This window comes from Paracoccus aerius, assembly GCF_014656455.1.
In the GTDB taxonomy this organism is placed as follows: Bacteria; Pseudomonadota; Alphaproteobacteria; order Rhodobacterales; family Rhodobacteraceae; genus Paracoccus; species Paracoccus aerius.
The window spans coordinates 1-56,224 of sequence record NZ_BNCL01000006.1; the positions used below are offsets into that span (position 1 = coordinate 1).

Annotated in this window: 51 protein-coding genes and 6 pseudogenes (1 of these 57 cut by a window edge); 20 read left to right on the top strand and 37 right to left on the bottom strand. The window is 64.8% G+C overall.

The genetic code is table 11. The features are described 5' to 3' along the window. Nucleotides 1-113: 113 nt before the first annotated feature. Nucleotides 114-425 carry a co-chaperone GroES gene (locus IE224_RS08800; protein WP_191309519.1) on the bottom strand — a complete coding sequence of 104 codons (312 nt, stop codon included), beginning with the start codon at nt 423-425 and terminating at the stop codon, nt 114-116. A gap of 304 nt (nt 426-729) precedes the next feature. On the opposite strand from IE224_RS08800, the gene IE224_RS08805 reads away from it, so the two are divergent. The 4 genes from IE224_RS08805 to IE224_RS08820 all read left to right on the top strand — a co-directional run bounded on the left by IE224_RS08805 (nt 730) and on the right by IE224_RS08820 (nt 4,375). Next, nucleotides 730-1,203 (top strand): hypothetical protein, encoded by a 474-nt coding sequence (locus IE224_RS08805; RefSeq protein ID WP_167624164.1) that lies wholly within the window; start codon nt 730-732, stop codon nt 1,201-1,203. 75 nt (nt 1,204-1,278) lie between these two features. Further along, nucleotides 1,279-1,707 (top strand): MarR family winged helix-turn-helix transcriptional regulator, encoded by a 429-nt coding sequence (locus IE224_RS08810; protein ID WP_167624163.1) that lies wholly within the window; start codon nt 1,279-1,281, stop codon nt 1,705-1,707. Further along, a complete protein-coding gene (locus tag IE224_RS08815; RefSeq protein WP_191309521.1) occupies nt 1,704-3,335 on the top strand; it encodes an efflux MFS transporter permease in 1,632 nt (543 codons plus the stop codon). Before IE224_RS08810 ends, IE224_RS08815 begins: the two co-directional genes overlap by 4 nt. Continuing rightward, the gene (locus IE224_RS08820) at nt 3,332-4,375 is read left to right on the top strand and encodes an HlyD family secretion protein (protein ID WP_191309523.1); all 1,044 of its coding nucleotides are present in this window, start codon (nt 3,332-3,334) and stop codon (nt 4,373-4,375) included. Before IE224_RS08815 ends, IE224_RS08820 begins: the two co-directional genes overlap by 4 nt. Nucleotides 4,376-4,392: 17 nt before the next feature. Here the strand turns inward: IE224_RS08820 and IE224_RS08825 are convergent, their stop codons facing one another. Together IE224_RS08825 and IE224_RS08830 are read right to left on the bottom strand one after the other, a co-directional pair. Next, nucleotides 4,393-5,073 carry an SDR family NAD(P)-dependent oxidoreductase gene (locus tag IE224_RS08825; RefSeq protein ID WP_191309525.1) on the bottom strand — a complete coding sequence of 227 codons (681 nt, stop codon included), beginning with the start codon at nt 5,071-5,073 and terminating at the stop codon, nt 4,393-4,395. A gap of 66 nt (nt 5,074-5,139) precedes the next feature. Continuing rightward, on the bottom strand, nt 5,140-5,397 hold the full coding sequence (locus tag IE224_RS08830; protein WP_191309527.1) for a hypothetical protein: 258 nt from the start codon (nt 5,395-5,397) through the stop codon (nt 5,140-5,142). Here IE224_RS08830 and IE224_RS08835 point away from each other — a divergent pair. From IE224_RS08835 to ligD, 4 genes are all read left to right on the top strand, one after another. Beyond that, nucleotides 5,397-6,614, top strand: coding sequence for a glycosyltransferase family 1 protein (locus IE224_RS08835; RefSeq protein WP_191309529.1), 1,218 nt, complete (start codon nt 5,397-5,399; stop codon nt 6,612-6,614). The two genes, IE224_RS08830 and IE224_RS08835, sit on opposite strands and share 1 nt — an antisense overlap. A gap of 67 nt (nt 6,615-6,681) precedes the next feature. Beyond that, nucleotides 6,682-8,964, top strand: coding sequence for a glycosyltransferase family 4 protein (locus IE224_RS08840; protein ID WP_191309531.1), 2,283 nt, complete (start codon nt 6,682-6,684; stop codon nt 8,962-8,964). Between the two features lie 54 nt (nt 8,965-9,018). Beyond that, complete coding sequence (gene ku / locus IE224_RS08845) at nt 9,019-9,900, top strand: non-homologous end joining protein Ku (protein ID WP_229849301.1); 882 nt, start codon at nt 9,019-9,021, stop codon at nt 9,898-9,900. A 3-nt stretch (nt 9,901-9,903) separates the two neighbouring features. After that, nucleotides 9,904-12,411, top strand: coding sequence for a DNA ligase D (gene ligD / locus IE224_RS08850; protein WP_191309533.1), 2,508 nt, complete (start codon nt 9,904-9,906; stop codon nt 12,409-12,411). Here the strand turns inward: ligD and ku (IE224_RS08855) are convergent, their stop codons facing one another. Genes ku (IE224_RS08855) through IE224_RS08865 form a run of 3 tightly spaced genes read right to left on the bottom strand, consistent with a single transcriptional unit; the run spans nt 12,412 to nt 14,735 of the window. Continuing rightward, entirely contained in the window at nt 12,412-13,218 is an 807-nt protein-coding gene (gene ku / locus IE224_RS08855) for a non-homologous end joining protein Ku (protein WP_191309535.1), read from the bottom strand. A 55-nt stretch (nt 13,219-13,273) separates the two neighbouring features. Beyond that, nucleotides 13,274-14,200, bottom strand: coding sequence for an NAD(P)/FAD-dependent oxidoreductase (locus IE224_RS08860; protein WP_191309537.1), 927 nt, complete (start codon nt 14,198-14,200; stop codon nt 13,274-13,276). A gap of 25 nt (nt 14,201-14,225) precedes the next feature. Then, nucleotides 14,226-14,735, bottom strand: coding sequence for a ferritin-like domain-containing protein (locus tag IE224_RS08865; RefSeq protein WP_167624153.1), 510 nt, complete (start codon nt 14,733-14,735; stop codon nt 14,226-14,228). 174 nt (nt 14,736-14,909) lie between these two features. Between IE224_RS08865 and IE224_RS08870 the strand changes: the two genes are divergently transcribed. Then, entirely contained in the window at nt 14,910-15,089 is a 180-nt protein-coding gene (locus tag IE224_RS08870; RefSeq protein WP_191309539.1) for a DUF3606 domain-containing protein, read from the top strand. A 14-nt stretch (nt 15,090-15,103) separates the two neighbouring features. On the opposite strand, the gene IE224_RS08875 is transcribed toward IE224_RS08870, so the two are convergent. The 10 genes and pseudogenes from IE224_RS08875 to IE224_RS08920 form a co-directional block, all read right to left on the bottom strand. Beyond that, nucleotides 15,104-15,550, bottom strand: coding sequence for a DUF421 domain-containing protein (locus IE224_RS08875; RefSeq protein ID WP_191309541.1), 447 nt, complete (start codon nt 15,548-15,550; stop codon nt 15,104-15,106). 13 nt (nt 15,551-15,563) lie between these two features. Further along, the gene (locus IE224_RS08880) at nt 15,564-16,079 is read right to left on the bottom strand and encodes a hypothetical protein (RefSeq protein WP_191309543.1); all 516 of its coding nucleotides are present in this window, start codon (nt 16,077-16,079) and stop codon (nt 15,564-15,566) included. Between the two features lie 62 nt (nt 16,080-16,141). Continuing rightward, complete coding sequence (locus IE224_RS08885) at nt 16,142-16,312, bottom strand: hypothetical protein (RefSeq protein ID WP_191309545.1); 171 nt, start codon at nt 16,310-16,312, stop codon at nt 16,142-16,144. Then, a complete protein-coding gene (locus tag IE224_RS08890; protein WP_167624148.1) occupies nt 16,309-16,509 on the bottom strand; it encodes a hypothetical protein in 201 nt (66 codons plus the stop codon). Before IE224_RS08890 ends, IE224_RS08885 begins: the two co-directional genes overlap by 4 nt. A 3-nt stretch (nt 16,510-16,512) precedes the next feature. Next, entirely contained in the window at nt 16,513-17,712 is a 1,200-nt protein-coding gene (locus IE224_RS08895; RefSeq protein ID WP_191309548.1) for a zinc-dependent alcohol dehydrogenase, read from the bottom strand. Next, nucleotides 17,712-18,332 carry an SRPBCC family protein gene (locus IE224_RS08900; RefSeq protein ID WP_191309550.1) on the bottom strand — a complete coding sequence of 207 codons (621 nt, stop codon included), beginning with the start codon at nt 18,330-18,332 and terminating at the stop codon, nt 17,712-17,714. The genes IE224_RS08895 and IE224_RS08900 overlap by 1 nt, the downstream gene beginning before the upstream one ends. A 58-nt stretch (nt 18,333-18,390) precedes the next feature. Then, entirely contained in the window at nt 18,391-19,326 is a 936-nt protein-coding gene (locus IE224_RS08905) for a manganese catalase family protein (RefSeq protein ID WP_191309553.1), read from the bottom strand. Nucleotides 19,327-19,684: 358 nt separating this feature from the next. Then, nucleotides 19,685-20,425 (bottom strand): DUF4336 domain-containing protein, encoded by a 741-nt coding sequence (locus IE224_RS08910; protein WP_191309555.1) that lies wholly within the window; start codon nt 20,423-20,425, stop codon nt 19,685-19,687. After that, nucleotides 20,426-21,403, bottom strand: a pseudogene (locus IE224_RS08915) (SDR family oxidoreductase). Between the two features lie 140 nt (nt 21,404-21,543). Beyond that, the gene (locus IE224_RS08920) at nt 21,544-22,551 is read right to left on the bottom strand and encodes a GlxA family transcriptional regulator (RefSeq protein WP_191309557.1); all 1,008 of its coding nucleotides are present in this window, start codon (nt 22,549-22,551) and stop codon (nt 21,544-21,546) included. Between the two features lie 239 nt (nt 22,552-22,790). On the opposite strand from IE224_RS08920, the gene IE224_RS08925 reads away from it, so the two are divergent. After that, nucleotides 22,791-23,216, top strand: a complete 426-nt coding sequence (locus IE224_RS08925) for an alpha/beta fold hydrolase (protein ID WP_202380242.1) — start codon at nt 22,791-22,793, stop codon at nt 23,214-23,216. Between the two features lie 167 nt (nt 23,217-23,383). On the opposite strand, the gene IE224_RS08930 is transcribed toward IE224_RS08925, so the two are convergent. The 9 genes from IE224_RS08930 to IE224_RS08970 form a co-directional block, all read right to left on the bottom strand. Next, nucleotides 23,384-24,379, bottom strand: a complete 996-nt coding sequence (locus IE224_RS08930; protein ID WP_191309559.1) for an ABC transporter ATP-binding protein — start codon at nt 24,377-24,379, stop codon at nt 23,384-23,386. Then, nucleotides 24,376-25,368, bottom strand: coding sequence for an ABC transporter ATP-binding protein (locus IE224_RS08935; RefSeq protein ID WP_191309561.1), 993 nt, complete (start codon nt 25,366-25,368; stop codon nt 24,376-24,378). The genes IE224_RS08930 and IE224_RS08935 overlap by 4 nt, the downstream gene beginning before the upstream one ends. Continuing rightward, a complete protein-coding gene (locus tag IE224_RS08940; protein ID WP_191309563.1) occupies nt 25,368-26,240 on the bottom strand; it encodes an ABC transporter permease in 873 nt (290 codons plus the stop codon). The genes IE224_RS08935 and IE224_RS08940 overlap by 1 nt, the downstream gene beginning before the upstream one ends. Next, nucleotides 26,240-27,175 carry an ABC transporter permease gene (locus IE224_RS08945; protein WP_191309565.1) on the bottom strand — a complete coding sequence of 312 codons (936 nt, stop codon included), beginning with the start codon at nt 27,173-27,175 and terminating at the stop codon, nt 26,240-26,242. The genes IE224_RS08940 and IE224_RS08945 overlap by 1 nt, the downstream gene beginning before the upstream one ends. Nucleotides 27,176-27,186: 11 nt before the next feature. Beyond that, nucleotides 27,187-28,779, bottom strand: a complete 1,593-nt coding sequence (locus IE224_RS08950) for an ABC transporter substrate-binding protein (protein ID WP_191309567.1) — start codon at nt 28,777-28,779, stop codon at nt 27,187-27,189. Between the two features lie 25 nt (nt 28,780-28,804). Then, complete coding sequence (locus IE224_RS08955; protein WP_191309569.1) at nt 28,805-29,974, bottom strand: mandelate racemase/muconate lactonizing enzyme family protein; 1,170 nt, start codon at nt 29,972-29,974, stop codon at nt 28,805-28,807. Nucleotides 29,975-30,050: 76 nt separating this feature from the next. After that, complete coding sequence (locus IE224_RS08960; protein WP_191309571.1) at nt 30,051-30,857, bottom strand: MaoC family dehydratase; 807 nt, start codon at nt 30,855-30,857, stop codon at nt 30,051-30,053. Between the two features lie 4 nt (nt 30,858-30,861). Then, entirely contained in the window at nt 30,862-32,115 is a 1,254-nt protein-coding gene (locus tag IE224_RS08965) for a CaiB/BaiF CoA transferase family protein (RefSeq protein ID WP_191309573.1), read from the bottom strand. Further along, nucleotides 32,112-33,185, bottom strand: a complete 1,074-nt coding sequence (locus tag IE224_RS08970; RefSeq protein ID WP_191309575.1) for a CoA transferase — start codon at nt 33,183-33,185, stop codon at nt 32,112-32,114. Before IE224_RS08970 ends, IE224_RS08965 begins: the two co-directional genes overlap by 4 nt. Nucleotides 33,186-33,326: 141 nt before the next feature. Between IE224_RS08970 and IE224_RS08975 the strand changes: the two genes are divergently transcribed. Then, nucleotides 33,327-34,385, top strand: a complete 1,059-nt coding sequence (locus IE224_RS08975; protein ID WP_191309577.1) for a LacI family DNA-binding transcriptional regulator — start codon at nt 33,327-33,329, stop codon at nt 34,383-34,385. Here the strand turns inward: IE224_RS08975 and IE224_RS08980 are convergent. From IE224_RS08980 to IE224_RS21380, 5 genes and pseudogenes are all read right to left on the bottom strand, one after another. Beyond that, nucleotides 34,382-35,350, bottom strand: coding sequence for an NAD(P)-dependent oxidoreductase (locus tag IE224_RS08980; protein WP_191309579.1), 969 nt, complete (start codon nt 35,348-35,350; stop codon nt 34,382-34,384). The two genes, IE224_RS08975 and IE224_RS08980, sit on opposite strands and share 4 nt — an antisense overlap. Then, on the bottom strand, nt 35,347-36,339 hold the full coding sequence (acuI, locus tag IE224_RS08985; RefSeq protein ID WP_191309581.1) for an acrylyl-CoA reductase (NADPH): 993 nt from the start codon (nt 36,337-36,339) through the stop codon (nt 35,347-35,349). Before acuI ends, IE224_RS08980 begins: the two co-directional genes overlap by 4 nt. A 3-nt stretch (nt 36,340-36,342) precedes the next feature. Then, entirely contained in the window at nt 36,343-37,008 is a 666-nt protein-coding gene (acuR, locus tag IE224_RS08990) for an acrylate utilization transcriptional regulator AcuR (RefSeq protein WP_191309582.1), read from the bottom strand. An 834-nt stretch (nt 37,009-37,842) separates the two neighbouring features. Further along, a pseudogene (locus tag IE224_RS21375) lies at nt 37,843-38,466 on the bottom strand (transposase). After that, nucleotides 38,406-38,810, bottom strand: a pseudogene (locus IE224_RS21380) (transposase). The pseudogenes IE224_RS21375 and IE224_RS21380 overlap by 61 nt, the downstream one beginning before the upstream one ends. A 302-nt stretch (nt 38,811-39,112) precedes the next feature. Here IE224_RS21380 and kdpA point away from each other — a divergent pair. The 5 genes from kdpA to IE224_RS09025 are packed head-to-tail and all read left to right on the top strand — an operon-like array spanning nt 39,113 to nt 46,825. Beyond that, on the top strand, nt 39,113-40,798 hold the full coding sequence (gene kdpA, locus IE224_RS09005) for a potassium-transporting ATPase subunit KdpA (protein ID WP_191309586.1): 1,686 nt from the start codon (nt 39,113-39,115) through the stop codon (nt 40,796-40,798). Nucleotides 40,799-40,806: 8 nt separating this feature from the next. Continuing rightward, nucleotides 40,807-42,846 (top strand): potassium-transporting ATPase subunit KdpB, encoded by a 2,040-nt coding sequence (gene kdpB / locus IE224_RS09010; RefSeq protein WP_191309588.1) that lies wholly within the window; start codon nt 40,807-40,809, stop codon nt 42,844-42,846. Between the two features lie 9 nt (nt 42,847-42,855). After that, complete coding sequence (gene kdpC / locus IE224_RS09015) at nt 42,856-43,410, top strand: potassium-transporting ATPase subunit KdpC (protein ID WP_191309590.1); 555 nt, start codon at nt 42,856-42,858, stop codon at nt 43,408-43,410. Between the two features lie 9 nt (nt 43,411-43,419). After that, a complete protein-coding gene (locus IE224_RS09020; protein WP_191309592.1) occupies nt 43,420-46,131 on the top strand; it encodes a DUF4118 domain-containing protein in 2,712 nt (903 codons plus the stop codon). Further along, on the top strand, nt 46,124-46,825 hold the full coding sequence (locus IE224_RS09025; protein WP_191309594.1) for a response regulator: 702 nt from the start codon (nt 46,124-46,126) through the stop codon (nt 46,823-46,825). The genes IE224_RS09020 and IE224_RS09025 overlap by 8 nt, the downstream gene beginning before the upstream one ends. Before the next feature lie 422 nt (nt 46,826-47,247). Here IE224_RS09025 and IE224_RS09030 read toward each other — a convergent pair whose 3' ends face one another. Beyond that, the gene (locus IE224_RS09030; protein ID WP_191309596.1) at nt 47,248-47,847 is read right to left on the bottom strand and encodes a TetR/AcrR family transcriptional regulator; all 600 of its coding nucleotides are present in this window, start codon (nt 47,845-47,847) and stop codon (nt 47,248-47,250) included. A gap of 137 nt (nt 47,848-47,984) precedes the next feature. Here IE224_RS09030 and IE224_RS09035 point away from each other — a divergent pair, with 137 nt between their 5' ends. Next, on the top strand, nt 47,985-48,386 hold the full coding sequence (locus IE224_RS09035; RefSeq protein WP_191309598.1) for a RidA family protein: 402 nt from the start codon (nt 47,985-47,987) through the stop codon (nt 48,384-48,386). 153 nt (nt 48,387-48,539) lie between these two features. Here IE224_RS09035 and IE224_RS09040 read toward each other — a convergent pair whose 3' ends face one another. Further along, complete coding sequence (locus IE224_RS09040; RefSeq protein ID WP_191309601.1) at nt 48,540-49,178, bottom strand: class I SAM-dependent methyltransferase; 639 nt, start codon at nt 49,176-49,178, stop codon at nt 48,540-48,542. Further along, nucleotides 49,175-50,578, bottom strand: a complete 1,404-nt coding sequence (locus IE224_RS09045; RefSeq protein ID WP_191309617.1) for an MFS transporter — start codon at nt 50,576-50,578, stop codon at nt 49,175-49,177. The genes IE224_RS09040 and IE224_RS09045 overlap by 4 nt, the downstream gene beginning before the upstream one ends. Nucleotides 50,579-50,669: 91 nt before the next feature. On the opposite strand from IE224_RS09045, the gene IE224_RS09050 reads away from it, so the two are divergent. Beyond that, nucleotides 50,670-51,098: an RrF2 family transcriptional regulator gene (locus IE224_RS09050; protein WP_191309619.1), complete on the top strand. Its 429-nt coding sequence runs from the start codon at nt 50,670-50,672 to the stop codon at nt 51,096-51,098. A 71-nt stretch (nt 51,099-51,169) separates the two neighbouring features. On the opposite strand, the pseudogene IE224_RS21385 reads toward IE224_RS09050, so the two are convergent. Beyond that, a pseudogene (locus IE224_RS21385) lies at nt 51,170-51,277 on the bottom strand (hypothetical protein); the annotation flags it as partial. Between the two features lie 591 nt (nt 51,278-51,868). Here IE224_RS21385 and IE224_RS20980 point away from each other — a divergent pair. Continuing rightward, nucleotides 51,869-52,807: pseudogene (locus IE224_RS20980) on the top strand (FUSC family protein); the annotation flags it as partial. A gap of 64 nt (nt 52,808-52,871) precedes the next feature. Here IE224_RS20980 and IE224_RS09060 read toward each other — a convergent pair. The 3 genes from IE224_RS09060 to IE224_RS09070 form a co-directional block, all read right to left on the bottom strand. After that, on the bottom strand, nt 52,872-54,086 hold the full coding sequence (locus IE224_RS09060; RefSeq protein ID WP_191309622.1) for an IS256 family transposase: 1,215 nt from the start codon (nt 54,084-54,086) through the stop codon (nt 52,872-52,874). A 369-nt stretch (nt 54,087-54,455) separates the two neighbouring features. Next, complete coding sequence (locus IE224_RS09065; protein ID WP_191309624.1) at nt 54,456-54,854, bottom strand: DUF2238 domain-containing protein; 399 nt, start codon at nt 54,852-54,854, stop codon at nt 54,456-54,458. A 278-nt stretch (nt 54,855-55,132) separates the two neighbouring features. Further along, entirely contained in the window at nt 55,133-55,894 is a 762-nt protein-coding gene (locus tag IE224_RS09070) for a PRC-barrel domain-containing protein (protein WP_191309626.1), read from the bottom strand. Nucleotides 55,895-56,198: 304 nt separating this feature from the next. Here IE224_RS09070 and IE224_RS09075 point away from each other — a divergent pair. After that, nucleotides 56,199-56,224, top strand: a pseudogene (locus tag IE224_RS09075) (response regulator) (its annotated part continues 262 nt past the right edge of the window); the annotation flags it as partial.

Below are 56,224 nucleotides of genomic sequence, written 5' to 3' on the forward strand. Positions count from 1 at the left end.
TCACGGCATCCGCCAGAATGTTCACGCCCCGAAGCATCCGGTCGCGCGCGTCCGTGTTGAACTTCACTTCTTTCGCAGCCATTGGGTTCACTCCTCTCTGAACGCTTTCGGGATCAGGCGGCCTTGGCGATCGCCGGCGTATCCAGCACGCCCATCACGTCGCTTTCCTTCATGATCAGCAGATCCTCGCCATCAAGGCGGATCTCGGTGCCGGACCATTTGCCGAACAGGATGCGGTCGCCGACGCTGACCTCCAGCGGAATCAGGTCGCCCCGGTCATTGCGCAGGCCGGTGCCAATGGCCAGCACTTCGCCTTCCTGGGGTTTTTCCTTGGCGCTGTCGGGGATGATCAGCCCGCCCCCGGTCTTTTCCTGGGCATCGATGCGGCGGACCAGAATACGGTCTTGGAGTGGACGGAACGTCATGTCGTTTTCCCTCATGGACAAACAGATCTTTGAGCGGTTCCTCTGTGCCGGTCCGAGAACCGGAACAGGGCTTGCGCGACCCGTTCAGGCATCGCGCGGGACATGAATTGGCAAAACCGGAAGCGATTTCAAGAGGGGGTCGAGGAAAATATTGGCACTGTCTTCCGGCTGCTGCCAAAACCCGTAACCCTCCCGCAATATCCTGTGATTTCAGCGTGGTCCGCGCCACTGGGGGCTTGACGTGGAGCAGGACTGCGTCAAACCTTGAGGGACATGGATCTGTCACAATGATGCCGAGGGCTTCATGATGGACACTTACCTTTCTGTCGCCCGCGATCTGGTGGTCGAGGGGATGCGGGAAAGCCAGGTCGCGCTTTCCGCGCAGCTTGAATTCCACCTTGCCTCGACCCTGGCCCGCTACATGCACCGCCCGCTGGCGCCCGACCGGCTGACGGTCCGCCTGATGGATGCGGCCCAAAGGGGCGCCAGGAAGGGCGAATCGCGCCAGATCGGGGATGAATGCCTGATCTCCTGCGCGTTCTTCGCGGCGCGGCTGACGCGGCAGGGCGGCACCGTGGTCCATTACGCCGCCGTGGGGCAGACGGCATACGAGATCGCGGGAATGCCGGACGTGGCCAGCGGCTTTCCCGACATGCTGGACGTCCTGCACGCCAGCCGCCCTGCGGTCGAGGATCGGGCGCTGCCGCAACAGGACAATGCCGAGGGCGACAAGCCCGACCGCAGGATCCTGTTCATCTCGCCCAGACTCAACCACTGATCCCTGGCCGGTCTGCTGCGGCCCTTGACGCGGGGCGCCCAGATCATTAGCTAGCTAACGACCAAGGAACCTTTCATGCCGCAATCGCCCCATTTCTTTGACACGCTGCTTCACCTGATGCGCCTGCTGCGCCGCAGCTATGACGCGCGGGCCGAGGCGGTGGGGCTGACCCTGTCGCGTGCGCGCGCACTGACCACGCTGTCGCGGATGGACGGGGCGACCCAGTCCGAACTGGCCGCCGCCCTTGATATCGAGGCGCCGACCTTGAAGCGCCAGATCGACGCGCTTGAAGGCGCAGGCTTTGTCGAACGCCGGCCGGCCGAGGGCGACGCCCGCAAGAACGCGCTGTTCCTGACCATGCGGGGCCGCGACAACGAGATCGTCGAGTTTACCCACCGGATGCGCGCCGACCTGATCGCGGGCATCCCGCCAGCTGATCTGGCCGTGGCGCAGTCGGTGATGGATCGCATCGCCGCCAATATCGCCAGGCTGGACCGCGAATGACCGCCGCAGCCCCCACCCCCGCCCCGACCGCGCCCGCACCGGTGGTCCACCCGCCGCTGCCGGTGCCCCAGGCCCTGGCCTATATGGGCGCAGCCGTCATGCTGGCGCTGTCGCAGGGGCTGGGGCAGGGCTTCGTTTCCGCCAATATCCCGCAAATCGCGGGAGATCTGGGCATCACCACGACCCAGGCCAGTTGGCTGATGGCGGCTTACATGATCCCCCGCGCATCCCTGCCGCTGCTGCTGATCAAGATCCGCACGCAATACGGGCTGCGCCGCTTTGCCGAGGTGGGGATCATCGCCTATGTCGCGGTGGCCCTCGCCTCGGTCTGGATGCAGGATTTCCGGTCCGCCGTGGTCCTGCAGGCGCTGTCGGGCGCGGCGGCCGCGCCCTTGTCCACCTTGGCCTTCATGTACATGCTGGAGCCGCTGTCCCAGCAATGGAAGATGCGCCTTGGCCTGCCCGCCGCGATGGCCGTGATGATGTCGGGGCCGACGCTGGCGCGGGTCGTCTCGCCCGCGCTGATCGGGGACGGGGGGCTTGGCGGCATCCATCTGACCGCGCTTGGCATGGCGATGGTGTCGCTGATGCTGGTCTTTCGGCTGCCGCTGCGCCCGGTGCCGCACATGAAGGTCATCCAGTCGCTGGATTTCCTCAGCTTCCTTTTGATCGGATTCGGCTTTGCAGGGCTGACCATCGGCTTCGTGCTGGGGCCGATCCACAACTGGACCGACGCGCCCTGGGTCGGGGCGCTGCTGGCCGCATCAGTCGCATCACTGGCTGTCGCGGTCGCGGTCGAGCTGAACCGCGAAGCGCCGCTTCTGGACATCCGCTGGCTGGTCAGCCCGGCCATGCTGCACCTGACCGCGACACTGTTCCTGTTCCGGCTGATCCTGTCGGAGCAAAGCGCGGGCGCACCCCGGATGTTCCTGACGCTGGGCGTCCCCCCTTCGCAGATGACCGGCCTGTTCGCGATCATCGTGGGCGCAAGCCTGCTGGGCGGGTTGGCCTGCGTGGCCTGGATGCGCCCAAACCGGGTGGCTGTCCTGCACCTGATCGCGCTGCTGCTGATCGCGGGCGGCGCGCTGATGGACGCGCAGGCCACCATCGACACCCGGCCGGAACAGATGATCGTCAGCCAGGCGCTGATCGGATTCGCCGGGATGCTGTTCCTGCCGCCCGCGATGATGGCGGGGCTTGTGTCGGCGCTTGCGCGCGGGCCGCAGTATCTTCTGTCCTTCGTGATCGTCTTCATCTCGACCCAGTCCCTGGGCGGCGTCTTGGGGTCGGGGCTGTTCACGACCTTTATCAACAACCGCCAGGCGGCCCATTACGCGGTGCTGACCGAACAGATCGCCGTGGGCGACGCGCCGACCATGCAGGCCATCGCGGCGCGGGCCGCAGGTCTTGCGGCGCAGGTGCCGGATGCCGCCTCCCGCAGCGCGCAGGCCGCCGCGCAGATCGCGCAAGAGGCCACGGCCCAGGCATCTGTCATGGCCTATAACGACGCCTATCTTCTGACCGCCCTGATCGCCCTTGGCGCCGCCTTGGCCCTGGTCCTGCACATGCTGCGCGACCGGCTGGCGCTGCGCATGTCGCCCCAGGCAGAACCGGATGTGACACCATGAAGAAAGAAAACCTCCTTCCCACCGTTATCGCCCTAGTGATCGGCGCCGCGGGCGTGCTGCTGCTGCTTTTCGCCTGGCACCTGCCGCCGTTCCAGCCGTCTGAACCAACGACCGAGAACGCCTATGTCCGGGGCAAGGTCACGACCGTCGCGCCCCAGGTCACCGGCTATGTCGCGGCGGTCGAGGCCACGGACTTCCAGGCCGTCAGGGCAGGGGACGTGATCGCGCGGATCGACGACCGCATCCCCCGCCAGAAGCTGGCCCAGGCCGAGGCGCAACTTGCCGCCGCCCGCGCCGCGATGGAGGTGGCGACCCAGGGCGTCGCCTCGGCCGAGGCAGTGCTGCGGGCCAATGAGGCGGGCGTGGCCTCCGCGCGGTCGGCCCTGACGACGGCGCAGACAAGCTGGAACCGCGCAGAGGAACTGCGGACGCGGGGCGTGGCCTCGCAATCGGCGGCGGAGCAATCCGAACTGTCGCTGCAACAGGCTGAAGCCGGCGTAACCCAGGCCGAGGCCCAGGTCGACGTGCAGCGGGAATCGGTGAAATCCGCGCGTGTCGCCCTGCAGTCGCGCCAGGCAGACATCGCCGCAGCCCAGGCGGCGGTGGAACTGGCGCAGATCGATCTGGACAATACCGTGATCCGGGCACCGGCCGACGGGCGGTTGGGCCAGGTCTCGGTCCGGGTGGGGCAATATGTGACGCCGGGCAGCGCGCTTGTGTCCCATGTGGGCACCGAAACCTGGGTCATTGCGAATTTCAAGGAAACCGCGCTGACCGGCCTGCGCCCGGGCGAAGCCGTCCGCTTTACGGTGGACGCTGTCCGCGACGTGGATTTCACGGGCCGGGTCGAGTCCTTTTCGCCCGCGACGGCATCGGAATACAGCCTGCTTGCCGGGACAAACGCGACCGGCAACTTCACCAAGATCGCGCAGCGCCTGCCGGTTCGCATCGCCATCGACCGGGACCAGCCCCATGCCGAGGATCTGCTTCCCGGCATGTCGGTGATCGTCCACGTGGATACCGACAGCGCCCCCCGATGACCTGCCGCCCGGTCGGCCTACCAGGGGATGGGCGTCCCGAACCGGTCCATGAATGCGCCGCTGTCTGCAGGCGTCAGGCGGGCGATGCTGTCCAGCAGGGAGGCTGCGGCGTCTTTCGGATCCTGGACCTGAAGGCCGGTCTTGGCGAAGCCGTCGGACAGCGGCGTCGCCACGGTGCCGGGGTGGAACGCCGCACAGATCGCCTTGGGATGCGTACGGCGCAGTTCGACCGAGGCGGTGCGGATGACCTGGTTCAGGGCCGCCTTGGAGGCGCGATAGGAATACCATCCCCCCAGCCGGTTGTCGGCGATGCTGCCGACTTTGGCGGACAGGACGGCAAGGACCGCGCGGCGGTCGCGGGGTATCAGCGGCAGGAAATGCTTCAGGATCAGGGCAGGGCCGATCGTGTTCACCGCAAAGGACACGGCCATGGCCTGCGGATCAAGCCTGCGGATCGTTTTTTCCGGCTGCATCCCTGGCCCGTGCAGAACCCCGGTCGCCACCAGAACCAGTGTCGGCACGCCGATCTGCCCGATGCGGTTCGCGGCCCGCGCGATGCTGCCCGGATCGGCCAGGTCCAGTTCAGGCCGCGACAGGCCGATCACCTGCCCGGAAAACCTCCCCTGCAGATCGCGCGTCAATGCCCCGCCGATGCCGCCCGAGGCACCGATCACCACTGCCAGATCCTGCTGTTTCATGCATCCTCCGCCCTTGCCCCTGCAGAATAGGGCGCAGCGCAAGGAAAACTACCGGTCGGCCTTCGCCTAATAAAGATCAATGAAACCTTCCTGCACGGCTTCCGGTTTGGAAGACAAGTGTGAACGGGTGGACCATATGCCGGGACGGATCGCTGCGACTGCCGGCTTGTCGTGTCGACCCCCGCTCATCATCGCCAGGATCTCCAGGATGAACAGCCGTTCTTCCGCTGCGCCGTTCCGGCTGCGGAAAGCCATGGGCGGCACAGGAATGCAGGCCACCCGGCCATGACGCTGACGCAGGAAACGGCCGAAAGGATGGCGCAATGAACGATGTTTTCCCCGTGACCCCCCTTGCGCCCTCGGCCCGGCCTGCGCTGATCTGTTTTTCGCATCTCCGCTGGGATTTCGTGTGGCAGCGGCCGCAGCATCTGATGTCCCGCTTTGCCGAAAGTCACCGCCTGTTCATCTGGGAAGAAGCGATTCCCACCGACCATCACCTTCCCTATCTGGAGTTTCATGCCTTCGAAGGCACCAGCGTCCAGTCCATCCGCCCCCGCCTGCCAGCCCAGTGGTCGGTCCAGCAGAAGGATCGCGCCCTGGCGGGGCTGCTGGACCAGATGATGGCCCTGGCAGGAATACGTCGCCCGGTCCTGTGGTTCTATACGCCCATGATGTGGCCGATCGCCCGGCACGTGGATGCGGCGGCTGTGGTTTATGACTGCATGGACGAACTATCCGCCTTCCGCTTTGCGCCGCCCGGACTTGCCGCCAACGAGGCTGCCCTGATGAAGGCCGCGGATGTGGTCTTCACCGGAGGCCAGTCCATCTTCGAGGCCAAGGCCGGACGCCACGGCAATATCCACGTGTTCCCGTCTGCCGTCGACACCTCGCATTTTGCCAATGCCCGTGCCGCCCTGGCGGAACCGGCGGATCAGGCAGCGCTGCCCGGCCCGCGTCTCGGCTTCTATGGCGTGATCGACGAAAGGCTGGATCTTGGTCTGATCGCCGCCCTGGCAAAGGCCCGTCCCCAATGGTCGATCGTGATGATCGGGCCCTTGGCTAAGATCGGCCCCGAGGACTTGCCCCGCGCGCCGAACATCCACTGGCTTGGTCAGCGCGGCTATGACCAGTTGCCCGCCTATCTGTCGGGCTGGGACGTGGCGCTGATGCCCTTTGCCATGAACGAGGCCACGCGGTTCATTTCGCCGACCAAGACGCCGGAATACCTTGCAGGCGGGGTGCAGGTCGTCTCGACGCCCGTGCCTGATGTCGTGCGACAGTATGGCGATCTGGGGGCGGTGCGGATCGCCCCGGATGCCGCCCGCTTCATCCAGGCCTGCGAGCAGATCCTGGCGGGTCAGGGACTGGCGTGGCGCGAGGCCGCCGACCGGATGCTGGCGGATCAAAGCTGGGACAACACCTTCCGGCAGATGCAGTCGCATCTGGATCGCGTCATGCGCAGGCGGTTGCTGTCGTCCTCGCCGCTGCCGGGGGTCGGGGGCCTGCTGGCCCCGGATGGCGTCACCTCCATGCCAGCCTGATGCGCTGCCAACTGCCGACTGACTGCACCCAACTGCCCGGCTTTTGCCAGTCCCGTCCCGTGGCGGCATGATCGGCGACGAAACCTGTGCAGGGCCCGGGGTCACAGCCGGTGCCTTTGCGGTTCCGAATGCGCAGCATCGGCTGATCCGCCTTGTTTTCGTGATGGCCCGGCTGGGGGTAGGACCGGACGAGGCGAACGTCCGCCTGCTGGCCCGCCAGTTGCCGCGCGACCGCTACAGCATCACGGTCATCTCCTGCTTCCGCGACCAGCGGACAAGCCTCCGGACCCATGAACAACTGGCAAGCCTTGGCGTGAATGTGGACACCACGCCCTATGACCTGGGATTCGAGGATACCGTGGACCATCTGCGGCGCAAGCTGGTGCAAGCGGATGTTGTCGTGTCCTGCCAGAACGTCGCCGACATCTATCCCGCGCTTGAAGGCATGGCGGTGCGCCCGCCGCTGATCGAATACGGTGCGCGGGTCAGCGACGCCCTGGCAGGGCCCAAGCATCTGACCGTCCGCTATGTGGGGCCTGGCAACGGCATCCGGGCGGCTGCGGCCTCCGGGATGCCCGGCCGGTCGGACGACGCCGTGGTGATCCCGCCGATGGTGGATCCGCAGGAATTCCGCCCGGAACGCCGCGGCCCTGTCCGGGCCGCGTTGGGCATCGCCCCGGACGACCTGCTGATCGGCTGGGTCGGACGCCCGGATTGCGGGGCCGGGGTTCAGGACTTCATCGCCGCCGCCCTTCGCATCGCCGGCAGTGTGCCCAACGCCCGGTTCGTCGCCGTGGGTGTTCCCGATCCCCTTGTGCCCGAAGACGCGCAGCAGCTTCGCCTTTTGGCCCGACCCTTGGGACGCCGGATGATCTTTGCAGGCGACGGCTGGGACATGCTCGACCTGCTGGGGGCGATGGACCTCCTCTGCTGCCTGCCCCAGGACGGGGAAACGGCCCATGTCCTGGGACATGCGGGCGCAGCCGCCTTGCCCGTGATCGCCGTTGCCGATCACGGAGCCGACCAGCAGATCGCGGAAGGGACCACCGGCCTGTTGGTGCCGGCAGGGGATGCGGGTGCGCTGGATCAGGCCATAATGCGTCTGCTGGGGGATGCCCCGTTGCGAAACCGGCTGGGGGCGGCGCTGCGCGACCATGTGCTGGCCAGGAATGCGGCCCGGGTTGTTGTGCCGCAATGGCAGGCGCTGATCGACCGGGTGCTGGCAGAACGTGCCCCCGCACCCCCGCCTGCCACCTTCAACAGCTTCGTCCTGGGCGGGTGGGAGTCGTCCACCCACCGGCTTCGGTCGGGGCAGCGGCTGGACGTGATCGCCTCGACGGGCCACGACACCCATGCCGCGCAGGATTACCGGCAATTGTCCGGCCTGGGGATCCGGGCCTGCCGCGACGGGGCGCGATGGCACCTGATCGAGCAGAGGCCGCGCCGCTATGACTTTTCCAGCCTGACCGGCATGATCGAGGCTGCCAGGGACACCGGCACGCAGGTGATCTGGGACTTGCTGCATTACGGCTGGCCTGACGATCTGGACATCTGGGCGCCGGCCTTCGTGGATCGCTTCGCGGCCTATGCCCGCGCCGTCGCCCTGCATCATCGCGAGACGACGGATGCCGTGCCCTTCTGGTGCCCCGTGAACGAGATCAGCTTTTTTTCCTGGGCAGGGGGCGATGTCCGATACCTGAACCCCTTCGCCGCCGGCCGCGGGTTCGAGCTGAAGTGCCAGCTTGCCCGCGCCTCGATCGCCGCGATGGGTGAATTGCGCGCCGTCGATCCCCGTGCCCGCTTTGTCCAGGCCGAACCGCTGCTGGCAATCCACCATGACCCGCAAGGCGGCGACCCGACATCCGTGGCGCAGGGCCATCACGAGGCGCAGTTCCAGGCCTTCGACATGATCTCGGGCCGAATCTGGCCGCAACTGGGCGGAGAGCCTGCGTTTCTCGATATTGTCGGGGTCAACTATTACTGGAACAACCAATGGATCCACGGCGGGCCGGCCATCGACATGGATCACCCCGCGTATCGTCCGCTGGCCGACCTGCTGTTCGAGGTCGCGGCCCGCTATGACCGCCCGCTGATGATTGCCGAGACCGGGACCGAGGGCGCGCGCCGCGCGTCCTGGTTCGCCTATATCCGCGATCAGGTTGACGGTGCGCGCAGGCGCGGCGTGCGGATCGAGGGGGTCTGCCTTTACCCCGTCGCCAACCATCACGGGTGGGACGACGACCGGCTTTGCCCGAACGGCCTGCTGGGCCAGGATCCCACGGGCGGCGCGCGAAGCGTCGAATGGCCGCTGGCCCGTGAAATCATGCTGCGGAACAATGGCCTGGGATGACGGAGCGGGAACCCGACGGCTTGGCGGGCCGTTTCGGACAGGATCACCAAGGGGATGGCGACCATGGCAGCCAGGGCGAACTGGAGAGGCTTTCTCAAGGTCGGAGAGGTCAGTTGCCCGGTCGGGCTTTACACCGCTGCGTCGACCTCGGACCGGATCGCCTTCCACACCTTGAACCGCAAGACGGGCAACCGGCTGCGCCGCGTCTTCGTGGACAGCGAAACAGGCGATCCGGTGGACCGCGACGAGCAGGTCAAGGGTTACGAGATCGCATCGGGCGAATACATCGTGCTGGACCCCGAGGAGGTCGCCTCGGCAGTGCCCGACAGCGACAAGACGCTGTCGGTCACCGACTTCATCGGCTGCAACGACATCGACGACCTTTACTTCGACAAGCCCTATTACCTTCTGCCCACCGACGAGGCGGCCGAGGAAGCCTTTGCCCTGATCCGGGAAGGGATGCGTGGAAAGAAGGTCGCGGCCCTGGCGCAGACGGTGCTGTTCCGTCGCGTCCGCACCGTCCTGATCCGCGCCCATGACTGCGGGCTGATCGCCACGACCCTGAACTTCGATTACGAGGTGCGAGACGCGGACGAGGTCTTTGCCGACATTCCCGACCTGCAGATCAAGGGCGAGATGCTGGATCTGGCCCAGCATATCATCAAGACCAAGCGCGGCACCTTCGACCCGCGCGACTTCGACGACCGCTATGAATCTGCCCTGGCCGAACTGGTCAAGGCCAAGATCGAGGGCCGCAAGATCCAGCCGCGCCGCGAACCCAAGCGGGACATGCCGGTCGATCTGATGGCGGCGCTGCGCGAAAGCGCGGGCATAACTGGGCGCAAGACCACGCGGAGCAGTCCAGGCACCAGCAAGCCGCGCGGCGGGGGCAGGAAGGCGCCGTCGCGGTCCTCGGGCAGCAAGAAGGCGGGCTAGGTCATGGCGGGATCGTCGGGGGCGGGCCTGGAAACCTATAACCAGAAGCGCGACTTCACGCAGACGGCCGAACCCCCCGGTCGCAAGGCGGGCAAGACGGGCCGCTCTTTCGTGATCCAGAAGCACGCGGCCACCCGGCTGCATTACGACCTGCGGCTGGAAATGGACGGGGTGCTGAAAAGCTGGGCCGTGACCAGGGGGCCCAGCCTGGTCGCCGGCGAGAAGCGCCTGGCCGTCCATGTCGAGGATCATCCGCTGGACTATGCCGATTTCGAGGGCACGATCCCCAAGGGCAATTACGGCGCGGGCGCGGTGATCGTCTGGGACCGGGGCGACTGGAGCCGGGTCGACGGGGACTATGCCAAGGGCAAGCTGGAAATCGAACTGAAGGGGGAAAAGCTGTCGGGTCGCTGGCATCTGGTGCGGATGCGTCCCAAGCGCGGCGAGACGCGCGAGAACTGGCTGCTCATCAAGTCCGAGGATGCCGCCGCCCGCCCCCCCGACGCACCGGATATCCTGTCCGAGCGCCCGGAATCCATCCAGACCGGACGCACGGTCGAGGATGTGGCCAAGGGGGCCGATGCCCCGTCGAAGCCCGCCAAGCCCCCTGCCGCGCCGCGCCGGAAGCCCCGCGCCAAAGCGGATGCCCCGGTGGCAAAGGCAGCGCCGTCGGCCATGCCCGATTTCGTCGAACCGGCCCTCGCGACGCTGAAGCCGTCGCCGCCCACGGGCCCGGAATGGCTGCACGAGGTCAAGTTCGATGGCTATCGCCTGCAAGCCCGGCTGGAGGGAACCGAGGTTCGGCTGCTGACCCGCAGCGGGCTGGACTGGACCGACCGCTTCGGTCCCGACATCCCGGATGCGCTGCGCGCCCTGCCGGCCCAGCAGGCGCTGATCGACGGCGAACTGGTGGTCGAATCCGGGGCAGGGGCCTCGGACTTCTCGGCCTTGCAGGCGGATCTGTCCGCTGGGCGCAATGACCGCTTCGTGTTCTATGTCTTCGACCTGCTTTACCTGGACGGCCAGGACCTTCGCGACGTGCCGCTGATCGAGCGCAAGGGGATCCTGGAGGATCTGGTGGGCCCGGAACCCGGCCGCGTCCGTTTCAGCGCCCATTTCGGGGAAACCGGGTCGATGGTGCTGCGCCACGCCTGTCGGCTGAGCCTGGAAGGGATCATCTCGAAGGAAGCCGATGCGCCTTATCGGTCGGGGCGGGGGAAAAGCTGGATCAAGTCCAAATGCTCGGCCCGGCAGGAATTCGTGGTGGCGGGCTTTCTGCCCTCGACCACCTCGGACAAGCTGGTGGGGTCGCTGGCCCTGGGTGTCTACGAGGACGGCAAGCTGGATTATGTGGGCCGCGTCGGCACCGGCTTTTCAGCCGCCGTGGCCGAGGATCTGCGCAGCCGACTGGAGGAAATGCGCATCGACAAGAGCCCCTTTGTCCGCAAGCTGACCGCCGACGAGGCGCGGGGCGTCCAGTTCGTGCACCCCGAACTGGTGGCCGAGGTCGAGTTCCGCGCCTGGACCGCCGACGGCCTTCTGCGCCATGCCTCGTTCCGGGGGCTGCGCGAGGACAAGCCGGCAGCCGAGGTGGTGCGTGAAAGCGGCCCCGCCGGGGCGGCCCCCAAGGCGCAGAAGCGCCGGGTGGCCCTGACCCATCCCGACCGCATCTATTGGTCCGACGAGGGGATCACGAAGGAGGGGCTGGCGGACTACTATGCCCAGGTCTGGACCCGGATCGCGCCCTTTATCGTCGGCCGCCCGCTGGCGCTTCTGCGCTGCCCCAGCGGCATCACCGGGCAGAGGTTCTTCCAGAAACACGCCTGGCGCGGGATCAGCAAGCATATCGCCCAGGTCAAGGATCCCAAGGCCAAGGACGAGGAAGCGATGGTCGCCGTCAACAACCTGGACGGGCTGATGGCCCTGGTGCAGTCGGCGACGCTGGAAATCCATCCCTGGGGATCCACCGTCGCGGACTGGGACCGGCCCGACACCATCACCATGGATCTGGATCCGGGCGAAGGAGTGGCCTGGGGCGCGATCATCGCCGCCGCCGAGGAGGTCCGGCAGCGGCTGCAGGACGCGGGCCTTGCGGCTTTCGTCAAGACATCGGGTGGCAAGGGCCTGCACGTGGTGGCCCCGCTTCGGCCCAAGGCCGACTGGCCTACGGTCAAGGCCTTCACCAAGGGCCTGGCCGAGGCAATGGCCGCAGATTCCCCCGATGATTACGTGGCGACCATCACCAAGTCCAAGCGCAAGGGGCGCATCCTGATCGACTATCTGCGCAATCAGCGGGGCATGACGGCGGTCGCCGCCTATTCGACCCGCGCCCGCCCCGGCGCCGCCGTGTCCATGCCGGTCGCGTGGGAGGAACTGGACCAGATCGGTCCCGCCTATTTCACCGTGACAAATACGCCGGCGCGGCTGGACGACCTTGCCCATGACCCGTGGGAAGATTTCCGCACTGCCGCCCGTCCGCTGGAAGGCAAGGCAAGGCGCAGCAAGGCCTGATCAGCGGCTGCTGCGCTTGCCTTCGGCCTGCAGGCTTTTCTTCAGGGCAGTCATGATGTCGATGACATTGCCTTCTGGCTCGTGGGCCTGTGGCTTGGGCTTGGCCGCACGCTTCTTGCCCTTCTTCTTGGCGGCGATGATGTCTAGCAGCCGTTCCTGCACGGGATCGTTCACCATGGAGGGATCCCAATGCGTGGTCTTTTCGCCGATCAGCTTGCGGACAAGGGTCAGGGGCCTGGCCTCGGGCTTGGACTGCGAGATGTCGTCGAAGTAGTCGGCTTCGTCCCGCACCTCGTCGCCATAGCGCAGGGTCCACAGCACCATGCCCTTTCCGCGCGGCTTCAGCATGACCGCGCGTTCCCGGCGATACATCACCAGACGGGATATCCCGACGGTGCCGCTGGCGGCCATGGCGTCGCGGATCACGGCAAAGGCTTCCTGGCCCACCTCGTCCCCCGGCAGCAGGAAATGCGGACGATCATACCAGACCCAGCCGATCGAATGATCGGGCACGAACATGTCGATGTCGATGGTGCGGGTGCTTTCTAGGCCGACGGCCTCGATCTCGGCATCCTCGAGCATGACATAGTCATTCTCGCCGCGCTCATATCCCTTGACCTCGTCATCGTCGCGCACGGGCTTTTCCGTGACGGAATCGACATACTGGCTGACGACGCGGTTGCCGGTCTGGGCGTTCAGGGTGTGGAAGCGGACCTTGTCGCCTTCCGTGATGGCGGGCATCAGGGTCACGGGGCAGGTGACCAGCGACAGTTTCAGATAGCCCTTCCAATAGGTCCGCGGTGCCATGACAGATGCTCCTAGCCAGCCCAATCCAACGGCGGCGAAGGGGCTTTGTTCCGCATCACAGGCTGTCGGGCACGCAGCGGTTCTCGGCCAGGCGCAGCAGGCTGTGGATGCGGGTTGCCGCGATCTCTCCCTGCGACATGGCGACGGCGATCTGGTTCAACCCGGTCACAACGTCGCCCGCCGCAAAGACATTGGGAAGCGATGTCTGCTGGTGCGGGTTGGTCAGGATGCGACCATCTTCGGCCAGATCCAGCCCGAGATCGAAACCAAGGTCGTTGCGCGGGTCGTTGCCCAGGCCCGAATAAACGGCCGCGAAGCGGGTCTCGGCCTTGTCGGCGAACCGCACGGAAACACTGGCGCGTTGGAAATCCCAGCCCGCCACCGGATCGCGCACGATCTTCACGCCTGCATCCGCAAGCTTCTGCATCAGCCGGTCGGGCAGCGAAAGATCGTCGCCCAGCGTCAGCAAGGTGATGTCGGGCGTGTAATGGCTGAGGAACAGCGCCTCGCCCGCCGCGCATTCGGCCGTTCCGATGACCGCCACCGGCTGGCCCGTCAGTTCATAGGCATCGCAGACCGGACATTGCCGGATCAGCCCTTCCCGGACATGTTCCCGTGCGTCCCTGATCGGGGGCATCCGGTCGCGGATGCCTGTTGCAAGGATCAGGTGGGACGCGCTGATCTGTTCGCCGGCAGAGATGCGGATCAGCCCGTCGGCATCCGTGGTAGCCCCCGTCGCGTCCGCGGAAACGACCGCAGCCGGGTAGTTCAGCAACTGTTCCCGCATCCGTCCCAGCAGGTCGTTGCCGTGGATCCCGTCAGGATAGCCCGGGTGGTTGTGCGACCGGGGGATCAGGGACGCGCGGCTGTCGCCGCCGTCGATCAGGACGATGCGGCGGCGAAACCGGGCAAGATAGATCGCGGCCGTCAGCCCCGCAGGGCCGCCGCCGATGATGGCACAGTCGAAGACGGGCTTTGTCATGGCAGGCGGTCCAGCGGCGCCGGGATCAGATATCGGCGCGCTGATCGCTGGCCGACAAGGCGATGTACTGGCGAACGACCTCGGGCAGGCCGTCATGGATCTGCGCGGCCATTGCGACTTCTTCCTGCAGGTTCTGTTCCAGCAGGGGCAGGGCCTGCGTGACATTGGCTTGCTGGCCCGCAGTGATCAGGGCGGTATAGGCCGCGATCTCGAAATGCTCGAAGGCGAAGTTCGCCAGCGAGTTCTTGAGGATCTCGTCCGTTGCCATGCTGTGGGTCATGGCCGCCATGGATCCGCTCAGCGACAGCATCGTGTCCTTCACGCCGGAAGCGGATTCGTTGAGGCCTTCGAAGATCTGGTCGATACGCTGGATCTGGACCTCGGTTTCGCGGATGTGGCGGTCCAGCAGGGCGGATACCTGCGGATAATGCTCCAGCCGGTTCAGTTGCGGCTGCATGATCGAAAGCGCCTGCTTTTCCATGGCATGGGCATTGCGCAGACCATCGATGAACACGTCATAAGCGGCGTTTGTCATGATCTTGGTCCTTTCCTTGGGATGGCCAGGGTGGCGGCCTTAAGCCAGAGCAACCTGCCCGAGCACGATCTGTTCCCTTCGGCGCTATTGAACAAAGGTTAATCATCACGGGGATCCGGAAACGTTGGGCCTTCCTGCACGTTGATCTTGCACAAGAAACGGAAGGAGGATCCGATGGCCACCGAAGGCAAGAACCGCAGCCGCGCACAAGACCGCCGCAAGGTCGCGGGCGGGCAGGAACATGAAGTGCGCTACGAGGCCGAGAAGATGGGCGTGTCCCGGGCCGAGGTCCGCGATGCGGTCAAGTCCGAAGGCATCAGCCGCGGCAAGGTCGAACAGAAGTTGAAGGACTAGGCCGCAGTCGCGGCCTATCTTTCCTTCGGGATGATGCTGATGCCGCCGCTGACTTCCAGCACCGCGGCATCGATGTCGGCCAAGGCCTTCAGGCCTTGCTGTTCGCGCGCGGATTCCAGCACGTCCTCGACGCTGACGCGCGCGCGCTCCATCGCCTCGTGATCGATGCGGCCCTGGCTGATGAGCACCGTCGGGTTGCCGTCCAGCAGCGACGCGACGCGGGGCGAGAAGCTTTTCAGCCAGGCCAGAAGCACATCGGTGGCAAACAGCGTCAGGATCAGCACCACGGCGTTGCTGATGGAAAAATCGTCGCCCAGCAGCGCCTGCTGCGTCGTTTCGGCGATGATCAGCAGCAGCACGAAGTCGAAGGGCGTCATCTGCGCCATCGTGCGCCGGCCCGACAGTCGCGTGGCGATCAGCAGGATGACATAGATCGAGACGCCGCGAATGACCGAATCCATGATTTCCCCTCCTTTAGGGCAGGACAAGCAGGTTGATGCGGCGCGTTTCGCCGCCGATGGTCATGTCGAAGCCAGTCCAGCCGAAATGCATGGCGCGGACGTCGAAATTGACCTGATGAGGCGGGTCGTCCTGCGCCGAGAAGGTCATCACCTGGGCGCCGGGCGCCAGGCCGTTCGTCTCGGGCTCGGGCTGGATGCGTTCGATCATGAAGCGGTCGAAGAAGGGCTGCGAGATGACCAGGCGGTGCGTCCCTGTCGGCTCGGTAAAGGTGATGGACATGTCGTCCGATCCCTCCCATCGGGACACGCGCGGCACCTCGACCGTGGCGGCCGCGAACTGGACCCTCTGCTTGTGGAAAAAGCCTCCGCTGCCGGTGAATCCCAGCACGGCCAGCAGCATCACCAGCCCGAAGCACCACCACGCGATGCGCTGCACCTTCCAATAGCGTCTCTGCCGTTCGCGCGGTTCGTTCAGCTGCAACCCGTCGGGCCGAACCGGAGGAATGTCCAACCTTGTGTCTTGGGTCATGTTCTGGTCCTAAGGGCTTGTCGGTAAACCTAAACCTGCCGCGACGGGTTTGGTTTCAAGCCTCAGGGCTGCTGGGACTGTCCAGTTGCCGGGGGCGGCTCGTCCACTTCGGTTGCGTGCCACAGGTTGCGACCGAAAAAGATCACCAGGACGATCGCCACAAGGATCGCGGCAACCGCGATCCCTGCGCGGCCCAGACGGCGGCGGCTGGGCTTGGGCTCATGGCCCGTCATGACAGCGCCCAGATTGCGCCCAGGATCACCAGCAGGATCATGGCCAGCGGCCAGACCAGCACCTGCCAGGCCAGCCGGTTGCGGACGGGTGCCGTGGCGCGAACGTAGTCGGTGTCGGAAGGCTCTCCTGCGGCTCCGGCGGATCGGTCTAGCGGCCCGCCCTCGGTCTTCTTGTCGCCGTCTTCAGTGGTGGACATGATCTAGTTCCCTGTTGAGGCACCGGCTGCAGCGCCCGGTGTCAGGACCACCTTGGTCCATTCGTTCTGCTTGCCGTGGAAGTTCCGGTATCCGGTCGGCGCATCCTCGAGCGAGAGGCGGTGAGAGATGAGGAAGGTCGTGTCGATCTCGCCTTCAAGGATGCGGTGCAGCAGTTGGCGGGTATATCTCTGCACATGGGTCTGGCCCGTCCGCACCTGCAGCCCCTTCTGCATCAAGGCGCCCAGCGGAAACTTGTCGGCCATGCCGCCATAGACGCCGGGGATCGATACCCGCCCACCCTTGCGCACCGCCGTCAGCGCCATGCGCAGGGCGTGGGCGTTGTCGGCGCCGATGCCGACCTTCTGCTTGACCGCGTCCATCATCCGGTCTGGGCTGAAGCCGTGGCTTTCCATCCCGACCGCGTCGATGACTGCATCAGGACCGATCCCGCCCGTCATCTCCATCAAGGCTTCCAGCACATGGGTCTGGGTATAGTCGATGATCTTGGCACCCAGCTTGCGGGCCAGTTCCAGCCTGCGGGGATAATGGTCGATGGCGATCACCTGATGCGCGCCCATCAGCAGCGCCGACTGGATGGCGAACAAGCCGACCGGACCGCATCCCCAGACAGCTACCGTGTCGCCATCGCTGATATCGGCATTCTCGGCTGCCATCCAGCCGGTCGGCAGGATGTCGGACAGGAACAGCACCTGTTCATCGGAAACCCCGTCGGGAATGACGATGGGTCCCACGTCGGAAAACGGCACCCGCACATATTCCGCCTGCCCGCCCGGATAACCGCCCGTCAGGTGGGAATAGCCAAACAGCCCGCTCATCGCATGGCCATAGAGCAGTTCGGACGCTTCCTGCTTTTCAACCGGATTCGAGTTGTCGCAGGCAGAGAACTGTTGCTGCTGGCAAAAGAAGCAGGCCCCGCAGGAAATGGTAAAAGGCACCACCACGCGGTCGCCCTTCTTCAGCGTCGACTTTGAACCGGTTTCCACCACGCGGCCCATGAATTCATGGCCCAGGATGTCGCCCGGTTGCAGGCCGGGGATCACCCCGTCGTAAAGATGCAGGTCGGACCCGCAGATCGCAGTCGCCGTCACCTCGATGATCGCATCGCGGGGGTTCACGATCTGCGGGTCGGGGACGGTATCGACGCGGACGTCGTGCTTGCCGTGCCAGGTCAATGCGCGCATCAGTCTGCCTTTCGGTTGGCCGAGGTGGCGATCTCGCCGGTCTCCAGAAGCATCTTCAGCCGCTTCAGGTCCTGCTTGCCACGGATCGCGGGATCGGTGCCGCGCAGCATGGCCGCCCAATGGCCGACGATGCCCATGCCGGGGCGCCAGGCGATGTGGGCCTCGACCTCGGTGCCGCGATCGCCGGGGGCATCGCGTAACTGGACCTTGGCCTCGATCTCGATATTGGCCCCCTCGACCGAGCGCCAGGCAAGGGCTTCGCCGGGGCGATCCTCGACAAGGCGGGTCTGGACGGGGAAGGGGCCGTCGGGCGACTGGACGACCCAGGTGATCCGATCCCCATCCACCTCGACCGACGACAGCCCCTCCATGAAGTCGGGCAGGCGAACCGGATCCCGCCACATGCGATAGATCTGGTCGCGCGGGGCGCGGATGGTGACGGTGCGGCCCACGACCTGGAAACCGCCGAAGTGGCTGCGCCGGGCCGTGCGGCCGGGCGCGCTGTCGGGGGGCCGGCGGGCAGGGGGGGCCATCATGGCCTTGCCGACTGCCAGTCCCGCGCCGATGGACAGGGCAAGGACGGTGGCTGCCAGGGGCAGGCCTTGAGAACGGCGGGGCATCCGGACCTCCTTTGTCAAGCGGGGCGGGGCCGTCCGCAAAGGCGGCCGCCGGCAAGGGTCAGCGCGACTTTTTGTAAAGCTTGGTCGCGATCTCGAACATTTCCTCGGGAGCGTAGTCGGGCGTGAAGGCCGAGGGCACGCCGGTCAGATCGTGGATCTTGCCGCCTTCGGGCAGCCCGTCGACGACCTCCAGCTCGCCCGGGGGATCGTCGGGCAGGGCGGTCTCGCCGCCGCCGCCCCAGATGCCGCGCATTTCCTCGTAATCGTTGGGGCTGAAGGTATAAAGCCGGCGATGCGACCCCTCGGCCAAGTATTTCTGGCATTCGGGGATATTGCCCAGCGGGATGTTCGGCGTGGGCAGGAACTTGTCCAGGTCCACGCCGGTCAATTTCTTCAGCGCCAGGGCATAGGCATGGGCATGGACCGAACCGCGCACCAGCAGGTAGCCGCAAACCTCGCGCCCGGTGATGTTGGCATCCGTCAGCGATTCATAGACCCGCAGCTTGTGCAGCCGCGCGCCGCATTCCAGGTGGAAGTTGTGCAGCAGGTCCACGATCACGTTGCCGGTCGTGGTGACCATGTCGGCGTTCCAGGACATCGAGTTCGAGTTGACCGGCACCGCGCCGCCCGCATGGCTGTAGAAAGAGGCCGCGGACCGGATGTCCTTCATCTCCTCGAACGGGGCCTTCGAGATGTCGCCTCCGTCACCCTCGTCGCCGCCGGGTTTATCGGGACCATTGGCCAGCATGGCCACGCCGTTGCTGACAAGTTCGACATGGCCCAGTTCCTCGGCCGTGATCGCCGCAACCAGGCTGTAGAAGGGGCGCAGCTTGCTTTTGCTGCGGAAGTTGAAGCTTTGGAACATATAGTTCCCCAGCGTCGACATCTCGCCGTATTTGCCACCCAGCAATTCCTGAAGGGCAGCCGCGGCATTCGGATCTTGTCTTTTCGGTGCAGGAAGTTCGACTTGCAGCTTGTCGACACGCAGGAACATGACCGTTCTCCGAGATCAGGACTGCAAGGGGAACACCCCTTCAGCCGGTTCGTTCCCGTGGCGGTCGTTAAAGGGTGGACCCGCCAGTCCAGATGCGACCATGATTGGCAAGAGACTTTCCCTCTTCATTAGCCTGGTCCCCGGCAAGTTGCCCTTGAACACCTGGCAGGCATCCGCAAGCCCAGGCACTTGCGGGGCATGGCACTCAGGTCTGTGCACAACTGGCGGAGCTCCTCCTGAGAATAGCGTGTCCCCTGACGAGCGTCGCTGTTAGGACGAGCTGAAGGGACTTCACCTTTGGCCAAGGGCGGCGCCGGGGACACTGACCGCTGGTGTTTCTGCCGCAGGCCTGCCGAGCCTACGGGCCGCTGAGCCAGCGGAGCGAGCGTTCAAGCGAGGCGGTCGCATTCTGGTCGAACCAGCGGCCGTGGGCGAAGATCACCCGGTCCGGGCGGGTGGCGATAAGCCGTCGCCCTTCCTCCCGCGCCTGCTGCCCGGCCAGTTTGACGATGGCACGCAGATAGGCCGGGGCACGGCCATCGGGGGCCAGGATCCCCGCGGCGGCCGCGAAAGGGCGCACGGGGATCGGCAGCTTGTGCCGTTCCAGGTTCAGCACCAGATCCACCAGGATCAGCGTCCGGCTGGGGCGGTGATGAAGCGCCACCTCGCAGAAGCCTGCCGCCCCGTGGACGGCGATCTGTTCCAGTTCCGGCGGCCAGCCGGGGGCCGCGTCATCGCCCAGGTCGTGATCCAGGCGCAGGCCTGCCTTCCTGACCTGCGCGCGCTTGCGCAGCCCCGGCGCGGCCCAGGTGACGGCCTCGGGCAACTGCTTCTGCCAATCCTTCAGGAAGGTCCAGTGCGCGATATTGGGCGCCACGAGATGACGGATCGGGCCGATGTCCTCGATCTGACGACGCAGGCCGGCGGTGAAGCGGGATGGCGAGTGGATCAGCATCTCGCCCCCCGGCAACCGGATGGCCGTTGTCCGGACCGGGATGGGGATCAGGCCCATGGCCTTCATCGGGCCGCTGTCGATGATCCAAAGGTCGTCTGCGACGGGCTTCAGGACATCGAGGGGCGGATAGGTCACATCTGCCATCTATCGACGCCCCCGCAAGGCCACGGCCACCACCGCAAGCGCCCCCAGGCCAAGCGCCACGCCCGTGGCCATACGGCGCTGAGCGGGCGAACGAAGCCCGCCGTCTATCCCGCCAGAGCGGGGGGCAGGCCGGAACAGGTTTCCGCCACTGGTGGCGGTCTGCGGCGCCCTGCGGAAATAGGACTGCAGAAACAGCGCCATCCCCCGCGTCGTCAGTTCCGGCGAGATGGCATGGCCAAGCCTCACCAGGACAGTCGGCGCCCCGATCATCGTGGTGGGTTTCGGTCGCAGGGCAAGGCGCAGGATGGCATCGGCCACGCGTCGGGCATCCAGCACCGGGGGCGGTGCGGAAAGCCGCCGGCCTGTATAATTCGCGCCGTGGGAGATGCCGGGCGTGTCCACGAAGGACGGGTAGATGTCGCAGACATGGATGTTCCTGTGAGGGACAAGCTCGCCCCGAAGCGCCTCGGCGAAGCCGCGCAGGCCGAACTTGCTGGCGCTATAGGCCGCGGCGAAGGGTGCTGCCGCAAAGCCGCCCAGGGAAATCATGTTGACGAACACCCCGTGTCCCTGCCGCAGGAAGATCGGCAGCACGGCATGGGCGTCGTTCATGTGGCCGATCAGATTGGTGCGGATGACCTGCTCATGCGCCTCGAGCGGCACTTCGTGGAAGGCACCCACTGCCCCGGTCCCGACATTGCTGACCCAGACATGGATCGCACCGCCGAACCCCACCGCCTGGCGGGCGACATCCGCCATGGCAGAGGCATCGGTGACATCGCCCGCGACGGCCATGGTCCTTGCCCCCAGGTCCCGTCAGTCCTGCGCCACCGCCTCGATCGCGTCGCGGTCTCGGGCCACCAGGACGAGGGACGCGCCTTGCCGGGCAAAGGCTTCGGCCGTGGCCTGCCCGATGCCGCTGGATGCTCCGGTGATGACGACCGTCAACCTGCCCAGGCTGTTCAAAGGCTTGCCCATCCGAAATCCCTTCGCCGCAATCTTAGAACAGCAGGCTCGGCATGATGTTCCCGAGAAACGCGATGATCAGTGAAGGCGAAGGACGCTCCAGCATGAGGCACAGTTGGGATTCGGGCGATCCACCTCGCTGCCTGGTCCGTTCAGCTTTGCCGAAGGCCGGACCTCGCCTGCTCGTCCATCTGCTTTCGATAGGCGCCGGGCGGCATCCCGTTCAGGCGGCGAAAGGCGCGGGCGAAGGCGCCTGCATCGGCATAGCCAAGGGCTGCCGCGATTTCCTTTGTGGACAGATGCCCGGCTTCCAGCAGTTCCCGGGCGCGGGCGGTCCGGACGGCGCGGCAGTATTCCATCGGCGTCCTGCCGGTGGCGCGCGTGAAGCGGCGGATGAAGGTGCGCCGCTCGAGCCGCGCCATGGCAGCAAGCAGATCGAGCGATACATCCCGCCCGTCGCGGAGATGAACAAGCTCCTGCGCGCGGCGGATGGCAAGATCGGTATGGGCCAGGGGCGGGGCGAAGCCCGGCAGATGGGCGGCCTTTTCCGGGGGCGGGTCCGACAGGATGAACTGCGCCGTCCGCGTTCGCGCCGCCTCGCCCAGCAATTCCGCCACCATGTTCAGCCCCACATCGATCCAGGCCAGGAACCCGCCCGCCGTCAGGATGCCCGGATACTCGATGATGCGCTGATCGGCGTCGGCCACGATGTCGGGAAACTGCTCCATCAGGGTTTGCGCGCAGATCCGGTGCGTCGACACGATGCGGCCGTCCAGCAGCCCGGTCCGCGCAACCAGGAAGATGCCCGAGCAGATCGAGACCAGCGTCACGCCCCGTTCATGCTGCGCCATCAACCACCGGGCGATCCCCCGGCAGGTTTCGGCATCCGGCAGATTGGTCAGGGTTGGCGGCAGGATCAGCGCGGCGGGCCGGGCCGCGGCGTGGGGATGGCTGCTGAAGACGCACTGCATCGCGTCCGCGCCGCGCCCTTCGCAGCTCCAGTGGGTGACATGAAGCGGGGGGCCTTTGCGTTGTCCTGCGCCTGCATCAAAGGTTCCGGCGATGCGGAACAGATCGGTCAGGCCGTGAACCGCAGCCTGCTGGACACCGGGATAGATGACAATCCCGATCTCGGCAGGCCTTCCGTCATGCGCACGCATTGTCACTTTCAGCCCATGTTATGACACGTCCGATCCTATCAGAAGCGCCTGCCTGCAGCCATCATTGCGGCGGATGCGGCCTTGTCCGGCCCCTGTCCGGCTCTGTTCTGCCAATCCTGCGGGCAGCAGGGGATCCGGAGGAGACGGCGCCGCCATGCCGGAACCGGCGTCCCGGCAAGGGGGCATGGTCGCGGCCCATCCAGAACCACAAGGCCGATCAAGCAAACGGAGCATTGTTCATGAGTGTCTTCACGACCGCAGACGGAACCCGGATCTTCTACAAGGACTGGGGACAGGGGCAGCCGATCGTCTTTTCCCATGGCTGGCCGCTGACCGCCGATGCCTGGGACGGGCAGATGGATTTCTTCGGCAGGCAGGGCTTCCGGGTTATTGCCCATGACCGCCGCAGCCATGGCCGTTCCGACCAGACCTGGGACGGCAACGACATGGACAGCTATGCCGATGACCTGGCCGCGTTGATCGACATGCTGGACCTGCGCGATGCCGTGCTTGTCGGGCATTCGACCGGCGGCGGCGAAGTCGCACGCTATGTCGGGCGCCATGGCACCGCGCGGGTCGCCAAGGTCGTGCTGGTGGGAGCCGTGCCGCCCCTGATGCTCAAGACCAAGGAAAATCCCGGGTGTTCGTCGTTTCGGGACGGTTGAGCGTGGGCCTGGCAATACCGTCTTTGATAGTTCTCCAGGATGCTGTCCTGTTCGCTCAATCGGTTCATCCTATTCCTTGACCGACGATAACCCCGGCGCAGGGGCATGTGCGCGGGGAATGGTCGGCAAGAGTCGCAACCATTCGCCTTCTCCGCGGCGCGATGGCATTACTTCGCCCCGAGGGAGTTCGGCGCGGCGAAATGGCAGGCGGCCGACTGTCCAGGAGCCACCCTGTCAAGGCCAGGCCGCACGGTTCGGCATATGTCCTGCGCCAGGGGACAGCGGGTGTGAAAGCTGCAGCCGGTTGGGATCGAGGTCGGGCTTGGAACGTCGCCCTGCAGGACGATCCGGCGATACGGCTTGTTCAACGTCGCTTCCGGCGCGGCGGAAAGCAGGGCTTGGGTGTAGGGATGCTGTGGCGCCTCGTAGATCTGGCGCTTCGGCCCGATCTCCATCACCTGCCCCAGATACATGACGGCGACCCGGTCGGCGATGTGGCGCACCACGGCAAGATCGTGGGCGATGAACAGGAACGAGAACTGCTTTTCCTGCTGCAGATCCTGCATCAGGTTGATGATCTGCGCCTGGATCGACACGTCCAGGGCCGAGACCGGCTCATCGGCGACGATGAAGCTGGGATCGACCGACAGCGCCCGCGCAATGCCGATGCGTTGCCGCTGACCGCCCGAGAACTGGCGCGGGTTGCGGTCCATGACAGCGGGGGGCAGCCCGACCTGGGTCAGCAGCTCGGCCACCCGTTCGCGCATCTGCCGGCGGCCCTTCACCAGGCCAAAAACCTGGAGCGGCTCGGCGATCAGCTGGGCGATCGTGCGGCGCGGGCTGAGCGATCCATAGGGGTCCTGGAACACCATCTGCACCTTCATGCGCATCCGGCGCATCTCGGCGGCGGACAGCGTGGTGATGTCGGTGCCCTCGATCAGCACCCGGCCCGATGTGGGCTCGATCAGGCGCAGCAGCAGCCGGCCAAGCGTTGACTTGCCGCAGCCGCTTTCCCCGACGATGGCCAGCGTCTCGCCCCGCGTCATCTCGAAGGTGACACCGTCCACGGCCCGGACATCGGGCTTGGCCGTGCGCCACAAACCGCCGCCGCCGCCCGGAAAGGTCTTGCCGAGGTTTTCGGCCCTGATGATCGGCTGGTTCATGCGGATCGCACCTCTGGCATGCTCTGCGTCGCCCAGCACGCGGCCACATGGCGGGCTCCATGGGTGGACATGGCCGGCATCGCGCGGGCGCAGATGTCCTGGCGCAGGTCGCAGCGGGCGTAGAAAGGGCACCCCTGGCGGATGCTTCCTGCCTGCGGCACCGATCCGGGAATCTGGTAAAGGCGCGGATGCTCGTCCGTCAGCGAGGGGACGGCCCGTAGAAGGCCTCGTGTGTAGGGATGCTGCGGATTTTCGAACAGCGAACGGATGTCGGCATCCTCGACCACGTGTCCTGCATACATGACCAGCACGCGTTCGCAGACCTCGGCAATGACGCCCAGGTCATGCGAGATCAGCAGGATTGCCGTGTTCAGCTTGCGCCGCACGTCCTTCATCAGGTCCAGCACCTGCGCCTGGATGGTAACGTCCAGTGCCGTCGTCGGCTCGTCTGCGATCAGCAGTTTGGGATTGCAGGCGACGGCGATGGCGATCATCACCCGTTGGCGCATTCCGCCCGAAAACTGGTGGGGATAGGCCTTGAGCCGGCTTTCGGGATCGGGAATGCCGACAAGGCGCAGCAGTTCGATCACCCGCGCCCGCCGCTCGGCGCGCCCAAGGCGCTGATGCAGCATGATTGCCTCGCCGATCTGCGCCTCGACCGTCATGACCGGGTTGAGCGAGCTCATCGGTTCCTGGAAGATCATTGCGATGTCGCGGCCGCGCATGTGGCGCAACTGCGACTTCGGCATGGCCAGCAGGTCGCGGCCCTCGAACTCGATCCGGCCGCTGGCGATGCGGCTTGGCGGCTCGGGGACAAGGCGCAGGATCGACAGCGAGGTGATTGACTTGCCCGAACCGGATTCGCCGACGATCCCCACGGCCTCTCCCGCATCGACGCGCAGGTTCACGCTGTTGATGACGCGGATCGGGGCACTTTTGGGGCCGAACTCGACGCAGAGGCTCTCGACGTTCAGAAGCGGTGCGCTCATTAGTTGATCTCCGGATCGAGTTCGTCGCGCACCTGGTCGCCGATGATGCTGATCGCCAGCACGACGATGGTGATCGCAAGGCCGCCCGCAAGGATCGGCCAGGACGTCGCGAAGATGTTGGCCAGCCCCTCGCGAATGATGTTGCCCCAGCTTGGGGCAGGGGGCTGCGTGCCGATGCCCAGGAAGCTGAGCGTCGCCTCGAGCCGGATCGAGGAGGCGGCCCACAGCGTCATCAGCACCACGATGGGGGCCAGGATGTTCGGCACGACATGGCGCATGATGATGACGGGCGTGCGGACACCGGCGGCGATGGCAGCTTCGATATAGGGTTCTTGCCGGACCGAAAGGGTCGTCGCACGGGCGACGCGTGCGAAGCCGGGCGTGAAGGCGACGGTCAGGACGGCGACGACGTTCCAGAAGCCGCCGCCAAGTGCTGCGGCGACAAGGATTGCCAGCAGAAGTTCCGGAAAGGCAAGCAGCATGTCCACAAGCCTCGTGACGATCCGGTCCAGGATGCCGCCAAAATAGCCTGACAGCACGCCCAAGGTGCCACCGATCAGCGCGGCCAGAACCGGGGACAGGAAGCCGAAGATCAGGGAGTTGCGCGAACCCCAGATCATCCGTGACAGCACGTCCCGCCCGAACTGGTCTGTGCCCAGCCAATGATCCCAGGACGGCGGCTTGTTGATCGCGATGAAGCTTTGCGCCATCGGGTCATGGGGGGCAATCCAGGGGGCGAAGGCCGCCACGAAGATGAAGATGACCACGGTGATGGTGGCGATGATCGTTGCCGTGCGGCCGAAGAAGACGCGGCGCAGGCGCTGCGACAGGCCGGGCTCGGCGGGGGCGAAATCCTGTTCGATGGTGGCCATCACTGCACCCGAATGCGGGGATCGACGGCCACATAGACCAGATCCATCAGAAGGTTTACGATCACGACGACCAGTGCGAAGACGACCACGCCGGCCTGGATAACGGGATAGTCCCGCTCGGTGATCGCCTCGATCAGCAGGCGGCCGATGCCGGGGCGGTTGAAGACCAGTTCGACCGCAACCGATCCCGAAAGGGTGGACAGGATGGAAAGGCCAAGGCCGGTGGACAGCGGCAGCAACGCGTTGCGCAGTCCATGGCGGTAGACCACCCGACGTTCGCTGGCGCCCTTCGCGCGGGCGGTGCGAACATAGTCGCGGCCCAGCACCTCGAGCAGCGACGTGCGCGTGAGCCGGCCGATGAAGGCCATCTTCAGCATCGCCAGCGTTAGCGCGGGCAAGGCGATGTGATGCATCCGGCTGACGAAATCCGTCCCAACGCCATTGATTGGGAACCAGCCGAGGCCCAGCGAAAAGGTCAGCAGCAGCACCGCCCCCAGGTAGAAGTCCGGCACCGCATAGCCCACAAGCGAGAAGACGCGGAAGGCGTTGTCGGGCAGCTTGTTGCGCTTGACCGCTGCCATGACGCCCATCGGGATGCCGAAGGTTATGCCGATCAGCATGGCCGCAATGGTCAGCTCGATCGTGTAGGGCAGGTTGTTCGCGATCAGCGTGGACACCGGCGCGCTTTTCACCAGCGAATTGCCGAAGTCGAAGGTGAAGACGTCCCCCAGGAAATGCAGGTATTGCAGCCAAAGCGGATCGTTAAGGCCGAACTGCTCGCGGAAGCGGGCAATGGTTTCGGGCTGGGCGTTCTCGCCCAGCACGGCGATGGCCGGGTCGCCCGGCAGGATGCGCATGGCCAGAAAGACCAGCGTCAGGACAAGAAGGATCGTCGGGATCGAATCCAGCACCCGGACGAAGATGTATCGTGCCATGCGCCCCGTCCTTACGCCTTCGTGGCGCGGTGGAAGCGCCAGCGGGCGTAGCCGCTTTGGACGTCGTAGCCTAGGTCGATCCGCGGGTTGCGAATGGCAGTGAAGCCAAGCGTCATCAAGCCCATCACAGGCAGGTCGTCTTGCACCTTCTTCTCGATGCCGCGGCCGATCTCAGTGTATTCCTCCATCGTGGTGGCGCGCTGCATCGCGGCCAGTTGCTCGTCCACGCCAGGCATGGCGACGCCATAATGGGAATAGTTGGTGCCGCCGCTGCCGTCGGGCTTCACCTCGGCACCCGTAGAAAGATAGCGCATCATGTAGTCCAACGCGACCGGCGGGAAGCTGGCGGCGTGCAGCGCCAGGGTGTTCTGGTCCTGACGGTTCGAGCCGTGATAGGCCGAGTGGTCCATGATGTTCAGCTTCATGTCGATGCCCGAGGCGCGCATCAGTTCCTGCACGATCAGCATGGAGGAACGATAGTCCTCTCGTTGGCTGGTATTCGCCGTAAACTCGATGCCGTTTGCAAAGCCCGCCTCGCGCAGCAGTTCGCGCGCGGCTTCGGGGTTGTGGTCATAGCGCAGTTCTTCGGGCAGCTCGTCGCGCGACCATCCGGTCGGATAGTCGGGGGGCGACAGGGTGACGGTCGGCTGGCCCATCGGTGCCATCGCATTGGCCACGATCTCGGAACTGATCGAGGTGGCGATCGCGCGTCGCACCAGCGGGTTGTCGAACGGGGCGACGTTCAGGTTGAAGTGCAGCGTCATGAACGAGCCGGGATTTGTCATGTCCACCAGCAGCGAACTGTCGCGCTGCTTGATCTGGTCGACCCAGCCCGGCGCCCGCACCGCCTCGATGACGTCCACGTCGCCCGAGATCAGCGCCAGTGTTTGCGCGGTGGTGTCGGCGATATACAGCGCCTCGAACCGCTCGATATTGGCGGGACCGTCCCAGTAATCCTCGAAGCGGCTCAGATAGACGCCGTTCTCGATGTCAAAGCGGTCCAACTGATAGGGGCCGGTCCCGATCGAGTCGGTGTTGAAGCCTTCCCCCTTCTCCTCCTCGGCTTTCTTCGACACGATCGACGCGCCGTTCTGGAAGATCGTCGAGCCAAGGAACAGCGGATCCGGCCCCTTCAGGGTAAAGGTCACCTCGTAGGGGCCGGTTGCCTTCACGTCGGCGATGTTGCCCATGACGGCGGTGTTCACCCCGTCGAAGCGGGCACGATTGAAGCTGTGGACGACATCCTCGGCCGTCATCTCGCCATAGCCCTTGTGGAACTGCACGCCTTCGCGGATCTGGAAGACCCAGGTCAGACCGTCGTCCGAGCTTTCCCAACTGGTTGCCAGCGTCGGGACATATTCGTCATCGGTCTTTGCGAACTGGCCGTCGCGCGGGCGGACCAACTGCTCGAACATCTGTTCGGTGGACCAGTTGTCGGCGCCTTGCGTCGTCTGGTTCGGGTCGACGCTGCGCGGTCCGCCTGCGGAAACGGCGATGCGGATGACGTTGCTGCTGTTCTGCGCCCACAAAGCGGGCGCCGACAACATCGTGCCGGCCATCCCGAGCGCGCCGACCTGAAGCAGTCTTCTGCGATGCAGTCTCATTCCTGTCTCCTCCCTGATTGTCCTTTCAGCCGATCCGCCGCCCCTCCAAAGCCTGCGCATCGACTGTGATCCCCAGGCCGGGGTCATCCCCCAGCTCGAAAAAGCCCCCTTTGGGCCGTGGCGGGTTCAGGAAGCCGACATCCATCCGGCCGGATGGATCGGCATATTCCGCCGGACGCGTCATATGCATCTGGGACGCCACCACATGCAGGTTCGCCAGATGGCCGATGATCGGTTGCGTCTGGTGGGGCACGATCTCGACCCCATGGGCCTGCGCAAGGGCGAAGCAACGCATCAGGCCGGTGATCCCGCCCATCTTGATAATGTCCGGCTGAACCATCCGCACGCCAGCACGGATCAGGTCCAGCACCGCGTTCAGGGTATAGGACTGCTCACCGGCGGATACGGTGATGTCAAGCTTGCGCGCGACCTCGCCCATGCCGTGGATGTCGTAATGCTGGACCGGCTCCTCGAACCAGGCATAGCCCAGATCCTCGAGCGCGCGACCGACACGGATCGCGCCGGAGACGCTGTAGAGGTTGTTGGCATCAAAGGCCAGCGGCAGGTCGGGGCCGACCAGGTCGCGCACCGCGCGGGCCTTGGCGATGTCGCCGGGAATGTCCTCGTCCTGCCGGGTTCGGTCGCCGTCCCACCGGATCTTGATGGCGGCGGGCTGCTCGGCCGTCAGGCGCGCCTCGACCTCTTGCAGCATGGCATTGGTCGAGCGGCGGGCATTGCCGCCGATCGAGGCATAGAAGGCCACCTTCCGGCGCCATGCTCCGCCCAGAAGCGCATGGACCGGCAGACCCAGAAGCTTGCCCTTGATGTCCCACAAGGCGATATCGACAGCCGCCAGGGCGCCGGTCGCCGCGCCTTCCGGCCCCAGCTTGACCAGCTTGTGCAGCAGGCGGTCATGCAGGACGGCTGTGTCGAAGGGGCTGGCGCCCACAAGGTCCGGCGCGATGTCGCGGTCGATGATGCCAAGCGAATGCTCGCCTCCCATCATCGGCGATGCTTCGCCATATCCTTCCGTGCCATCCTCGGTCGTTACCCGCACAAGGGCACTGCGCCGCCCGGGCGCGTCACCGGGGGCCCATGCGATCCGCAGCGTCTCGACCGTAGCGATCTTTGCGGCGGCCGCAGGCGATGGGAAGGCTTCCTCGGCAGGACGCTTTGTGGCGGTGCTGGACTGCATATCGTCTCCTCCACCGTGGACGCTAACATGGCTGCATACGGATGCAAGAAATAGTTTGTTTATTCTTTCTGGGCAGTCATTTTTGCGCCTGGTCAATCTGGAACAGGTTCGTCCTCAGGTGTCGGGCCGCGATACGGGAACCGTCCAGGACAAGGTATTCCTCGCTGATGAAATAATGCTTGCCCCCCCGTTCGAAGACCCGGGTTGCCATGGCAGAGGTGCTGACACTGTCGCCGGGCCGCACCGCGCAGAAGTGCCGCGTTTCGACCTCGGTGAAGATCGGCGGCATGGGCAGGGCGAAGCTGCGCAAGACATCGTCCATCGTCAGCCGCACAAGGCAGCCGGGATGGGCGACGTCGTTGTGCAGGAAGACAGGATGGGTCTCACACATGGCCGTGCGCGAGGCTGCGATATCCGCCGCGGTCAGGACCCTCTCTGTCGTGTTGAAGCGTTGGCCGGGCTGCATCCGGTCAGCGTCCATCGGCTCTCGCGGGTCCTGGTGGGGATGGAAGGACAGGTCCACCGTCGGCACTTCCCGCAGCGGCGCGTCCAGGCTGCCCGTCATGACCTGTTCGCCCAGTTGGTTGGTGACGCTCAGGGGGCAGCGGCCGCTGGCATCTTCGGCATCTGCAGTGATCGTCAGGAGGTCGCCATCGAAGACGGGACGGCGAAAGCGTGCCGCCATCCCGCCGGCCTCGACCCAATCCATGCCCCAGGCGGAAACGGCAAGACGCGCGGCATAGGTATAGACGAAAGCGCCCGGCAACAGTGCGGCGCGATAGCCCATGCGCTGCGCAACCGTGTCGTCATGCACGCTGCCCCGATATCGCGGATTGTCGTCAAGGCGGGCCACGACCTCAAGCGTGGCTGGAGATGTCGTCATCGGATCAAGCCTCGGGATCGGGGCTGTCGGCGATCACCCGGGCCGCTTCTAGCCGGCCGATCTCGGCGGCCTCCATGCCCAGCACCTGCCCCAGAAGATGGGCGTTATCGGCGCCAAAGCAGGGGGCAGGGCGGTCGGCAGGCGCAGGCCCGATATGGAAGGGCAGTCCCGGATGGGGGTGCGTGCCGGCCAATGGATGGGCAACTATGGAAAAGAAGCCACGGGCCGCCAGATAAGGCGAGGCGGCAAGATCGCGCGGCGTACAGACCGGCGCGGCCGGTATTTCCTGTGCCTGCAGGCGTTCGGCCAAGTCGTGCTTGTCCTGCCCTCGCGTCCATTCCGCGATGGCGGCGTCAATGCGATCCGCCGCCGCCAGCCGTCCTTCAAGTTGATTCAGGCTGCTGTCGCGGGCAAGATCGTCCCGCTGCATCTGCTGCACAAGCCTTTGCCATTGTGCGTCTGTTTCGACCGCAATCGCAATCCATTCGTCCTCGCCCGCGGCGGGATAGCAGTCGTGGGGACAGGCATAGGGTATACGGTTGCCATTGGGCGCGGGCTCGCCGCCTTGTTCGGCGGCGGCAAGCAGTTCAGGCCCGATCAGTTGCATCGCAGCCTCGACCTGCGGCACCTCGACATGCTGGCCAAGGCCAGTCGCCTGCCGGCTTGCAAGGGCAGTCAGCACCGCCGCAGCAGCATTAAAGCCCCCGATCGGATCCATATAAGATGGCCCAGTCACCGTCGGTTTTCCCCCGGCATAGGCAATCATCGCGGACATGCCTGCCGCCATTTCCATCGTCGGGCCAAGCGCGGCATAGCCGGAATGTGGTCCCGCCAGCCCATAGGCGGGCATCTCGACCACGATCAGGCGGGGGTTCTCGCGGCTGATCGTGTCGTAATCCAGCCCGAGGCGCTTCAGCATCCCGCCGCGGAAATTGCACAGCAACACGTCGCTGGCGCAGATCAACCTGCGCATGGCCGCCAGTCCCTCGGCCGTCTTCAGGTCGACGACAAGCGAGCGTTTGTTGAGGTTCTGCGAGTTGAACAGGAAGGTGCGGTCGTATTTCCGCGCGCCTGGATCAAGGTCAGGATAGTTGACCGGGCTTGGCACACCCTTGTTCTGGCGCCAGGAGTTGGTACGCGTGGGCGATTCGACATGCGTGACATCGGCGCCAAGCCAGGCAAGGATGCGGCCCGCCATCGGACCAGCCCAGGCCGTCGTCAACTCGATTACCCTAAGACCTTCAAGCGGCTGGCTCATCCCGCAACCTTCCGTTCCGGCATCGGCTCTGCGGCGGCGAACCGGCGCGGGGTCGCCGACATGCGGAACGGCGGGCCCAGGACCTGTATCTCGTCCCCCTCCATCTGCGTGATCTCCCAGAAGCCGCGGGCATCCAGATGGGGGTTGCGCGCCAGTTCCGAAGGTCGGTAGGCGCATGCAGCGATCACCTGCGCCTCTTGCAGCTGTCGCACCACCTCTTCGGCATCGCGGTCCGCCAAGGCCTTCTGGATGATGTCGAAAAGCGCGGTCCAGTTCCGCGTCCGGTCGGCATCTTCAGCAAAGCGGGGATCGCCGACAAGATGCGCCAGCCCAAGGGTGCGGCACATCGCGGCGAACCGGAACGGGTAAACCCAGATGCAGACCCATGTCCCGCGGCACAGAACCTGGCCTGCCGGGATTTCCTGATCTCCGCGGCGGCGGTCGGTGCCGTTATAGGCGTATTGCAGGACATAGGGAAAGCTCATCGCTGCCGCGGTTTCGGCAACATCGACCGAAGCGCGTCGACCGTCGTTGCCCCTGTCCCGCGCCAGAAGCAGCGCCAGGCCCGAGATATAGGTCGCCAGCCCGGCCGCATAGGCGGCGCGGTTGCCCGTGCCGAACAGGGGCGGCCGTCCTGCCTCGCCGTTGTTGTTCATCATGCCGGAAAGCGCCTGCACGATCATCTCGCCGCCCTGCCAGTTCCGATAGGGGCCCTCCGCGCCAAAGGTGGACACGTCAAGAACGATGCAGTCGGGGTTGGCATTGCGCAGCGCGGCGGCATCGAACCCGACGGGCACGACGGCAAGATCCGCATCGGCCGCAAGCGCACCGATCTGCGGGACGGCTGGTCCGGGCCGAAGCCGGCGGATCGCCTTGCCGTGGTTCAGGTGGCGAAAGGTCAACGAGGTGCCGTTCCGGCTGAAGGGCGGCTTGCGGCGCAGGATCGAACCTTCGGGCGGTTCGACCAGCAGGACTGTGGCGCCATAGTCTGCCATCAGGCGGCAGCAATACTGGCCCGCGATGGATTCCGACAGGTCAAGGACCCTGAACCGCTGCAATGCACTTGTCATTGATCTCCTCCTCCTGACAGGCTAGTGGCCGTTGCATACGGATGCAAACATTATCTTCCGGTTGGAAGCCGATAGCGACAAAGGCGGTGAAACCTGTGCCGAAAGCAGCTAAACAAAAGATGGAAAGGCGGAGGGGCATGAATGACGACTGGTGATGATGCAGGACCAATCATTCAGTTGGGGGCTTCGGAACGCCTGGGCGCGCGCCCGGCATTGACGGCGCGCGAGTTGGCGGACCTGATCGGGGTCAGCCAGTCCACGGTATCGCGCGCCTTCTCGAAAGGGACCAGCGTGTCGCCCAAGACCCGAGCCTTCGTCCTGGAGCAGGCCGAGAAGCTGGGCTACCGCCCGAACGTCATCGCCAGCTTCCTGTCGCGCCGGGCCAGCAGCATCGTCGGCGTCGTCACGGCGGATTTCACCAGTCCCGTCTATATTGACATGCTCGACCGGCTGTCGGTGCGGATGCAGGAACTCGACATCCACCCGCTTCTGTTCAACCTGCAGGCCGGGGCCGAAGCGGGAGACCAGCTTGCCGTGCTGCGCCAATACAACATCGAGACGGTGATCGTCATTTCTGGGCGCATATCCCATATGTCGGTGGCAAGGTGGGCGGCCGATGGGCGCAAGGTCATCCTGATGAACCGCGACATACCCGACGCGGCCATCGGCAGCGTCCGTTGCGACAACTCGGCCTCTTCGCTGGTCGCGGACCACCTGTGGGAGATCGGGCTGCGCCGGGTCGCCTTCGTGGGCGGCCCCGAAAGTTCGGCCGTCAGCGCCGAGCGCGAGCAGGCCTTTGTACGCCGCGTGGCTGAACTTGGCATGATCCTGTGCGGCCGGGAAGGTGGGCGCGAATATTCGCACCAGTCCGGCTTCGATGGCACGAGGGCAGTCATGGCATCGCGCCCCGAGGCAATTCTTTATGCCACTGACCGCTTGGCCATCGGGGGGCTTGACGCCTTGTCCTGGAGCGGAGGGCTCAGCGTCCCGGGCGATGTTTCGATCGTCGGCTTCGACAATATCGACATGGCTTGCTGGCCGGGCATCCAGTTGACGACGGTTCACCATGATGTGCCGCGCATCGTGGACGGCGCCATCGAACTGCTTCAGCAGATCCAGAACGGCCGCGAGGGCCCGCGCAAGCATCTTGTCAAGGGCGGCCTGGTGGTTCGTGCCACCACCGGCCCTGCCAAGGCTTAGTAACCGGCCTCGCGCGACACCAGCCCGTGCATCGTTTCGGGCCTGCCGCCAAGAAAGGCCTTCAGGTTCGAGATCAGGATCTCTTGCCCGCGCCGGCGTGTCATTGGCCCGGAATGCGACAGGTGGCCTGTCAGGCGAACGCGGGGATGATGGTAAAGCCAGTGGCCATCTGGCGGCGGTTCGGGCGTTGCGACATCAAGGCTGGCCATCCCGATCCGGCCGCCATCCAGGGCGGTGCGAAGCGCGTCCTGATCGATGATGGACCCGCGCGCGACGTTGATGACATGCACGCCCGGACGCATCCGGTCCATTGCCCGTGCATCGATCATTCCGCGCGTTTCGGTGGTCAAGGGCGCACAGATGACCAGATGATCGCTGGCCGCAAGAAGGTCATCGAAACTTACGGCTTCCACCTGTGCCATTCCGGTCGCGGTGCCACCGCGGCGATGCGCGATCAGGCGCACGCCGAAGGGCGCCATTCTTGCGGCTACCGCACGGCCGATCTCGCCAAAGCCCAGAAGGCCGATTGTCCGCCCGGTCAGCCCGCCAAGCGGCGGCTGGTCCCAGTCTTCAGGCTTGCGGGCCAGGATCTGCGGCAGGCGCTTTTCATGTGTCAGCGCCATTAGAACGACATACTCGGCAATTGCTTCGGCCTGCGCCCCGCGCGAGACGGTGACCAGTTCAGGTTCAAGCAGCCATCCAGGCATCCGGTCGATACCCGTCTGGCCGAAGTGGACCCAGCGAAGCCGTCCCGGCCAGTCTGGCGGACGCGGGGTCGTCGGCCCGACCTGGCGCATCGCGGCCGGGTGGGTCAGCAGGACATCCGCCTGCGCGATCTCGAACGGCGCGCCTTCGCGAACGGCACGAAGCTGCGCACGCCCGGCGATCGCCTCCTCAAGCGCCGCAACATTTTCCGGCGGGTGCTGATGCAGGATCAGCAGGCGGGCGCCACGCCCGCCGGTCACGCGGCCTCGCCCAGAAGCGGCACGATCAGGCGACCGCGCACCTGGCCCGCCATCATCCGGGCGGCGGTCGGGATGACCTCGTCCAGGGTGATCTCGGTAGACAGGGTTTCCAGCAGCGAGGGATCGAGATCGCGCGCCAGTCGTTTCCACGCCTCCAGCCGCCGCGGCCGCGGGCACATGACGCTGTCCACGCCGGCCAATGTGACGCCGCGCAGGATGAAGGGCGCGACCGAGGCCGGCAGCGACATGCTGGCCGCCAGTCCGCAGGCCGCCACCGTGCCCCCATAGCGCATGGAGGCGCAGACATTGGCCAGGACATGGCCGCCCGCGACATCCACCGCGCCGGCCCAACGCTCGCGGCCCAGCGGCTTCCCGGCCTCGGCATATTCCGCGCGATCGACGATCTCGGCGGCGCCAAGGGCGATCAGGAAATCCCGCTCCTCGGGGCGGCCGGTCATGGCCGCGACGCGATAACCAAGCCGGGACAACAGCGCCACCGCCACGCTGCCGACCCCGCCTGCCGCCCCCGTCACAAGAACCTCGCCTTGGTCCGGCGCGACCCCGCCGCGCTCGAGCGCCATCACGCACAACATGGCAGTATAGCCGGCCGTGCCGATGGCGGCCGCCTGCCGCAGGGTGAATGACGGCTCCAGCGGCACCAGCCAGTCGCCGTTCAGCCGGGCACGCTCCGCAAGCCCGCCCCAGTGTTTTTCGCCCACGCCCCATCCGTTCAGGACGACCTTGTCCCCGGGGACATAGGCGGGATTGTCCGACGCCTCGACCACACCTGCAAGATCAATGCCCGGAACCATCGGAAAGCTGCGCACGACCGGGCCATTGCCCGTGATCGCCAGCGCATCCTTGTAGTTCAGCGTCGAGTAGGCGATGCGGATCGTCACATCGCCCTGCGGCAGCTGCGCGTTTTCCAGATCTGCCAGCCGCGCCTCGGTCTGCTCGCCCGGCTTCTCGATCAGGATTCCCTTGAACATGCCTCATTCTCCTCTTGTCGATGATGGGGTGACCGCCGTGACGAAATGCCGCGCGAAGCTGTCCAGCGATGCGGTGCCCCGATCCAGCCTTGCGCGCAGGACAGCGCCTTCCCAGCCGATCCAGAACACCCGTGCCAGTTCGGCGGGGTCCGCGTCCGGGGCCAATTGGCCAGCCTGCTGCGCATCCCGCAGGCAGGCGGCGACGCGATCTTCCCAACCCAAAAGCACCGCGCGCAGGGCATCGCGGAAGCTGGATGGAAGAGACTGGATATCTTGGCCCAGATTGCCAACCAAGCAGCCGCGCCGAAATCCGTGGCGCGTCATGCCCTCCTTCGCGTCGTCCACGAAGGCAAGAAGCCGCGACAGGGGCGGACCGCATTCGGCCTGCAGGTGGCGATCCAGCTTGCGGTCGAAGTAGCTGCCATAGGCGGCCAGCACGGCCAGCCCGAACGATTCCTTGCTGGGGAACAGGCTGTAGAATGAACCCTTGGGAATGCCCGCCTGTTTCAGAAGCTCGTCCAGACCTGCGGCGACATAGCCACGTTCGGACAGGATCTCGACCCCGGTCCGGATCAGCCGCTTGCGCAAAGCATCGACCTCATTCTCGGAACGGCCCGGGCGCCCGCGTCGATTGTTTCTTTGCTGAACAGCGGGTATTTCCTGAAGCATAGCTATTTATAGACCGTTCGTCTTTAAAATGCCAAGCCGTCAGATCTGGAATGCTCTTGTGCAGGTCGGGACACCCAATGCTGCAAACATCCGGGGGCCAGTCCGCTCATGACCTGAATGAATACATAATGCATGGATGCATATTAGGTTTAGCTAAGGAGAACTGACGTGTGGCAACGTCACTGACCTGCGAGCCTGGACTTTGGTCTTGGTTGAGCGGCAGGCGGGAGCGCATGATGAAGATCTCGTTCAGACGTGCCTACTTTCGCCTGGAACGTTGTTCTGCCCGGGTCTTCTTCTACTTACGCAGTAGGGCGTCCTACCGGGCTTCCGAAAGATGATTGTTGAGACAGGCATAAGGATCATTGAGGGCGGGACTAGTTGTGAATCCCGGGTTGCGGTCATCAATTGCAGGCCTGCTCCGTAACACCCGTCGCGATCCGAAGCGGCATTCGGAAGATTGGCAAAGACTGGTTCAGGAGAGTGCAGATGGATGGTGACAATGATGCAGGCGAGACACACCGCATGACAGGCTATGCCCGCCGCCATGCAGAATTCTTCGAAGAGGCTAAAGGGAGTGTCCTGAACCTTGTATCTGGCCGGGCCTGCGCGGTTTCAGATACCCAAGCATCGAAACGCTTGCCGAATATCCTGGCGAACAAATTGCGAGCCGCAAGCCATTCCCGAACGTTTCTGCCGTCTCTCTCGAAGTTGCGGATTGCCAGGTAGATCAGCTTGTTGCCGGCTCGTCTGTTGGAGATGACCCTCGGGTCTTGATCGACTTGCGGATCACCCGGTTCAGGCTCTCAAGGGTATTGGTCGTGCAGATGATCTTCAGATCGCCGGATCGAAGCCAAGGAACGGGATCACCTCGGCCCTTGCCTCGCGCCAAACCTGGGCGATGAACCTATATTTTCCCTGCCGATTTTTCCTCAAAGGCATCGGGATAAGCCGCGACCCTGTCGGGGGCGGGGCGCTGTAAATCCTGCGCAGATCGGCGGCCACAGCCTTGCAGTCCTTCCAACGGCGGAAGTTCAGGCTATGGCGCACCAGATGCCTCTAGCCATGGGAATGCCACTGGTTCAAGTGAACATGGCGAGAGCTGGTTCCAACCATGGCGTCCGGAAAGGCGGCGGTGATCGCCTCAGGAAAGCCCTTCAGCCCGTCCACGAGGGCGATCAGGATGTCCTGCAGCCCCGGGTTCTTCAACTCGTTCATCACCGACAGCCAGAACCCCGCGCCCGTTGTCAGGCAAAACAGTCTACTGGACTGTCTTGTGACCCCTCCAACTCTCGGCAATCCACAGGCCGCGGGTTCGCGCAGGCCGTCGCGGGTCACGCCAAGGGCGATGCAAACGGCCTTGTCCTTGACCATGCGGCCGCCGGCATTCTGGATCATCACCCGCAGCGTATCAAAATCCTGACCGGATGCATCCGGTCCAGTGCCCGGCCTTGCCATTCCCGGACCTCGTCCAGAACCGCATCCGTGACGCGGCTGATCAGGTCGGGGGAGACCTTCAGGCCGTAGAGATCGAGCGGATGCGCCTCGATGTCGCGCACCGTCAGCCCGGCGGCATAGAGCCCGATGATCCCGTTCGTCGGGAAACAGTCCACCGGACTGCTTTCTGATCCTCCTCACTCCATGCCATCGATGCGGGTCTGGCCCTTCTTCACCAGCTCCGGCTTGAAGCTGCTGTCGCGGTCGCGGGGCACGGCCACCGGCAGTTCGTGGTGATGGCCCTTCAGAACCTCGGTCGACGAGCCGTCGCGCCGTTGTCGCGAGTGCCGGATGGCTGGGGACATTTCGGGGCTCCCATGCCGAAAGCCTTTACGTTCGCTTTACGCCTTCAGGCGTTTTTCATATCGCCCCTTTACGCCGGCCGTTCCTAGCTTTGCCGCATCTCAAGAATGGAGCATGTGGTGGTGTCCGACATTTTTTTCATCCTGGGCGGCTTGGCAGGTTTCCTGCTGGCCATCCTGGCCCTGCGTGGCGCCGAGCGGTTGTGAGGGCGTCATGAGCATCGAACTGTATCTCGGCGGGGGCCTTGCTGGTGTCCTGCTGGTCTACTTCCTGATAGCGCTTCTGGCGCCGGAGCGGTTCTAAGATGGCCGCCGATCTGACCTTCTATGCAGCCTTTCTGGCAGGGCTCACTCTCATGGGGGCAGTCCTTGGGTCCTGGATGGCCTGGGTGTTCACCGGACGGGCCAGCCTTCTTGCACCGGTCGAGCGTGCATTTTACCGCGCGGCAGGGATATCGCCTGCCGGGCAGCGGTGGACGGCCTACGCGACTGCCGTGCTGGTGTTCAACGCCGCGGGCTTCGTGGTCCTGTACCTTGTTCTACGCCTGCAGGGCGTCTTGCCGATCAACCCTCAGGACTTTGGCGGGGTGGAGGCAGGACAGGCGTTCAACACCGCCATCAGCTTCGTGACCAACACCAACTGGCAAGGCTATGGCGGAGAAACCACCCTCAGCCATTTCAGCCAGATGGCCGGCCTGACGGTGCAGAACTTCCTTTCAGCAGGGACAGGAATGGCTGTCGCCGTCGCAGTCGTACGCGGGCTTGCCGCGCGTTCAGCCGCGGACATCGGCAATTTCTGGGTCGATCTGACTCGGACCATCCTCTACCTTCTGCTACCCGGATCGATCTTCATCTCGTTGCTGATGGTCTGGCAGGGCGTCCCGCAGACACTGGCCGCCGGGGTGACCGCGACGACGATCGAAGGCGGTCAGCAGTTCATCGCCCAGGGTCCGGTGGCGTCCCAGGTTGCGATCAAGATGCTGGGCACCAACGGCGGGGGCTTCTTCAACGTCAATGCAGCCCACCCCTACGAGAACCCGACGGCCTTGGCGAACCTGATCCAGGTCTATGCAATCCTGGTGATCCCGGTGGCCTTCCCCTTTTTCTTCGGGCGCATGGTCGGCGACCGCCGTCAAGGCTGGGCGATCTTCGCGGCGATGAGCGCGCTGTTCGTGGCGGTGTTGCTCTGGGCTTATGTCGCCGAGGCGGCGGGCAACCCGCTGCACGCGGGGCTGGTCGAACCCGGCGTCAGCATGGAGGGCAAGGAAACCCGCTTTGGTTTGGCCCAGACGGTGCTGTTTGCCGTGGCCACCACCGTTGCGTCCTGTGGGGCAGTGAATGCCATGCACGACAGCCTGATGGCGCTTGGCGGCATGATCCCGCTGTTCAACATGCTGCTGGGCGAGATCATCTATGGCGGCGTGGGTGCCGGCTTTTACGGCATGGTGCTGTATGTCGTGCTGACAGTCTTCATCGCCGGTCTGATGGTGGGGCGGTCCCCCGAATGGCTGGGCAAGAAGATCGAGGCCCGAGAGATGAAGCTGGCCGCGCTGACGCTGCTGGTCATGCCGCTGGGTGTGCTGGTCCTGGCTTCGGCCTCGATCCTGACAGGCAACGCGACCGGGTCTGTCCAGGACCCTGGGCCGCACGGATTGACCGAACTGGTCTATGCTTACACCTCGGGTACTGCCAACAACGGCTCGGCCTTCGCGGGCTTCGGCGCCAACACGACTTGGCACAACACCATGATCGGCGTCGCAATGATGCTGGGCCGCTGGGGATATATCATCCCGGTCCTGGCCATTGCCGGCGGGCTGGCAGCCAAGACCCGCGCGCCTGAGACCGCAGGAACCTTTCCGACGCATGGCGCAGCCTTCACTGTGCTTCTGGTGGTGACGATCCTGATCGTCGGCGCCCTGACCTTCCTTCCCGTCCTGGCCCTGGGACCGATTGCCGAGCATGTCTCGGTCGCGGTTGGCAGGACCTTCTGAGGATCATCATGTCGAAACACCAACGATCCGAAATCGGTCTGCTGGCACCCGAGATCGTCCGTCCGGCCGCCCGCGCGGCAGTTGCCAAGCTTGATCCGCGCAGCCTCGCCCGTAACCCGGTGATCTTCGCCACGGCCCTCGTGGCGGCGGTAACCTCTGTGCTGGTCCTTGTTCGATGGGGCACGCCGGGCAGCAGCCTGGCGCTGCAGATCGCACTTTGGCTTTGGGCAACAGTGCTGTTTGCGAACTTCGCCGAGGCGATGGCCGAGGGCAGAGGAAAGGCCAGGGCCGATGCCTTCCGCGCCAGCAAGACCGAAGCCAGGGCAAAGGCGCTGCTGGATCCGGCGCGTCGCGATCTGTTTGAAATGCAGGATGTTGACCTGCTTGAGGTGGGCGATCTGATCCTGGTCGAGGCGGGCGACATCGTCCCCACCGACGGCGAGGTGATCGAGGGCGTGGCGTCCGTCGATGAAAGCGCCATCACGGGAGAATCCGCCGCGGTGATCCGAGAATCAGGCGGCGACAGGTCATCTTTGACGGGCGGCACAAGATTGGTCAGCGACTGGCTGGTCGTGCGGGTCACGACCAAGCCGGGCGAGACCTTCCTCGACAAGATGATCGCCTTGGTCGAAGGGGCCAAGCGGGCCAAGACCCCGAACGAGATCGCGCTCAATATCCTGCTGGCCGGGCTGTCTCTGGTCTTCCTGCTTGTCGTGGCGACTCTGCCGGTATTCGCCGGATGGTCGGGCACGGAAATCCCGATGGTTTATCTCGCGGCGCTTTTCGTGACGCTGATCCCGACCACCATCGGCGGGCTTCTGTCGGCCATCGGGATCGCGGGCATGGACCGGCTGGTCAAGGCCAACGTGATTGCCAAATCCGGCCGCGCGGTGGAAGCGGCGGGCGATATCGACGTTCTCTTGCTGGACAAGACGGGCACGATCACCTTCGGCAATCGCATGGCCGACGAATTCGTGCCGGTGGCAGGGGTGACTGAACGCGAAGTGGCTGAAGCCGCCTGGCTGGCCTCGCTGGCCGACGACACGCCCGAGGGCAAGTCAACCGTCGCCCTGGCGGTGCAGCAGCACGGTTTCGTTGAGTCCGGTCAAAGGCAAGGCGCGGACTTCATGGCATTCACAGCTCAGACGCGGATGTCGGGCGTCGATCTTGACGATGGACGCTCGATCCGCAAGGGCGCGGCGGACGCGATGGCCCGCGCCTTTCCCCAGGGTGGCGCCGCCGCGGCCGAGCCTGTCGTCCGCCGCATCGCCATGGGCGGCGGCACGCCCCTGCTGGTGTCGCGAGACGGCCAGGTGTTAGGGGCCATCCACCTCAAGGATATCGTCAAGCCCGGGATCCGCGAACGTTTTGCCGAACTGCGGCGCATGGGCATCCGCACGGTGATGATCACCGGCGACAATCCCCTGACCGCAGCCGCCATCGCGGCCGAAGCCGGCGTCGACGACTTCCTGGCCGAAGCCACGCCCGAGCGGAAGCTGGAATACATCCGTGCGGAGCAGGCCCAGGGCCGCCTGGTCGCCATGTGCGGCGACGGCTCGAACGACGCGCCCGCACTTGCCCAGGCTGATGTGGGCGTGGCGATGAACTCGGGCACCCCCGCCGCCAAGGAGGCCGGGAACCTCGTCGACCTGGACAGCGACCCGACCAAGCTGATCGAGATCGTGATGGTCGGCAAGCAGATGCTGATCAGCCGCGGCGCGCTGACGACCTTCAGCATCGCCAATGACGTGGCAAAGTACTTCGCGATCCTGCCAGCCCTGTTTGTTGCGGCCTATCCCCAGCTTGGCGTGCTGGACGTCATGGGACTGGGCACGCCACAATCAGCGATTTTGTCGGCCATCATCTTCAACGCCCTTGTGATCGTCGCGCTGATCCCGCTGGCGCTGAAGGGCGTGCGCTATCGTCCAGCATCGGCGGGCGAGCTTTTGTCGCGCAATCTTCTGGTCTACGGAGTGGGCGGTCTGGTCGCCCCGTTCGTCGGCATAAAGGCCATCGACATCCTCGTCGATCTGGCCCGTCTAGCATGAGGTGACATCATGATTTCCCAACTCCGTCCCGCCCTAGCGATGCTTGGTGCCTTCACCCTTGTGCTGGGGATTGCCTATCCCCTGGCCATCACCGGCATCGCACAGGTCGCGATGCCCTGGCAGGCCAACGGTTCGCTGGTCGAACGGAATGGCGCGGTGGTCGGCTCCAGCCTGATCGGACAATCGTTCCAGCGGCCCGAATACCTTCATCCCCGCCCCTCGGCCACGGACCCGGCCTATGACGCAGGCGCCTCGGCCGGATCAAACCTCGGACCTTCCTCGGCTGTGCTGTTGGAACAGGTGCGGGGTCGTGCCCGTGCCTTGGGACCCGAGGCCGTGCCGTCCGGGATGGTGACCAGTTCGGCCTCGGGGCTGGACCCGCATGTGACGCTGGACGCGGCGCTGCGCCAGGCCGACCGGATAGCAGCCGCGCGGGGCATTCCGGTCAGCGACGTCCACGCGGCGATCGCCGGGGCGACGAGCAGGCCGGCGATCGGGATCCCGGGTGCGCCGCTGGTCAACGTCCTTGCGGCAAATCTCGCGCTTGATGCCGCGAGGCGATAGAAGGCAGTGATGAGCGACGATCCGCGCCCGCACCCCGAGCAGTTCCTGGCCGAGGCCAATGCCGAAGCCGGCGGGGCTGGCGTTCCGCGCGGCAGACTTAAGCTTTTCCTGGGCGCTTCCCCTGGTGTCGGTAAGACATATGCCATGCTGGAGGAGGCGCTTGGCCGTGACCGAGCCGGCACGGACGTGGCCGTAGCCTTGGCCGAAACACATGGCCGCAAGGAAACGGCAGCGTTGCTGGCCCAGTTGGACCAGCTTCCGCGGCGTGTCATCACCTATCGCGACCGTCAGATGTCCGAGATGGACCTTGACGCGCTGCTGGCCCGCCGGCCACAGCTGGCCCTGATCGACGAGCTGGCGCATACCAACGTGCCAGGGTCCCGCCACCCCAAACGCTGGCAGGATGTCGAAGAGGTTCTGGCCGAAGGGATCGACGTCTATTCGACCCTGAACATCCAGCATATCGAAAGCCTCAATGATCTTGTGGCTAGGATCACCGGCATCCGCGTGCAGGAAACCGTCCCCGACACGGTTCTGCAGATGGCCGACGAGATCAAGCTGATCGACCTTCCGCCCGAGGATCTGATCCAGCGGATGCGCGAGGGCAAGGTCTACATGCCGGCCGAGGCGGGCAGGGCCCTTAGCAATTTCTTTTCCAAGCCCAACCTGACCGCCTTGCGCGAACTAGCGTTGCGCACCGCCGCAAGCCGGGTCGATGCCGACATGGCGACGCTGCGCCGCGGATTGGGCACGGGTCCTTCGCAGGACCGGCTGATGGTCTGCCTCGATGACCCTGCGACTGCCAAGGGCCTTGTCCGCGCAGGCCGCCGCATGACCGACCGGGCGCGTATCCCATGGGTTGTGGCTACCGTGGTTACCCCTGCCATCGAGGGGCGCGGGCCCGCGGCCACGGGGGCCATGTCCGACGCGCTACAACTGGCTGAACGCTTAGGTGCCGAGACCAGGATGCTGCGGGCCGAAGGCGATGTGGCCCAGGCATTCGTGGAGGCGGCACGGCAATTGAACGTCACACGGCTGATCCTTGGGCGAAGCGCGCGAGCGGGGTGGGTTGCCCGCCTTTCGACCCTGATCCGCCCGACATTGACCCAACGGCTGGTGGCCCAGGCCGAGGGGTTCGAGGTCACCCTTCTTGACCCGGCCCCCGACCGCACGACCCCCGCCGCCATTCCCTCGGTCCGGCGGCGCTCGGTTGCCTTTCGGCCCGCGCTCGGCCTTCTGCTGCATTCGGTTATGGCCACGACGGCTGCCACCTTGATCGCCTGGCCGTTCTGGCACATCCTTCCCGTTGCCTCGCTGGCCGTCATCTATTTGGTGGCCGTGCTGGCCGTCGCCATGCGACAGGGAACAGCAGGGGCGATCGCGACCAGCGTATGTTGCTTTCTTGCCTATAACTTCTTCTTCACGGGCCCCTATTTTTCGTTCCGGGTGGCGGCCGAGGAATCCTTCGTTGCCCTGATGGTCTTCACCATCTCGGCGCTGTTCACGGGCCGTCTGGCGGGGCGACTGAAGAAGCAGATCGAATTCATGCGCGCAGACCAGACGCGTACCGAAACGCTCTATGATTTCGCCCGCAAGATCGCTTCGGCCACGACGACGGACGATGTACTCTGGGCGGCGGCAGCCCATATCGCGCATACCCTGCAATGCCATTCGCTGATCCTGATGCCGCGCGGCGGCGGCATTCTGGAACAGGTCCAGGGCTTCCCGTCAATCGAGGAGGAATTGGATCCGCATTCCCAGGCGGCCGCGCTATGGGCCTTCCAGAAGAATGTCCCTGCAGGGCGCGACACGGACACATTGCCCACCGCGGGGTGGATGTTCCTGCCTTTGGCCACGCAGGGCGCCCCCATCGGTGCGGTGGGTTTGCGGTTCATTGATCCTGATCGGCGACTGGATCCGAACACGCGGCGTCTTCTTGCTGCGGTCGAGGACCAGATCGCGGTCGCGGTCGAACGCATCTCGGTCGAAGGCGATTTGGAGCAAGCGCGGCTGATCTCGGAAACCGAAAAGCTGCGCGCGGCCCTGTTGAATAGCGTCAGCCATGATCTGCGCACGCCCCTGGTGACGGTGATCGGTGCGTTGTCGGCCGTGGCGGATGGCGGTCTGCCCCTTGAGCAGAACCAGAAACTGGTGGTCGAGGCTTTGGACGAGGCGCGAAGGCTGGATCGCTTTGTCGGCAACCTGCTGGTCATGACCCGTCTTGGCCACGGCGCGTTGCGGCCGCGGCGGGAGATTGTCCCGGTCGACGAACTGATCGGCCGGGCGCGCAGCGACCTGGCCCGCGTCCTGGCCCCGTTCCATGTCGAAACGGAAACCGCGCCGGGAACGCCCCCGCTCTCTGTTGACCCGGTGCTGATAGGGCAGGCCATCACAAACCTTCTGGAAAACGCCACGAAATATGCCCCCGAAGGAAGCACAATCAGGATAGCCGCTGAACAGGCGCCCAGCGGCGTGGCATTGACCGTGATGGACGAGGGGCCCGGGATTCCTGCTTCCGAACGCGACAGGGTCTTCGACATCTTTCACCGGGCGGTGCAAGGCGACGGGCATCCGGCGGGCACAGGCCTGGGCCTTGCCATCGTCAAGGGCATGGTCGAGGCTCATGATGGCAGTATCGAAGTGATCGATCCGCCTGGATCTTGCGGCGCGGCCATCCGCATGATCCTGCCCGCCGCCGTGCCTGGGGATGCCGATGCCTGACCCTTCTTCGTCCCTGCGCGTCCTTGTGATCGAGGATGAGGCGCCGATCCGTCGCTTCCTGCGCATTGTCATGGAAGGCGCAGGCCATGCCATGGACGAAGCGGCCCGCGGGCGCGAAGGGATAGAACGCGCCGCGACGGGTGCGCCTTCGGCGGTCGTCCTGGATCTTGGTCTGCCCGATATGGACGGCAAGGCCGTGATCGCGGCAATTCGCGAATGGTCCGACGTGCCGATCGTCGTTGTCTCGGTCCGTTCGGCAGAAGCGGACATTGTCGCCGCGCTTGACGCTGGCGCCGACGACTATGTCACCAAGCCCTTTGCCCCTGCAGAACTGTTGGCCCGGCTGAGGGCCTTGGTGCGCCGCCACGGCAGCAGCGCGGCAGCCGCGCCTGTGCTGACACATGGCACCTTATCGATCGACTTTGCCGCACGCACCGTGACCCTGGCTGACATGCCCTTGCGCCTGACACGAAAGGAATTCGACGTGCTGGCGCTTCTGGCGCGTAATGCCGGCCGATTGCTGACGCATCGCGAACTGCTGGACACGGTTTGGGGTCCCGCTCACCAGAGCGACAACCATTACCTTCGCATAGCCGTGGGGCATTTGCGCGAAAAGTTGGGCGATGATGCAGCTGCACCACGACTGATCTTCACGGAACCCGGTATCGGCTACCGATTTGCCGCAGCAGGATGAGCTTCCAGTTCATCAAGGAGGTGATTGCCCGGCAATTCGCGCAGGAAGGTCAAATGCTGTGGTCCGATAGACAGTTCGCCTCTGACCGGGCTCGATCTCCTCTATCGTCGGCGTTCAAACCTACACCTGCTCCATGACGCTCCATGCTTTCCCCCTGCGGCTTTTGCGGCCCGAACATAGGCATAGCGCGTCGGCTTGAAGCTGCCCAGCATCGTGCAGACCCCGCAAGGTCATGCTTTTCTCCTGATGAAGCCGGACCGTCAGGAGATATCTGCCGCTCCATATCTGGCGCCGCAGTGAAGCTTTCTCGGGCGAGCCACTCAACCATGCCGCACCGAAATTCTCCACTGACCCCAGGTATGAATGGGCGCTCCGGTCCGCGAGGTTTATCAAGCACGCGTGGAACGTCCGTCCATCAGAGGCTATGGCGCGTGTTCCGCCAGAAGTCCCTCGGCCAGCATCCGGAACGCCTCCTGCGCCTTGGGAAGCGTCGCTGATGGGTCCTCGCATGCCGCCACCCAAAACGCCGCGTTGAGGGCCGCGCCGTTCAGGAGGCGCGAGGCCGCCTCAACGTCCACCGTCCGCAGCACGCCTTGGGCCAGCAGTGCGGCGACCGCCGCGCGCGTGGCGTCCAGGCAGCGGTTCTGGCTCGGCCAATGGGCCGGATCGCCCAGCACCGCCGGCCCGTCGCGCAGGACGATGCGCTGCACCTCGGGGTCTAGCGCCATTTCGATATAGGCGCTGCCCTCGGCCAGAAGTGCATCCCAGATGGTCGCTTCTGCCTCGGCGAGGGCGCGCGCCCGGGCCGCCATCTCTGCGTCGATCTGGTCCACGACCGCCGCGAAGAGACCCTTCTTGTCGCCGAAGTTGTGATAGAGCGCACCGCGCGTCAGCCCGGCAGCTGCCGTCAGATCGTCCATCGAGGTGTTTGCGAAGCCCTTTTCGGCAAAGGCCGCGCGGGCCGAGGCGACCAGCTTGCGCCGTGTCTCCTCCATCATCTCGGCGCGTGTTCTCCGGGTCATCTTGTATCCTCGCCCACAACCGTTGACATACGGATCGTATGTGAATAGAACTTAGATACGCAGCGTATCTGAATCGACGCCCCGAGGGAAGCGCTTCCCCAGGCTCGACACATCATTCGATAGCAGGAGAAAGACCCATGCCACCACGCGACGCGATCTACCCCGCAAACTCTGCCCGCCACGCCCTTTATGACAAGCACGGCTATTCCCCTGCCGTCCGCGCGGGCGAACTGCTGTTCGTGTCAGGTCAGGTGGGCAGCTGCGAGGACGGCTTGCCCGAGGACAGCTATCTCGGCCAGGTCGAGCGCGCCTTCGCCAATCTCGGGGCAGTGCTTGAGGCCGCGGGCTGCGGCTTCGACGACATCATCGACGTGACCACCTTCCACACCGACCCCGAGGCGCAGCTTCCCATCTTCATGCCGGTAAAGGACCGCTTCTTTGCGGGCAGGCCGTTTCCGACCTGGACCGCCGTCGGGGTGACCTGGCTTGCCGGCTTCGACCTCGAGATCAAGGTCATCGCCCGCGTCCCGAAAGCATGATCAGCAGCCGCAGCGGGACTCTGGTGCCCGCTGCGGCCGTCAGGCTCCACGAGAAGGCCGCCCCCCTCGCAAGATGGGGTCATGGACCGGTATCCTCGTGTCCCATTTGGCCGGCGGATATGCGACCCGGTTGGGGCCGGTGCTGCGGGTCCGCTATACCAGGCACCGCTGGACCAGCACGAGATTGTCCTCCAGCATCGCCTCGGTGCCATTCGGGCCGCGCCCGGGACGCGTGACGATCTCGGCTGCAATTACCTTCAGGCCAGGCGCGGGAACGCCGACCGCGGCCAGTTCCCCGGCCATGGTAGGGAAGATGGTCGAAGGCGTTGCCTCCAGGCTCCAGGGGGGCGGGGCGGCGTGCGAAAGGACCAGAAGATGACCGCCCGGCCGCAGCCGTCCGGCAGCCTGACGGATGATCGCGGCGCGCGCCAAGGCAACGGGCGACTGCAGGTAAAGTGCGGTGATCAGGTCGAACTCGCCCTGCGGAAAGGCGACAGACAGATCGCACCTCTCGAATTTTGCATGATGCTCCAAGCCGTGATCGGCAGCGCGGGCACGGGCGCGGGCGACAGCGGTTTCAGAGATGTCGCAGCCGTACGCCTGCCAGCCCTGCTGTGCCAGCCAGATCACGTCGTCGCCATGGGAGGCGCCGAGGTCCAAGGCCCGGCCCGGCGTCAGCCCGGCCGCGATCCGCATGAGGGCCGCCGTGGCGCGGCCACTCGATGTGGTGCGCTTGGTCAGATAGAACTCTTCCCAAAAGGCTGTCGGGTCTTGGTGCGGATCGGCGATCATGCTTCTGTCCTTTGTTGATGGAAACTGCTTACTCGCAGCATGACCAGTGCCAGCAGTGCCGCCGCTCCGGTCGTGCTGATCTGCAGCCACATCATCGTGGCTGCCGCCTCGAGCCCCGTTTGCGTCTCGAGCGCTTGCCCATAGACGGCAAGGCTCAATGCGATCGAGGCGGCCATGCTGACCTGCTGCATGGTTTGGATCGCACCGGCCCCCGCCCCGGCCAGCAACTTCGGCAAGCCCCACATGCCCAACTGCATGACCGACGTTACCGTAAGCCCCATCGCCGCCCCTGCCGCCAGCATCCCCGCCCGCAACGGCCAGAGGTGGGTCGGCGTCAGCCCCGGCAGGATCGCGTGGATCAGCAGGAAGCTGCCGCAAAGCAGCAGGGTCCCAAGCGCCACCCGCGCCAGCGGCTGCAGCGCAAGGCGCCCGGATGTCCACGACCCTGCCACCACGCCGGCGGGAAAGCCCGCCGTCACCAGCCCCGCTTGCAGCGGGCTGAGGCCCAATTCACTCTGCAGGGCCAGTGACAGGACAACGAAGAAGCCAGGCGGCGCGGAGACGGCCAGCAGAAGGAAGACGAGGCTCCAGCAGAAGCTCGGCTTGCGCAGGAGGGTGGGTGGGATCAGCGCCGCAGAGCCTGCCTGCGCCGTCATCCGCGCGAAGACGGCGGCGCAGGGCAAGGCCGCGGCGAGCAAGAGGAAGACGGGTGCCGGCCAGCTGAACACGGGACCAAGGGACAGCGGCGCCACAAGGCAGAGGATGGCTGCGGCGAAGCTGGCGATTTCGGCCGGTCGGCTGCCACCGGCGGTGCCGCCGTCGTGCGGGGCCAGCCGCCATGAGGCCAGCAGCATCACGGCGAGCGCGAGCATCGCCTCGGCCAGGAAGATCGCGCGCCAGCCGAGCCAAACCGGCGCGGCCACCATCAGCGCGCCCGCCACCAGCGGCCCGCAGACCGAAGCGAAGGAACCCGTCATCGCCAGACGCGCGAATGCGCCGGACTGGGCAACAGGCGCGAAGAGCCGCGGGATCATCGCCAGCGCCTGCGGCGCCAGCGCAGCGGCTCCAACCCCCTGCAGCATCCGCGCGCCCGCCAGAAGCAGTGGCCCTGGCGCGAGAGCGGATAGAAGCGCCCCCATCAGGAACAGCGTGCCTCCCACAAGAAAGACGCGCCGCCGCCCGAAGCGGTCGCCGGCCTGTCCTGCCGGCAGCAGCAGCATTGCCACGACCAGGGGATAGGCCCCCATGATCAGCGCCAGTGGCCCGGTACCGAGACCAAGATCGGCGCCGATCCCCGGCATGGCGATCGCCATCATCGGCACGTCGGCAATGGTCATAGCCATGCCGATGAGCAGCGAAACGAAGCCGCGCGCTGCGCCGGGGGTGGGGTAGACATTCATGTTCGGCGGATCATGTAACTTCATAAGTATCTTGATAGCACAAATTTCTCTCGTCATGTAATACCTAAAGTTACAAGGTCGGAGGAACCGGATGAACCAAGACACTCGCCTTTCCCGCCTGCTGCATGTGCTGCTGCACATGGCGCAGACCGATGCGCCGATGACCTCGCAGCAGATTGCGGAGATGCTCGGCTCGAATGCGGTGGTGGTGCGGCGGATCATGGCCGGGCTGCGCGACGGCGGCTATGTCGAGGCCGGACGCGGCCATGGCGGCGGCTGGCGGATCATTCGGCGCACGGACGAGATCACGGTTCTGGACGTCTACCGCTCGCTCGGTTCGCCTGACCTCTTCGCCTTCGGCTTCTCGAATCCCAGCCCCTCTTGCCTGGTCGAGCAGTCGGTGAATGCCATGATCGCGGACCGCATCGAGGCGGCTACTGCAGCCATCCTGGAGGAGTTCGGTGCCTTGCACCTGTCGCAGATCGAGACGGAGGTGCGGGAGAGGGTGACGAAAACGTAGCACCGTACGCAGACGTCATGCGGATGTCCCGCTGCTCGACGTGGCCAATCGGGCCTGCTTGAATGACCGGTTCATTCCTTTGGCTGCCAACGCGATGCCGTTCCGCCGTCCACGAACAATTCTAGGCCAGCGATGAAGCTCGCCTCATCGCTGAGAACGAAAAGCGCAGCGGAGGCAACTTCGTTTGGGCTGCGCCATTAGCCCCATTGTCGGGGTAGCAACAATGACTGCGCGGACGTCGTCTGGAACAGCCGTGTCCGTAGATGCAGGGGCAGAAGATCGACGCGGATGCCGCGGGGGATCAATTCCGCCGTCCAAGTGCGGGCACCAGCATCAAGCCTGATAACACTCATGATGAGGTTGATTTTGGTGCAGGTCCGCCGGGATGTAGAACAAAACAAGCAAAAGGGCCGTTGCTCTTCATCTTGTTGAGGACCGTTCAATATCCGGCGGACGCCTGAGCTTTATCCTTAGGTTGCACTTTTCAGCTCTGGCCGATGCAGAGGGTCAAAGGGGCGCCCCCTGAAGCATATGCCTACCGTGGACGAGGAGCGGAGAGCGCCTCATGAACGGCCCATCAGTAAGTGTTGATCGAGGGCTGCACTTCATTCAGCAGTGTCCAAGCAGCCTGGCAACTGTGGCATCATGCCAAGAACATGATCGGGAAAACAAAGCCATTCCTGCAGCCATTGGCTTGATGACGGGAAAAACCTGAAGGGGCGCCATTGCTCAGAGGACTTCGTGAAATGTCGAGGACGGACGCACAGGATATGCTCCGGCGCGCGGTGCAGTCGGCGCTTGCGGGCCTGGCGACATATCTCCTCATGCGCCACCTGAACCCGGCAGAGGCCTTTCTGGCGATCCTGAGCGCAGTCCTGATCATCCAGCCTTCGGTGGGCGGGACGATGGGTGCAGCCTGGACACGTTTGCAGGCCACTCTGACCGGAAGCCTGATCAGCCTTGCCTGTGTCATGCTTCTTCCGGACATCTTGGGGACACCTGCGGCGCTTGCCCTGTCGTTGCTGGTGGTGGGCGGCATAGCGGGGCTGCGCCCTGATTGGACCTATGGCGCCGTGGCGGCGGTTGCCATCGCCTTGTCCCCCGAAGCGGAAGCACCCGAGACAGCAGGCATGAGGGCGCTGGCGATCGGCCTGGGCGCGGCCATAGGCGTGATCGTCTCGCTGCTGATCTGGCCGGACCGCGCGGAAGCACGGTTCGACCGGCACTTCCGGAATGCCTTGCGCGCGACGGCGACGCGTCTTGATGATGCACTGGAGGCTGCAACAAGGAAGGGACGGGAGGCGGCCCCGCCGGATCATGTCTCGGCTTATCACAAGGCGCTCCAGCAGGCACAGGAAGCCCTGGGTGCCGTGAAGCTTGTTGATTGCGCGCAAATGCAACGCCGCCTTGATGCGCTTCGCAGGCTTTATAACTCGGTCATCATCCTGGACCGCGCTGCCGAGGCCAGTGTGTCGTCCTTCGCCGAGAACAGCCGTTTGAGGGACGAGATCATCACCCTCCGCCGTGAGACTTGCGGCATCCTGAAGGCACTGGCTGAAGGAAAGGAAAGCACCAAGCAGCGAAGGCGGCAGATCGACGATGCGCTGAGACGGTTGAGGGCAGTGTTGGCGGATGATGATCCCGGATCAGAGTTGCATCGGAACCGCAACGCCCTGGCCTTTGGGCTGTATGAAGTGCGCGAAACGCTTTCTGAGCTTGTCGGGAGTGTCCTGAACTTTGTGTATCTGGCCCGGTCCATGCGGTTTCAGATACTCAAGCGTCGAAGCGCTCGCCGAACATTATGGCGAACTGGTTGCGGGCCGCAAACCATTCCCGGACGTTTCGGCCGTCTTTCTCGAAGCTGCGGATGGCCAGGTAGATCAGCTTTGTCGCCGCTTCGTCTGTGGGGAATGACCCTCGGGTCTTGATCGACTTGCGGATGACCCGGTTCAGACTTTCTATGGCATTGGTGGTGTAGATGATCTTGCGGATCGCCGGATCGAAGGCAAAGAACGGGATCACCTCGGCCCATGCTCGTCGCCAAGCTGGGGCGATTGAGGCGTATTTCCCGGCCCATTTCTCCTCAAAGGCATCGAGTTCGGCCTCGGCCATTGCGGCGGTTGGGGCGCTGTAAATCCGGCGCAGGTCGGCGGCCGCAACCTTGCGGTCCTTCCAGGAGCAAAAGCTCAGGCTGTGCCGCACCAGATGCACGATGCAGGTCTGGACCAGGGTGTCCGGAAAGGCGGCGGTGATGGCCTCAGGAAAGCCCTTCAGTCCGTCGACGACCCCGATCAGGATGTCCTGAACACCCCGGTTCTTCAGCTCGTTCATCACCGCCAGCCAGAACTTGGCGCCCTCGTTTTCGGCGATCCACAGGCCGAGGACCTCGCGCAGGCCGTCACGGGTCACGCCAAGGGCGATGTAGACAGCCTTGTTCTTGACCGTGCGGCTGTCGGCATCCCGGATCTTCACCCGCAGTGCATCAAAGATCACGATCGGATACATCCGGTCCAGTGCCCGGCTTTGCCATTCCCGAACCTCGTCCAGAACGGCATCGGTGACGCGGCTGATCAGGTCGGGGGAGACCTTCAGGCCGTAGAGATCGAGCAGATGCGCCTGGATATCGCGCACCGTTAGCCCGGCGGCATAGAGCCCGATGATCTTGTCATCCATGCCGTCAATGCGGGTCTGGCCCTTCTTCACCAGCTCCGGCTCGAAGCTGCTGTCGCGGTCGCGGGGCACAGCTACCGGCAGTTCGCCGTCCTGGCCCTTCAGCACCTTTGTCGACGAGCCGTTGCGCCGGTTCGCCTGGCCGGGCGGCGCTTCCTTGCCTTCCTCATAGCCCAGATGCGCGGTCAGCTCCGCGCCCAGCATCCGCTCCATGAGCCGGATCTTCAGTTCCTTCATCAGCCCGGCATCGCCGAGCAGATCCTCAGGGCGCTCAACACCCTTCAGCAGTTCATCCAGAAGTTCCTTGGAGATCGTCATGCATGCTTCCTTTCGGTGAAGCATGGACCGGATCACTCATACACAGAAGACCTGACACCCTCAGCTTGTCGCACTCTGCAAGAAGGAAGAATGATCCGCGAAGCGGGGGCCGCCCACCCGTTACTGGAATGCTACCGATGAACTGCTGCGCCTTGTTCCCCAACCCTTGGGGGACAAACTCCGGCTTTCAGTTCCGTCGGAAAGCATGCTGCTTCTGATGCCCAAAGTGGATCAAGAAGATGGATCGAAACAGAAGCCTTGGCAAAGGCTGTCCAGCGGGGCGCGGTAAATCTTACGAGGAATTGCATGGCTATGCGATGTCTCAAAGCGACTGCCCGACAACGGCTTGCCTTCCGAACCCACGGGTCCTCAATGGGCGCGCAGGAAACGCGGTGCCAGAAGCGCGGCAAAGACGGCGCCTAGCGTATCCATGATGATGTCGATAACGGTATCGTTCTTGCCCTTGATCACGTTTCCTGGTGCCAACAGGTCAAAGGCCCATTCAGCCACTTCCCACCAGGCGCCAATGGCTACCCCCAGGCTCGTCACCATGGCGGCCGTTATCAAGGTCCATCCTGGCCGGAAGACCCGTGTGCAGACCAGAAGCGCCAGCCAGAACGTTATCGCAAAGAGCGTGGCCGCGTGCAGCACTCGGTCGAACCACCAGGCTGCGGCATACAGGTCGAAGGCATAGCCCGCCACATTGGCCGCAAGCAGCAGGACCGCAAGGCTCCAGGCTATCGCTCGCCCCTGAGACGTAGCTTCCATTGTCGCTCCTTCCATGGACTGGCGCAGCCACGGTTCCCTTTCCTTTTCGTAAGCAAGGATACCGCAGGGCGGGTTTTCTGTTTCTTCAATGAGCAAGCGGGCCTTCTGTCGTGACGCTTCGGCGTCAGTTGCCGAAGGCAGGCCGCATCCGGATGTCTCGTCGCGTGCGAACCGAAAGGACCGGGCAAAGTCACGTTGCAAGGTTTGACTCCACCCGTCCTTCGTCGCCCTGGCACGAAAAGAGCGGCCCGCTGGGGCAAGCCCCTTTTCGCATGAGGTCAGCCACCGACCTGCTCTTGCTCGACCGGTTCCAGCGCTTCGACCTCGGTCTGCTCGTAGGGCAGGTCGTAGAACTCACGTCCCGGATCCCAGCCATAGTCATAACCATAATAGGGATAGGCGTAATAGCCTCCGCCGCCCCATGCCACATCCGGACTCACCACCACGGCGGCGACCTTTCCATCACGCACGATCAGATCGTCAACGTAGCCATAGTTGGTGAAGCCATCCCCGTCTTTCAGGCGCGCGTAGTCCCCGATAAGCTCGCCCGCACGCCAGACGCGACGTCCCGTATCAACGACATCTGCCCCGTCCCCTGTGACTTTCTCGACGTCCGAACTTGCTTCGGTGACAGTGACCATCTCATCGGTGAAGAGCGTGAAGTCCTCGACCAACTCCTGCGTGAACGGGATCTCGATGCCGTCATCCCACCTGGACGCTTCGACCATGTCCCACGGGATGTTCACATGGGTGTCGCCGAACTCGAAAAAGCCGCCCACCTCGGCCACAACCGACAAGATCTGCCCGTCCCTGTCGAAAAGGACGTTCTCGACATTGCCGATGTCATCGCCCGTGGGACCTTTTACCTCGGAACCGATCAGGTCCTCGACGCTGATGCCGTTCGCGTAGAGGTCATCATACCGCCATCCTGCCAATGGAAGGATCTCGGTCTTGATCTTCACCTCTTGGGCCGCTGCGAGAGTGGGCAGCCCCGCAAGGGCGGAGGCAGCGAAAAGAACTTTCATCATCATCGCACGCATAGGAGCGTCTCCTGTGTTGGCGTCCACCGGGCACATGCAAGGAAAGTCCGCGTGCAAGTGCGACCAGGTGGAGACGCTTCCCACCTGCTCGGTATTCCCAGAACTTCCTTGTGCTGGTGTTCATGAAACCTGCTTGGACCGAAGCGACGGTGAACATTCGCACCGTCTGTGTCGGGTCTGTGACAGGCTATGACAGGCAGAGCCGCCTGACACATTCTGTTACCACTTTCCGCTGGGTTCCAGATGTGGCGGAGTCATACTGGCCCAAGGAAAGCCCAACACGATCAATGAAAGGCGCAGCGGAATGTCCGATCATCACATTCTGATTGT

Bases quoted from the DNA above. Each gene is read 5' to 3' on its own strand.
- IE224_RS08800 (WP_191309519.1), bottom strand. From the start codon at position 425: ATGACGTTCCGTCCACTCCAAGACCGTATTCTGGTCCGCCGCATCGAT.
- IE224_RS08805 (WP_167624164.1), top strand. From the start codon at position 730: ATGATGGACACTTACCTTTCTGTCGCCCGCGATCTGGTGGTCGAGGGG.
- IE224_RS08810 (WP_167624163.1), top strand. From the start codon at position 1,279: ATGCCGCAATCGCCCCATTTCTTTGACACGCTGCTTCACCTGATGCGC.
- IE224_RS08815 (WP_191309521.1), top strand. From the start codon at position 1,704: ATGACCGCCGCAGCCCCCACCCCCGCCCCGACCGCGCCCGCACCGGTG.
- IE224_RS08820 (WP_191309523.1), top strand. From the start codon at position 3,332: ATGAAGAAAGAAAACCTCCTTCCCACCGTTATCGCCCTAGTGATCGGC.
- IE224_RS08825 (WP_191309525.1), bottom strand. From the start codon at position 5,073: ATGAAACAGCAGGATCTGGCAGTGGTGATCGGTGCCTCGGGCGGCATC.
- IE224_RS08835 (WP_191309529.1), top strand. From the start codon at position 5,397: ATGAACGATGTTTTCCCCGTGACCCCCCTTGCGCCCTCGGCCCGGCCT.
- IE224_RS08840 (WP_191309531.1), top strand. From the start codon at position 6,682: ATGATCGGCGACGAAACCTGTGCAGGGCCCGGGGTCACAGCCGGTGCC.
- ku (WP_229849301.1), top strand. From the start codon at position 9,019: ATGGCGACCATGGCAGCCAGGGCGAACTGGAGAGGCTTTCTCAAGGTC.
- ligD (WP_191309533.1), top strand. From the start codon at position 9,904: ATGGCGGGATCGTCGGGGGCGGGCCTGGAAACCTATAACCAGAAGCGC.
- ku (WP_191309535.1), bottom strand. From the start codon at position 13,218: ATGGCACCGCGGACCTATTGGAAGGGCTATCTGAAACTGTCGCTGGTC.
- IE224_RS08860 (WP_191309537.1), bottom strand. From the start codon at position 14,200: ATGACAAAGCCCGTCTTCGACTGTGCCATCATCGGCGGCGGCCCTGCG.
- IE224_RS08865 (WP_167624153.1), bottom strand. From the start codon at position 14,735: ATGACAAACGCCGCTTATGACGTGTTCATCGATGGTCTGCGCAATGCC.
- IE224_RS08870 (WP_191309539.1), top strand. From the start codon at position 14,910: ATGGCCACCGAAGGCAAGAACCGCAGCCGCGCACAAGACCGCCGCAAG.
- IE224_RS08875 (WP_191309541.1), bottom strand. From the start codon at position 15,550: ATGGATTCGGTCATTCGCGGCGTCTCGATCTATGTCATCCTGCTGATC.
- IE224_RS08880 (WP_191309543.1), bottom strand. From the start codon at position 16,079: ATGACCCAAGACACAAGGTTGGACATTCCTCCGGTTCGGCCCGACGGG.
- IE224_RS08885 (WP_191309545.1), bottom strand. From the start codon at position 16,312: ATGACGGGCCATGAGCCCAAGCCCAGCCGCCGCCGTCTGGGCCGCGCA.
- IE224_RS08890 (WP_167624148.1), bottom strand. From the start codon at position 16,509: ATGTCCACCACTGAAGACGGCGACAAGAAGACCGAGGGCGGGCCGCTA.
- IE224_RS08895 (WP_191309548.1), bottom strand. From the start codon at position 17,712: ATGCGCGCATTGACCTGGCACGGCAAGCACGACGTCCGCGTCGATACC.
- IE224_RS08900 (WP_191309550.1), bottom strand. From the start codon at position 18,332: ATGCCCCGCCGTTCTCAAGGCCTGCCCCTGGCAGCCACCGTCCTTGCC.
- IE224_RS08905 (WP_191309553.1), bottom strand. From the start codon at position 19,326: ATGTTCCTGCGTGTCGACAAGCTGCAAGTCGAACTTCCTGCACCGAAA.
- IE224_RS08910 (WP_191309555.1), bottom strand. From the start codon at position 20,425: ATGGCAGATGTGACCTATCCGCCCCTCGATGTCCTGAAGCCCGTCGCA.
- IE224_RS08920 (WP_191309557.1), bottom strand. From the start codon at position 22,551: ATGCGTGCGCATGACGGAAGGCCTGCCGAGATCGGGATTGTCATCTAT.
- IE224_RS08925 (WP_202380242.1), top strand. From the start codon at position 22,791: ATGAGTGTCTTCACGACCGCAGACGGAACCCGGATCTTCTACAAGGAC.
- IE224_RS08930 (WP_191309559.1), bottom strand. From the start codon at position 24,379: ATGAACCAGCCGATCATCAGGGCCGAAAACCTCGGCAAGACCTTTCCG.
- IE224_RS08935 (WP_191309561.1), bottom strand. From the start codon at position 25,368: ATGAGCGCACCGCTTCTGAACGTCGAGAGCCTCTGCGTCGAGTTCGGC.
- IE224_RS08940 (WP_191309563.1), bottom strand. From the start codon at position 26,240: ATGGCCACCATCGAACAGGATTTCGCCCCCGCCGAGCCCGGCCTGTCG.
- IE224_RS08945 (WP_191309565.1), bottom strand. From the start codon at position 27,175: ATGGCACGATACATCTTCGTCCGGGTGCTGGATTCGATCCCGACGATC.
- IE224_RS08950 (WP_191309567.1), bottom strand. From the start codon at position 28,779: ATGAGACTGCATCGCAGAAGACTGCTTCAGGTCGGCGCGCTCGGGATG.
- IE224_RS08955 (WP_191309569.1), bottom strand. From the start codon at position 29,974: ATGCAGTCCAGCACCGCCACAAAGCGTCCTGCCGAGGAAGCCTTCCCA.
- IE224_RS08960 (WP_191309571.1), bottom strand. From the start codon at position 30,857: ATGACGACATCTCCAGCCACGCTTGAGGTCGTGGCCCGCCTTGACGAC.
- IE224_RS08965 (WP_191309573.1), bottom strand. From the start codon at position 32,115: ATGAGCCAGCCGCTTGAAGGTCTTAGGGTAATCGAGTTGACGACGGCC.
- IE224_RS08970 (WP_191309575.1), bottom strand. From the start codon at position 33,185: ATGACAAGTGCATTGCAGCGGTTCAGGGTCCTTGACCTGTCGGAATCC.
- IE224_RS08975 (WP_191309577.1), top strand. From the start codon at position 33,327: ATGACGACTGGTGATGATGCAGGACCAATCATTCAGTTGGGGGCTTCG.
- acuI (WP_191309581.1), bottom strand. From the start codon at position 36,339: ATGTTCAAGGGAATCCTGATCGAGAAGCCGGGCGAGCAGACCGAGGCG.
- acuR (WP_191309582.1), bottom strand. From the start codon at position 37,008: ATGCTTCAGGAAATACCCGCTGTTCAGCAAAGAAACAATCGACGCGGG.
- kdpA (WP_191309586.1), top strand. From the start codon at position 39,113: ATGGCCGCCGATCTGACCTTCTATGCAGCCTTTCTGGCAGGGCTCACT.
- kdpB (WP_191309588.1), top strand. From the start codon at position 40,807: ATGTCGAAACACCAACGATCCGAAATCGGTCTGCTGGCACCCGAGATC.
- kdpC (WP_191309590.1), top strand. From the start codon at position 42,856: ATGATTTCCCAACTCCGTCCCGCCCTAGCGATGCTTGGTGCCTTCACC.
- IE224_RS09020 (WP_191309592.1), top strand. From the start codon at position 43,420: ATGAGCGACGATCCGCGCCCGCACCCCGAGCAGTTCCTGGCCGAGGCC.
- IE224_RS09025 (WP_191309594.1), top strand. From the start codon at position 46,124: ATGCCTGACCCTTCTTCGTCCCTGCGCGTCCTTGTGATCGAGGATGAG.
- IE224_RS09030 (WP_191309596.1), bottom strand. From the start codon at position 47,847: ATGACCCGGAGAACACGCGCCGAGATGATGGAGGAGACACGGCGCAAG.
- IE224_RS09035 (WP_191309598.1), top strand. From the start codon at position 47,985: ATGCCACCACGCGACGCGATCTACCCCGCAAACTCTGCCCGCCACGCC.
- IE224_RS09040 (WP_191309601.1), bottom strand. From the start codon at position 49,178: ATGATCGCCGATCCGCACCAAGACCCGACAGCCTTTTGGGAAGAGTTC.
- IE224_RS09045 (WP_191309617.1), bottom strand. From the start codon at position 50,578: ATGAATGTCTACCCCACCCCCGGCGCAGCGCGCGGCTTCGTTTCGCTG.
- IE224_RS09050 (WP_191309619.1), top strand. From the start codon at position 50,670: ATGAACCAAGACACTCGCCTTTCCCGCCTGCTGCATGTGCTGCTGCAC.
- IE224_RS09060 (WP_191309622.1), bottom strand. From the start codon at position 54,086: ATGACGATCTCCAAGGAACTTCTGGATGAACTGCTGAAGGGTGTTGAG.
- IE224_RS09065 (WP_191309624.1), bottom strand. From the start codon at position 54,854: ATGGAAGCTACGTCTCAGGGGCGAGCGATAGCCTGGAGCCTTGCGGTC.
- IE224_RS09070 (WP_191309626.1), bottom strand. From the start codon at position 55,894: ATGCGTGCGATGATGATGAAAGTTCTTTTCGCTGCCTCCGCCCTTGCG.